Origin of the sequence: Akkermansia sp. N21169 (assembly GCF_029854675.1) — a bacterium.
In the GTDB taxonomy this organism is placed as follows: domain Bacteria; phylum Verrucomicrobiota; class Verrucomicrobiia; order Verrucomicrobiales; family Akkermansiaceae; genus Akkermansia.
In genome coordinates this window covers 1-57,671 of the sequence record NZ_JARWNC010000024.1, presented here as the reverse complement: position 1 = coordinate 57,671, position 57,671 = coordinate 1, and the positions used below count along the sequence as shown (strand labels likewise).

Genomic DNA, 57,671 nt, shown 5'->3' with positions numbered 1-57,671 from the left:
CGCCACTATGACAAGGGCGGAGCCAAAATTGACCACAAACGACAATGGAACAACGGAAGTTATTTCTGATCGTTCAGATAAGGAGATTTGTAGGGTTCCTCTCTTTTAGGCTCGGACGATTCGGGAACAGGGGGCGAAGCGGGTTCCGAGGCAGGAGGGACAACCGTTTTTTTGTCTTCGACAGATTTGGCGCTCTGTTCCGCATTGAACAGCTCGTCTTCAAATTCGCTCTTGGCTTTCTTGAACTCACCCAGACTCTTGCCAAGTCCGCGAGCCAGTTCCGGAAGCTTCTTGGCTCCAAATAACAGGAACACAATCACGAGAATGGCAATCAGTTCCGGTGTTCCTAATCCTCCCAGTAATGCTAACATAGTACCCATGTGTACGGATTCGATATCAGGATTCTTTCAGGAAGACAATCCTCAATTCTTCTTGTCCCCGTCATGCGATTGTTACAAAGAGTGAATCCAACTTGACTCCCTTTCCTGGCAGCCAGATAGGTAAGCAGAAAAATACACCCCTCACAATTGTGACAAAAACCAACAACGCGATGATGATTAGTAAAATACATATCATATTCTCGACATTCATGTTTTTCCCTATATTATATAAAAAAACACAAAAATTACCTTAGTCAAATTCCTTCAATCCGGAGTTCTCTTAAGAAGAGTTCAGGAGCAAAACCGGATTCTCCAGGAATCGGGTATTGCAAGAAATGGGGCTTCCATGTAATCTCCCGCGCATGTCCGATCTGCCGAAAGCGTACGAACCGCAAAACGTTGAAGAAAAATGGCAATCCCGTTGGGTGTCGGAAGACTGTTTCCATGCCGACCCCTCCTCCGCCAAGCCAGCCTATTCCATCGTTATCCCTCCCCCTAACGTCACGGGAGTTCTTCACTTGGGCCACGTCCTGAACAACACGATCCAGGATATTCTCGCCCGCCGCGCACGTCAGCAAGGCAAGGAAGTCCTTTGGCTTCCCGGTACGGACCACGCCGGTATCGCCACCCAGGTGAGAGTGGAAAAGGAACTCCGCAAGACGGAGGGCAAAACCCGCCACGATCTCGGACGCAAAGCCTTTCTGGATAAAGTCTGGGAATGGAAACAAAAGCACGGAGGCATCATCATCAACCAGCTCAAGAAGCTGGGATGCTCTCTCGACTGGGAACGCGAACGCTTCACGATGGACGAAGACTATACCCGCGCCGTCGGCAAGGTATTCATCGATCTTTTCAAGGAAGGACTCATCTATCGCGGTCGCCGCATGGTCAACTGGTGCCCTGTGTCCCTGACGGCTCTTTCCGATGAAGAAGTCATCATGAAGGAGCAGAACAGCAAGCTCTACACTATTTCCTACAAACTCGAAGACGGTTCCGGAGCTCTCCAGGTTGCAACGACCCGCCCGGAAACTATCATGGCTGACGTCGCCGTGGCCGTCAATCCGAAGGACCCGCGTTTCGCCCACCTGATCGGCAAAAAGGTCATGCGACCACTCCATGCCGCCCCTATCCCGGTCATTGCCGACGAACATGTCGAAATCGACTTCGGCACCGGTGCTCTCAAGATCACTCCGGCCCACGATAAGACCGACTTCGAAGTCGGACTGCGCAACAATCTCGAAATCATCGACATCCTCACCCCCGACGGCTTCATCAACTGTCCGGAATTCCCGGAACTTCACGGAATGGAACGCTTTGCCGCCCGCGACAAGGCAGCCGAGCTTTTGAAAGAAGCCGGCCTCATGGTGAAAGAGGAAGCCTATCAGAACAAAGTAGGTTTCTCGGAACGTGCCGACGTACCAATCGAACCGCGCCTGTCGATGCAGTGGTTCCTCAAGTATCCCTGCGTGAAGGAATCTGCCGATGCCGTCGCCAACGGGGATATCACGTTCCGTCCCGCCCGCTGGGCCAAAACTTACGCCCACTGGCTGGAAAACATTCAGGACTGGTGTATTTCCCGCCAGCTCTGGTGGGGACACCGTATCCCAGTCTGGTACCGCAAGGACAAAGCGGAAGCCCTCCGCAAAGCAGCGGCACTGGATGTTTCATCCTTGGAAGACGGTAGTATTTACGTGGGTACGGAACCTCCCTCCGATCCTGAAAACTGGGTACAGGACGACGATGTCATGGACACGTGGTTCTCGTCCTGGCTATGGCCGTTTGCCACCATGGATGATGAAACCCGCACAAAATTCTATCCGACGACCGACTTGGTAACAGGGCCGGACATTATTTTCTTCTGGGTGGCCCGCATGATCATGGCCGGATTCCGTTTTCAAGGCGAAAAGCCATTCTCCAACGTGTTCTTTACGTCCATTATCCGCGATTCCCTCGGTCGCAAAATGAGCAAATCCCTCGGCAACTCGCCCGATCCACTCGATCTCATGGCCAAATATGGAGCCGACGGTCTCCGCTTCGGACTCATGCGTATTGCTCCGACCGGCACCGACGTCCGCTTTGATGAAGTTCAGATCGAAGAAGGCCGCAATTTTGCCAACAAGTTGTACAACGCCGTTCGTTTCCGCCTCATGCAAGGCGATGCAGACACGAGCATCGCTCCCAAGTTTACCCCCGTGCACATTGATATCATCGGTAAACTCCGCCAGCTTCATGCCGATGTAGAAAAGGCATTGGCTGACTACGAATTTAACGCTCTGACGCAGTCTCTCTACCAATTCTTCTGGAGTGAATACTGTTCCCTGTTCCTGGAAGCTGTAAAACTCGATCTCCGCGACGGAGCCGATCCTGCCCTCAAGGCTGCCACACTGGTGACAATGGATACCGTGCTGAAGCACTACCTCGCCCTCCTGCATCCGGTTATGCCGCACATCACGGAGGAACTCTGGCAGTCTCTCGGTTTTGACAAGGTTCACAACGGCATGCCCCTGATGCAGACGCCCCTGCCGGATGCCGCCAAGCTTCTTGCCGGACTCTCCGACGATGCGCGTTCCAAGGCATGTGCCACGGCAACAGCCCTTTACGAATCAGCCAATCGCGCCCGCAACCTGAAGGCGGAATACAATCTGGCTACCAACAAAAATGTCGAATTCATCCTGAAGCCGGCAGCGGAAGCCTTTTCCTGTCCCGACCTTTTGAACCGCCTGGCTTTGCTTTCCGGCAGCAAGGGAGTTTCCTCTCAGGAAAATTACCAGGCACCAAAGGGAACGCCCGTTTCCCTGACCCCGCTAGGCGAGTTGTTCCTTCCGCTGGAAGGACTGATCGATGTCGAAGCAGAACGCGACCGCCTCACCAAGGAAATCGACAAGGTTGAAAAGGAAATCGCCAAGAGCAAAGGCAAGCTTGGCAATACCGGATTCGTGGACCGGGCTCCCGCCGAAGTTGTCGAACAGGAACGCCAGAGATTAAACGACTGGACGACCAAACTCGACCAGCTCAAAGGCATGCTTTCCGCCTTGTCCTAATCCCAATTCAGTATTTTCCCGGGAGCCGGCTGCCGTGATGGCATCCGGCTCTTTCGTTATCCGACCTGTTTGCGGAAAGCGACCAGACTTGCCGCAATGGAAATGAAAGCAATCCCGAACACGACAAGGAACTGATCCCACAATTCGGCCAGCCCCGCCCCTTCTAGGAAGATACGCTGCATAATCGTCATCCCGTAGCGCATTGGGTTCAAGAGGGTCAAATCCTGGAAGAATTCCGGCATACTCTCAATGGGGGTTGCAAACCCGGAGAGCATCACCATGGGAACAACCAAAAGGAATGTGCCGACTATCGCCTGCTGGAGCGATTTGGAATAGGACGAAATGCACAGTCCTATAGCCGCTGAGGTCATGATGAAAAGGAACATGGCCAGAGCCAAAAGCCAGTAGGATCCCTGAAAGGGTATCTTGAACCAATACAGGATGATGAGCAGCACGCAGGTACTCTGCACGCAACTGATCGCCATCGTCGCCAACCCTTTACCTAGGATAATTTCAGACGGACGGTAGGGAGCCACAAGCAACTGGTCGAAGGTTCCCTCTTCTCGTTCCCGGGCAATGGAGAGCGAGGAAGAAAGAACGGTATCCAACAGAGCCAGGACGGCAAGAAGACAAGGAATCATGAAGACACGAGTAATCATGTTGGGATTAAACCAGGCACGCGATTCAATCCGTACATTGGGAACGGCATTCTCTGTTTGCGGAAGATGTCGATGATTGAAAGCGGAAGCGATTTCCCGGGCATAGCTCAAGGCAATGCCGGCCGTATTGGAATTTCTGCCGTCGGCTATCATCTGGATGCTTCCGGTACGACCCTGTTCTACTTCACGGGCAAAATTCCTGGGAATCGTTACGGCAAGCACGATTTCCTTCCGTGCCATCAGTTCATCAAGTTCCCTGTTGGATGAAACGGTAGCGACGCGGTGGAAAATCCCCGATCCATCCAAATCGGCCGCATACATGCGCGACCATTGACTGTGGTCAAGATCCTGCAAGGCATAAGGAACGGTATTAACATCCAGCGTCGCAGCATATCCGAAGAGACAAATCTGGATCACGGGAGGCACAATGACGGCCACCCGACTCTTCCCATCCCGGAGGACGGCAAGCAGTTCCTTGACAATCAAGGCAAGCTGGCGAGTGATGAAGTCGATCATTATTCCAGAGACTTTGGAGATTTCAGACGTGCCGTCAACCAGAGGACAAGGGAAAATACGACCAAGGCAATGCAGCCGCGATACACCAGAATAGGAATATCGCCAGCCAGAAACAAACTAACCATCATGGTCATGTAATATTTCGCCGGAATCACCCACGTGATAGCCTGGACAGCAAGAGGCATGTTCAGGATGTCGTACACGAATCCGCTCAGCATCAAAGCTGGAAGGAAGGTTCCCAAGATGGCCAACTGGCAAGATAGGAACTGGTTCTTCGTCGTGGTGGAAATGACAAGCCCCAGTCCCAACGCTACCACCAGATACAAGGCGGACACCCCAATTAATACCGGAAGGGAACCCCGGATCGGGATATGGAACACGTAGGCGGCGAACAACATGGAAATGGCAAAGCTGACCATACCGAGCAGAAAATTCGTCAATCCTTTGGCAATCAGAATTTCCCAGCTATGAACAGGAGTTGAAAAGAGCCCTTCCAGAGTCCCCCTTTCATATTCGCGGGCCATAACGAGAGCCGTCAACAGGGAACCGATCATAGTCATGATAATGACAATAACGCCGGGAACGAGATAGTAGTGGCTGTCCACCGCCTCGTTGTAGCGCATGCGTGGCTCAATTGCGATACTTCCGGGAGCAACGCCAAGTTCGGACACAGCCCAGGAAGAAACAACGGAACGCAGGTAGTTGTTCATCAACTTAGCCTGATTGGCATTGGACCCATTAACGATGATTTGCACCGAGGCCGTGTGGTTGTTGACCAGATCTGCCTGAGTATCGCTGCGCATAGACACGATAGCATCCACACGGTGAAGGCGGAGGGCTTCCTCGGCTTCCTGAGACGAAAAAGTCTTCGTCACATGGAAGTAAGGAGACAGGGTCATGCGAGATTCCAAAGTACGGGATAAATCCGAACTCACGGGAGCATACCACGCTACACGGATATTGTTGACGTCCATGCTCAATCCATAGCCGAACAAAATCAACAATACGGCAGGTAAGACGACAGCGATGGCAATATTACCCGGGTCACGTGCAATCTGATGGAGTTCCTTGACGACGAGCGCCACTATCCTGCGAAGGGATGCAATCATGCTTCACCTCCTTCCGGTACTGCACGAACCCTCTCCCTCGTGATGGCCAGGAAGGCATCTTCCAGAGAAGGAGTGCCTCCGTCCTCTGCCACGGGAGCATGGGAACGGATGTCTTCCGGGCTGCCCTGAGCCAGGCAAATGCCGTCCATCATGATCACCATCTTGTCACAGTATTCGGCCTCCCCCAAAAAGTGGGTCGTAATGATCACGGTAACACCCTTGTCTGCCAAAGAGTTTATACGCAACCAAAATTCCCGGCGCGCTACGGGATCAGCTCCCGAAGTGGCTTCATCCAGAAACAGTATTTCCGGTCTATGCAACAAAGCACAGGCCATGCTGAGACGCTGCTTGTATCCTCCTGGCAACAAAGAAGACGGTGTATCCAGAAAACGGGTAAGACCGAATTCATCAATCATGTCGTTTACGGCCCGTTTTTTCTCAGTACCGCGCATGCCGTACGCACCCGCGAAAAAGTTCAGGTTCTGCCGGACAGTAAGATTTCCGTATTGGGAAAATTTCTGGGCAACATAGCCGATTTTTCGACGGGCAACGGGAGCCGCCGTCCTGAGATCGACACCGGCAACATTCAACACACCGCTGCTAGCCGGCAACAAACCGCAGAGCATGCGGAACGTCGTACTTTTCCCTGCCCCGTTGGGCCCCAGCAAACCGAAAATCTCTCCTTGCGCCACGCTGAAATTCACATGATCGACAGCAACGAAACTGCCAAACCGACGGACAAGATCTTTGACGGAAATAACCGTATCTCCCGGATTACCAGAAACGACCCATCCTTCTTCCCCGGTTCCCCAGTCCATGTGCAACCCTTTTTTCCCAGATGCCAGATGGCTGAACAATAGCGTCATGAAGCCGTCGGAATAATCCGGGGAAGCCGGACGAAGGTCATAAGACTCCAAGCGGGCAAAATCCTCGGAAGAAGGATCCATCACCACACGGACACAATCACCAAGAGGAGTGGAGTTGATAACGGTAGGAATCATGGCCAGCTCACTCTGGATACGGCGCACTTTTTCTCCTTGGGGCACGGAAATAGAGAATGTTTTGCCAGCCGCCAAAGCCGTCACTTCGGATGGAGGACAATCGCAAAGCAACCGCCCCTCGTAGAGAATCATACTTCTCTTGCAGTAGGAGGCCTCGTCCATGTAGGATGTACTGACGAGCACACTAAGACCCTCGTCACGAGCAAGCTGCTTCAGAATTCCCCAGAGTTCCAGACGGGAAAGAGGATCGACACCGACGGTAGGCTCATCCAGCAGCAAAAGTTCCGGAGACGATATCAGGCAGCAACATAATCCCAGTTTCTGCTTCATACCTCCTGACAATTTACCGGCAAGCCTCCCTGTAAAGCGTTGCAGGGAAGACATGTGGAGAAGACTCGAAAATTTTTCCTCCCGTTTCCGGGAATGAACTCCGTGCAGGCGAGCATAGAGCAACATATTCTCCATCACCGTCAAATCTTCATAGAGACCGAATTTTTGAGGCATGTAACCTATCTGTTTCTGGATCATGGAGGCCTGGGCCCCCGTATCGAACCCCAGGGTGGAAATACTCCCGGAAGAGGGTTTCATCAAGCCTGTCGCCAGACGAATCAACGTCGTCTTCCCGGCTCCGTCGGGGCCAAGCAATCCAATGATCTCCCCCTTTCCAACACGAAAGGAAACATCCTTAAGGGCATCGAACTCCCTGCCGGCTGAATCCTTGAAGATTTTGCCGACCTGTCGACAGTCGATGCACCATTCTCCTATCATGTCCGTATCACGACACGCGGATGACAACCGTAGCCGGAGCCCCCAGACGGAAGCAATTATCCGGATCTTGTACGATAATACGTACTTCGTACACCAAAGCCGTCCTCAATTCCGGAGTTTCCACATTTTTCGGGGTAAACTCGGCTACGGAAGAAATAAAACCGATCGTCCCTTTGAATTCGCGTCCGGGGAAACTATCATTCGTCACCACGGCATTCATTCCCGGGCGGACTTGACCGAGTTGCTCTTCGGTCAGGTAAGCGCGGATCCATTTGACATCCATAATGGACAGATTAAAGACAGGCTTCTGGGGAGAAACCATATCACCGGGTTCCAGGATTCTGTTCCGTACGACGGCATCGCATGGTGCGTACAACACGGCATCATCCAGCCGCTGCTGTCGGATAGCGCATTCGGCATCTGCCCGTTTCCATTCCGCTTCGGCCTGGAGGATGTCTTCTTCGCGGGAGCCGGCCAGGAGAAGATCCAGTTCCTTCTGCTTCACGTCTACATAGGCAGCGGATACAGACTCCATGGCAATCGCATCGTCAGCCTGCTGGACAGAGACCGATTGCTTCTTCGACAAAGGGATCATGCGGTCACGACGGATTCGGGCATTCTCCCAGGCAGCTTTGGCAGCCTCCACGGCAGCACGAGCACGGGCGACGTCCTCCTTGCGGGGGCCGTTTTTCACCTTTTGGTAATTTTGCCAGGCAGCAGCGGCAGCAAGGCGAGCAACATCCAGATCCTGCTTGAGACGGACCGTTTCCAACTCCGCCAATTTCCGGCCTTTTTCCACAATTTGCCCCTCATCGACATAAACAGCCGCCAAGCGTTCCGAAACCAGGAATGCGGAAGCCACCTGCCTCAAATCTACATTGCCGTACAAAGTAACATCTTGTGAAGGAGGCTCCCTGCGATCTTTCCAAAAAACATACCCGCCTGCGACAAGCACGATAAGCAGGAACAAGGCAACAATCAGTTTTTTTAACATATTTCAATCAAAAAAGGCTATAGGTAAAGACAGTGCTGCCTGGAGATCGTTCAGGATGGGAAGAATTTCCAAGCATTTCCTTACACATACTCTTTTTATGATTGCGGGGAAATAGAAAAAGCCGTTTCGCGCAATTTGCGAAACGGCTCCGATAAACCGAGTAATCGGGAAACCCCGACAGACCCCATCAGTTGGCGGACTTAACCTGAACGGCGTCCTTACCGATGCGGCTGCGAAGATAGTTCAACTTGGCACGGCGTACCTTGCCACGGTTGACGACTTCGATCTTGGCGACCTTGGGGGTATGAAGAGGGAACACGCGTTCCACACCTTCTCCGTAGGAAATCTTGCGAACGGTATAGGCAGCGTTGATACCGGCTCCGTGCCGGGAAATCACGATACCCTGGAAAATCTGGATACGTTCCTTGCCGCCTTCGATCACGCGAGTGTGAACCTTAACGGTGTCGCCCACGTTAAACTGTGCCACGTCGGACTTGATTTGCTCTTGTTCGATCTTGTTGATAATGTTCATCTTGCGTTCTCCAAAGTTTGAGTTGATCCAATAGGAAATCTGTCGGGACGCAGAATATGCATCAACCATTCCGGAATTGCAACCCAAATTCGGCGAGCAGATCATTTTTTTCGTCATCAAGGTTCCAAGTACCACATAATAACCGATTTACCGGAAACATTCGCCAGATTTACAGGAAAATACCGAATGCCTATTCGCTCTTGAGCGAAAGCTCGTACACAATTTTTTTCTTTCCTGCTTCCCTTTTAGTGAAAAAACGTATTTACTTGCTTCGTACCAGAGGCGCATGCCCGCTGGGCTGGAGCCTTATAACCAAATATTCACCGATATGATTCAGCAAATCGACCACATCGGCATCGCAGTTAAGAGCCTTGATGCCACCATTCCGTACTATCGTGATGCCCTCGGCCTGGGAGAACCCCACATTGAAGAAGTCACAACCCAGAAAGTCCGCGTTGCCATGTTTGACGTAGCGGGCGTTCACATCGAACTGCTGGAACCCACCTCCCCCGAAAGCGCTATCGCCAAGGCCATTGAAAAGAAGGGTGAAGGTCTCCATCACATTGCATTCAAGACAAACGACGTCACCACCGACCTGCAAAAGGCGGCTGATGCCGGTATCCAACTCATCAATGCAACCCCCGTTCCCGGCGCGCATAATACGCAGGTGGCTTTCCTGCATCCCAAGTCAACCTTCAGCGTGCTGACCGAACTCTGCCAGCACCCCGGCAACTGCTGCTGCGGAGAATAATCCGCCTCACAACCCCCAACTAGTAAAATCAACCAATGGCTATTGATCCCAAACTCCTTGCCGATCTGCAAGCCCGCCGCGAAAAAATCATTCTCAGCGGCGGCCAGGACAAGATCGACAAGAGACATGCTAATGGCGAAATGACGGCCCGCGACCGCATGGGCTACCTTTTTGAAGAAGGCACCTTTACGGAAATCGGCATGCATGCCCGCCACAACTGCCACAACTTCGGCATGGGCAAAAAGGAAATCCCCGGTGACGGCGTTGTTTCCGGTTTCGGCCTCGTCAACGGCCGTCCGGTGGCCTGCTCCGCCTCCGACTTCCTGGCTCAGGGCGGTTCCCTCGGGTACATGCACGCGATGAAGATTGTGGACGCGCAAAAGTATGCCCTCAAAGCCGGCATCCCGATGGTGACGGTCAATGACTCCGGAGGCGCCCGTCTTCAGGAAGGAGTTGCAGCCCTTTCCGGGTATGCCAACGTTTTCTACAACAACGTTCTTGCTTCCGGCGTCGTTCCCCAGGTTTCTCTGATCCTCGGACCATGCGCCGGCGGTGCGGCTTATTCCCCTGCTCTGACGGACTTCGTCATCATGCGCAATTCCGGAAATGCCGGTATGTACATCACCGGCCCCAAGGTCATTGAACAGGTCACGTATGAAAAATGCACGATGGACGATATCGGCTCCGCAGCCATCCACGCCTCCGTCTCCGGCAATGCCCACTTTGTCGCGGACAGCGATGCCCATGCCATCGACATCCTGAAGAGACTGCTCTCCTACCTGCCCTCCAACAATACGGAAGAACCGCCGCACAAGCTGGACACACCGCTCAACATGGCGGCTGATCCCGGCATGAACGAACTGATCCCCGAGGACAACAAGATTCCACTGGATGTGCTGCCTATCATTTCCCGTCTCGTTGACGACGGAGATTTCCTTGAAGTTCACAAGGATTTCGCCAAAAACGTCGTCGTGGGATTCGGTCGCATCTGTGGCGTCGTGGTCGGCATCATTGCCAACCAGCCCAACGTGAAAGCCGGATGCCTGGACATCGATTCGTCCGACAAGGCCGCCCGTTTCATCCGCTTCTGCAATGCTTTCAATACGCCGCTGGTCAACCTGGTGGACGTCCCCGGCTTCCTGCCCGGCAAGAATCAGGAACGCGGCGGCATCATCCGCCACGGAGCCAAAATGATCTTCGCCTACTCGCAGTCCACTGTGCCGAAGGTGACCCTCATCATGCGCAAGGCATACGGCGGCGCTTATATCGCCATGTGCTGCAAGGACCTCGGCGCTGACGTCGTCTTCGCCTGGCCGTCCGCTGAAATTGCTGTCATGGGAGCCGAAGGCGCCGTTCCCGTCCTGTACGGGCGCGAGCTCAAAGGCATTGAAGACCCTGCTGAAAAGGCCAAGCGTCAAGGAGAATTGCTCAACGAATACCGCGAAGCATTCTACAATCCCTATGCCGCTGCCGCCTTGGATCAAATCACGGAAGTCATCAATCCGGAAGAGACCCGTGCCAAAATCGCCTTTGCCCTGCGCACACTTCTCAACAAGAAAGAAGTGCGCCCGGCCAAGAAACACGGCAACATCCCCCTCTAATTCGCTGTCATGTTAAACGCCAATATCTTTCTTGCCTTGGTCCAGCGCCTTCAAATGGCTCTGGCAGAGCTGGAATATCAGATAGTGGGCATTATCGTCGTCATGTCCTGCCTGGGCTTCCTGGCTCTCGTTTTGGCTATTGTCTCCAAAGTGAACTCCAGTCAAAAGCCCCAGGAACAACCGGCACCGGCCGCAAGCGCCAAAACCGCCCCCGTTGCGGTTCAGCCTGCGGCACCTGCCGGAGACAGTCTGACGCCGGAAATGGTAGCGGTTATTTCCGCTGCGGTTGCAACTGCCCTTCAAGGCATGAGCCACCGTATCGTAGATATCAAGCAAACTTCCAATACTTATTCCCATACGGGACGTAACGAAATCTTTGCTTCACACCGCATTCGCCCCACCCGATAAACCAACCGTTTCTTCCCGTCCGGAAAGGCATCCCGCCAACCGGACGGGGAAAATACTCTAATTTTAATTACCAACCATTGCCGCGGCGCAAATCCAACCTCACCAACAATTATACGTGCCGCATCAACATCAACCTCACTCCAACACAATGAAAAAACTCCGTATTACCGTAGATGGTAAAGCATTTGACGTCAGCGTTGAAATTCTTGACGGCTCCTCCTGCTGCACCGCTCCTGTCTCCGCCCTCTCCTCTGCCGCTCCTGCCAAGGTTGCCGCTCCTGTTTCGGCCCCCGTTGCCGCTCCGGCACCTACTCCCGCCCCTGCAGCTGCTCCCGCCGCAGGAGCCGGTACCATCCCGAGTCCTCTGGCCGGACGTGTCGTCTCCCTCGACGTTGCCGTTGGAACAGCCGTCAAGGAAGGTGATCAGATCCTGACGCTGGAAGCTATGAAGATGAACACCAACATCTACGCCCCCTGCTCCGGAACACTGACTTCGTTCCAAGTCAGCGCCGGAGACACTGTTCAGGAAGGCCAGGCCCTTGCTATCATCGGCTAAGGACAACTGTTGTAACAACTGGCACGCGTAAAAAACGCCCGGAAAACCGGGGGCCAGTTCATCAAGTTATTCGACTTCACCTGTCATGATAGAATCAATCAACACTTTCCTCGAGGGGATGGGGATTTTCTCCCTGACCCTCCAGATGGTGGGCATGTGGGTCATCGCGGTAATCCTCCTCTATTTGGGGGTCGCAAAGCAGTACGAACCGTTATTGATGGTTCCAATCGCTTTCGGCGCGCTGATCGCCAACATTCCCGACAACGGGATGCTCATCACCAAGGTTAACAAGGAAATCGTGTCCGTCGAAGACGGCAAGATGACCCAGACAACCTACACCGATGTAGGCTTCCTCAGGCTTAATCTGGCTCCGTTGGATCAGCCTGTTTCCGAAAACAAACAAATCAGCTCTCAGGAAGAGGCAGCCAAGTACAAAGAAGCTATGACCACTCCCATGGTCGCCGCACCCGTAGTCAAGGACGGACGGGAAGTTCCCGGTCAATACACCCTGACCGGTCAAAAAGGTCAGAACTACCTCGTTGCTTCCATCAGCGGCGGATTGTATGACTGGCTCGGCTTGGGGGTCAAAGCGGAAATCTTCCCGCCCATCATCTTCCTGGGCGTCGGAGCATTGACTGACTTCGGTCCCCTGCTGGCAGCGCCAAGAACACTCTTGCTCGGCGCCGCTGCCCAGGTAGGCGTGGCAGCCACCTTCTTTATGGCCTTGTTCATGGGCTTTTCCAAGCAGGAAGCGGCATCTATCGGCATCATCGGAGGAGCCGACGGTCCGACGTCCATCTTCCTGACCATGAAGCTTGCTCCGCACATCCTCGGTGCCGTGGCCGTGGCCGCCTATACATACATGTCCCTGGTGCCGCTGATCCAGCCACCGGTCATGAAGGCGCTCACTACAAAGGCCCAGCGCAAGATTCGCATGAAAAAGCTTCGAGACGTCAGCAAGTCGGAGAAGCTCTTCTTCGCCGTCATGGTAACCATTGTCACGATCCTGCTGATTCCGGACGCATCCCCGCTGATCGGCATGCTCATGCTCGGCAACTTTATGCGTGAATGCGGAGTGACGGAACGCCTGGTCAAGGCATCCCAGAATGAAATCATCAACATCATGACGATCTTCCTGGGCACCTCTGTCGGTCTGACCATGCAAGGAGAACGGTTCCTGCAGACGGAAACCATGCTCATCATCTGCCTCGGCATCGTCGCCTTCGTGGTTGCTACGGCCGGTGGCGTAATCGCCGCCCACATCATGAACCTGATCTGGCGCAAGAATCCGGTCAACCCTCTCATCGGCTCCGCCGGCGTTTCCGCCGTGCCGATGGCTGCCCGTGTCTCCCATAACGTCGGCCAGCAGGCGGATCCCTCCAATTACCTGCTGATGCACGCCATGGGCCCCAATGTCGCAGGCGTAATCGGAACCGCCGTCATCGCCGGTTACTACATCTCTACTCTCACCCGTTAACCTTCCAGGTATCGGTGCTTTCTCAGCCTCGGCCCTGCCATGACCAACCCGTCCAACCGAACCGAACCAGCCCGTTCAACGCGCCGTTTCGGAATCTGGACAGTGCATGACTGGGCCGAGGCTTCTTCTACCAACGATTTGGCTCGCCACCTTCCACCGTGGCATATCGCCCGCTGCGAGTTCCAGCGTAACGGACGAGGACGTTTCAACCGGACTTGGTTCGGGTCTCCCGGCGGCCTGTGGGCCTCATTCAATCTTCCTTTGGAGCCCCAAGGCAGTATCCCTGTCCAATGGGGGCATCTTCCTCTTGTCGCCGGACTCGCCCTCTTGGATATTTTAGCCGGATACTCCATTCACGGAGCACGATTGCGCTGGCCCAACGACCTCCTGGTCGGTAAATCCAAATTAGCGGGTATCCTCGTCGAGAGGCCGGCTTCCGACATGGCTGTCGTCGGTATCGGCATCAACATATTCAATGATATCGCCGTGCTTAAGGGCAAAGTTCAGGATCCTCCCGCACGCCTTGCCGACCTCCTGGTCCCCTGCCCCGGCATCGACGACATCATGGAGCGCCTTGCCCATGCTCTCAAGGACGAATGGAACGTTTTTTCCACCACCGGACTATCAGGCCTGCTGCCCCGCCTCAATAAGGCATGGGGAGGCCGGACAGCCGTATCCGTCCTGACGGACGACGCCACGATCGAGGGTATTTTTGAAGGTATCACCGATGACGGATCCCCCGTTCTATTTCTTTCCGACGGTTCCCGAAAAACAATTCCGGCCATTTCCATTACACGCCTGACCGAAGTCTGAAAGACGCTAAAATCGTTTTTCTTTTTTTTTCGCTGGAACCCCACGTCTTTTATACTACAACCATTTTCACACACCAACATCATGACCTACAAAAAATTAACTCCTGAAGAAGCTGCTGCACTCATTGAACACGACGAAAACATCGGTTTGAGCGGATTTACCGCAGCCGGCGTTCCCAAGGCCACTACACGCGCCATCGCCGCCAAGGCAGAAGCTCTTCATGCCGAAGGGAAACCGTTCAAAGTAAACATCTTTTCCGGAGCTTCCACCAGCGGTTCCACCGACGGAGCCCTGGCCCGAGCCAATGCAATCGGACATAGAACACCCTACCAGTCCAGCCCCGATCTCCGCAAGCGCATCAACTCGGAAGACGTGCAGTACAACGACATGCATCTCTCCCACACCGCCATGTACATGCGTTACGGACACATCCCCGCCGTCAAAACCGCGATCATCGAAGTTGCAGACATCACGGAAGACGGTGAAGTCACCCTGACCACCGGAGTCGGCAACACGCCAACCTACTGCCTCCTGGCCGAGCGCATCATTGTGGAACGCAACGCCTACATGCCCAAGGAAATGATCGGCATGCACGACATCTACATGCCCGAAGAGCTGCCCAACCGCAAACCCATCCCCCTCACCAGTCCTTCCCATCGCATCGGTACAACCACTCTCAAGATTGATCCGGCCAAAGTCGTCGGTATCGTAGAAACGAATGAACCCAACGGTATCGCCCCCTTCAAACCCGGCGATCCCATCACCGATAAAATCGGAGAAAATGTTGCCGAATTCCTTTCCGCCGAATTCAAGGCTGGCCGCATTCCCTCCGGTTTCCTGCCCATTCAGTCCGGCGTCGGCAACATCGCCAATGCCGTCCTCGGCGCACTGGGACGCGATGAAAGCATCCCTCCTTTCCAGATGTATACGGAAGTCATTCAGGACTCCGTCATCAAGCTCATGGACGAAGGCCGCTGTTCTCTGGCAGCCGGTTGTTCCCTGACGGTCTCCGACGACCAGCTTGACCACATGCTCAAGAACCTCGACTTCTATAAGCAGCACGTCATCCTTCGCCCGCAGGAAATCTCCAACAATCCCGAAATTGTCCGCCGTCTCGGCCTGATCTGCATCAATACCGCCATCGAAGTCGACATTTTCGGCAACGTCAATTCCACCCACTTCTACGGTCGCCAGATGATGAATGGCATCGGAGGATCCGGAGATTTCGCCCGCAACGGATTCCTGACAATCTTCACCTGCCCGTCCGTCGCCAAAGGGGGAGCCATCTCCTCCATTGTCCCGATGGTCTCCCACCACGACCATACCGAACATGATGTCGACATCATCGTGACGGAACTCGGCGTAGCCGACCTCCGTGGCAAATGCCCTCGCGAACGTGCGGAAGAAATCATCGAAAAATGCGTCCATCCGGATTACAAGCAACTCCTGCGCGATTACATCGCCCTCACGCCCGGGTTCCACACTCCCTGTAACGTTGCCAAGGCTCTGGAAATGCACAGCAAGTTCCTCGAAACAGGTGACATGCGCAACGCCAGCTTCAAGGACTAATTCCGTACGGTAAAAGCCGTCCCTCCGGAAGCCGTTTTCCTATCACAAGGAAGACGGCTTCCGCTCTTTTTTACCGCCCGAACGGTTCGGACAGCCGGCATGCATCTGTGGAACGCCAGGTATCCTGATACATACCGGCCTGGCACCGGGTTTCTTGACGGATGGCTGGCTCCAGGCTACAATCCGCCACCCCATGAGTAAACTAGCCTCCTATTTTCTCGCCACCCGACCCAAAACGCTCACGGCAGCCGTCATCCCCGTCTGGGCCGGCTGCATGGTCGTCTGGCGCATGACTGGAAGCTGGAATGTCCGGCTGGCTCTCTTCACGGTGCTCAGTACGCTCTGCCTCCAGATTGCCTGCAACCTGTTCAATGATGCCATTGATCACGACAAACAGGCCGATACCTCCCGCCGGACGGGACCAAAGCGCATGACGGCTTCCGGCAGCCTGACTCGGAACCAGGTTCTTGGCGGAGCCATCGCATTCCTTCTCATGGCCTGTCTGTTTGCCTTCCCTCTCATTGACTTGCGCGGGTGGCCCATCCTCGCTATCGGCATTCCTTCTCTCTTCTTCACCTACGGATACACGGGAGGTCCCTATCCTCTGGCCTACAACGGACTGGGGGAGATCTTCGTCATTCTCTTTTTCGGTTTCGTGGCCGTCATGGGAACCATCCTCGTCCAGATCGGCACCGGACTCATGGTGCCAGGAACGACGGAACTACTGACACTCAAGGTGTATCACGCCGGTTTTGTAATCGGCATCCAGTGCGGACTCCTGGCTGCCGTCATGATTTCCATCAACAATCTGCGTGACCGCAAGGAAGACGCAACCACTGGCAAGAAGACGCTGGCAGTACGTCTCGGTTCCGCCAGAGCCCGCGGAATGACGATTTCCTTCATCGTTGCCGCCTACATCACACTGCCGACTTCATTCCGTGCCTTGGGACTTTCCATCGGCGACCTTTGGTGGAAGTGGATTCCCGCCTTTCTCCTGGCCGGTTTATTAATTCTGAAAATAAGAAGAACACCGGAGAATGCCAAGCTCAACAAAGTTCTTGCCCTATCCTCGGCGCACCTTATCGTCTACCTCCTGACTTATACGCTAAGCTGACGACAAAGGAAGCAAGCCGATCCGGAGAATCTCCCTCTCCCCACAAAACCGGTTTTTTACGGAATCTCTGAAAGAATGCGCTCTTCGACGGCGTATCCTTGGTGTATTCCAATCATTTTTGTCCATGCTACGTTTGTTCTCCCTCTGCCTGTTATCCACCGTCCTTTTTTCATGTACTCAAAGCCATACAGGCGAAATCCCCGTTGGCAAAATCATGACCATTCAGGAAGGTACGGTTGTCAAGGTCAAGGAAATCATGCTGGATGTGGAAAACGAAGGTACCGGCGCTTTTGCCGGTATGGCAGCCAGCACGGCTGAAGCAATCTCCCCCGGCTTTCTCGCCCAGGGTACTACGAAAATAGCATCGGCCACAGGTTCCCTGATGGATAGTAATGTCGAAGTTGAGCGTTACGTCAAAGTCCGCATCCTCATGGACAACACCAACGAACTGGTGGAAATCATCCAGAAAGCACGGCCGGGACTTCAATTCAGGGTTGGTCAGAAAGCCATCATCACCAAGGGCAGTACTCCGGGCAATGTCTGGCCCGATTAACCCCGCTCTTTTTTTGTCTCGGACGCCTTTCATCACCATTCCCATTGTCCAGGTTCTTCCCGGGAAAAAGGCTATCCCTCTTCATCAGAGAAACAGCCTTCTTCTTAGCGGGAAACGATAAGCCAACCCGCCGGCATCAATCCTTCTTGCCTGTCCGGGAGGCCTTCTGTTTTTGACGCATTTTGCGAAGTCCGTTCATGGCATCTTCAACGGATTCCAGAGAATAAAAACTCTTGGTTCTGACCCCGCGGCAAGTTCGGACCAAGGCTTTCCTTTCAACCAGAACTCCGCGAACGGTCAATCGGTACAAGACACTCCTTGTTACCCCGAGATACTGAGAAGCCTCCTTGGTCGTCAACCAGCCGCCGGGTATCTTTTTACAAATCGGAGGCCGGCGTTCAAAAAGCTTCAGGAAGCTCGGCTTGTCCCAATAGCAGGTTAAAGTACCCCTTTCGGACGGTATTACGACAAACGGGATTCCTTTGCGGCGCAGGAGTTGGCGAGTTCCCGACATGCTGCAGCGCAGCAGCAGGGCTGCATCGTGCGTCGTAATTCCTCCGCCTTGGATTTTCTTGTTCGACTTGCCGACAGAAGGTTTACCTCCGATCTGGGAATCAAGAATACTCTTCGGATAGGAAAGCCCGGGATGCTCGATCAATGTAATAATACGGTTGTTTACAAATATGTGGATAGACATTATCTTTTTTCTTTCTTGTTCATTATTATCAATTTCATACTACTATTTGGTATGATTCTTGTTTAATTGTTATTTGCCTTTTTTAGGAGTTTATTATGTATTCTGATTTTTAGGTATTTGCGAATTTCTGTATATCGTTCGCAATGACTCAAATATGCACGAATTCGTGATCCCCGCAAGTTTTTTATTTGGATAATCTGTGTTTCACATTCTATTTTTTGGCCTAGAAGGGTAATACATGCCGCATGCAAGCAGACGAGAAAGAGTTCATCAAGCACTGGATCAAAACGACCCCGGGCATGTCTCGTAAATTACTGAGTAGCATATGTCAAGTGAGCAAGAGAACATTGGACAACTGGCTCACCGGAACCACCCCCATCCCTCCCGCCCGACTCGCCTTTTTGAAAACTGTCATACAGTTCCACGAGATCCAAAAAAAAAATACTTTTTCCTCTTGCCCACCTCTCTACACACTGGAAATCACGTTCTCCCAACACGATTATTACGCCATTATCAACAGAGCGGCTCGTCACCAGAGCACACCCAGTTCATGGATCCGCGAACAAATACGCATTATATTGAGAGTGAAAGACTAACACTTCAACACATCTTGTCCCGCGAGAAATATTCCAGGTGAACACGCCTCAGCGGCCCTCATGTCCATCCGTCACCCCTTCCGGCTCCATTTCTTCGCCAGGAAAGCACAGACCATCAGCTGCATCTGATGGAATACCATCAAAGGCAACACCAGCACGCCGATCTGCGAACCGGCAAAAATGACATTCATCATGGGAATACCCGTTGCCAGGCTTTTCTTGGAACCGCAAAAAATGATGGCAATGCGGTCTTCCCGGTTGAACCGCAATCGCCGGGCCAGCCAGGCCGTCAGCAGAAGAGTCAGGGTCAACACCGTTGCACAGGAAACGACAACTCCGCCCAGGGACATAAGCGGAACACTCTTCCACACGCCCTGCACCATCGCATGGCTGAAAGCGGAATAGACAACGAGCCAGATTGTACTCTGATCCGTCCACGAAGTCACATTGCGGTGCTCCCTCACCCAGGTACCAATCCACCTCTGGACGATTTGCCCGGCTACGAACGGAGCCAGAATAATCAGGCAAATATTCGCGAATGTATCCGCATTCAACCCTCCCGCCTGGCCGGAGACCGTCACAAACATCCCTACAAGCAACGGCGTAAGGAACACACCAAGAAGGCTTGATACCGACGCGGCACACACGGCGGCGGCCACATTCCCTCCCGCTATCGAGGTAAAGGCAATGCTCGACTGCACCGTGGAAGGCAGCATGCACACGTAAAGCATCCCCATCACCAGCTCGGGCGTCATCCACAAGGAGAACAACGGACTCAGCATCAAACCCAGCGCGGGAATCATCACGAAAGTACTGAAGGCCACCAGTCCCTGCAGGCGCCAATGCATCAACCCGTCCCGGACAGCTCGCCGCGACAGTTTGGCTCCGTACAGGAAGAACAGCAGCATCACCGCCGCGTCACTCACGTGTTCCATCGCCACTGCCCATTCCCCCCGGCACGGAAGGACGACGGAAAGCAGCACACTCAGTAGAAGGCCCGTCGTAAAACGGTCCAGGGAAGTCAGCAAACGTTTCAACAAATTCATGGGCAACGGCGGCTAAATCACAGGAATTGACGGTCAGAAAGTTTTGGAACGGCAATTGTTCCCGTTCGACATCCGGCGGATTCACAGGGGCTGCGCCGCCGAGCCGGATAGTAACCGCCACGCTCCCCTTTGTCGACACGTTTACAGGCTAAAATAGGTCTTCTCTTCTTCCCGGCAACCTGTCGCCCCGCATGAATGGGAGCACGTGTTCCACAGTATGCCTATAAGAGTGAATCATCCGGAGGGGAATCCATTTCATACTTGTTGCCATAATAACAATTATTGACTCATTCTAAGCGCACTGCAAACATAAATAATTTTGCGGCAACATCAAAAAATAGAAAGAAAAGTATGTCTCCTCATACAACCAATAATATGTCGGACGCCGGAACTCCGGGCAATTTCTCCAACGAAGAAATCACCCTCTCCGCCACCCCGGATTTCATTCAGTTCGACTCGGACGGCGGCGGCAAGCGCATCCAGGTCTCAACCAACGCCAGATACTTCAAAATCAATATGGAATCCGTGGAAACCTATCTATGGGCTACTCCCGACACTACTGACGGAGAAGGTCCCGGGGGAAGTATCTACGTCCTCTGCGGGCTGAACGAAGGGGATGACCGGTACGGTACCTGGACGATCCAGGCCTACAATGATCCATCCGATTTCGATACGGAGAAGTCCGTCAAGAAAACAATAAGCATTCTGCAAGACGGCTCCCCAAGCAGCGACTCAAGCACGTCCCGGAGTGAAGAATGGGAATTCGGCAGTGACTCGTCTTCCAGCAATGACGGCCTGCCGGAAGAAGACGTAGACAGCAGCTCATCCCATGAAGAGCCCACATCGTCTATCGAGAAACCGGGCTTTACATCATCTTCCGCGGTTTCATCTTCCTGCTATTCATCCGACTCATCCTCCTCGGAAGAATCCTCCAGCAGCTCATCCAGCGTTCCGGAGTCTTCGTCTGAGTCTTCGTCTGAGTCTTCGTCTGAGTCTTCGTCTGAGTCTTCGTCTGAGTCTTCGTCTGAGTCTTCGTCTGAGTCTTCGTCTGAGTCTTCGGAATCTTCCGGCAGCAGTTCCTCCGAAGAAAGTTCCTTCTCTTCCGATGTTCCGTCGGACGGAGAACCGGACTGCCGTTCCGAGCAATGCCAGTTCCCGTGTGATGAAGAATGCACGGAAGGCAACGCCGACGTCGCTCAGGCTATCCCCATCAGCGACCCGGAAGAATCCGGCATGTGCGGAAGCACCCTCGTCATTGGCAATCCGGTCACCGGCGGCGCTCCGCAATCACGTGCCCGTTCTGCCGGAATGAGAGCTGCCGGCAGAAACGTCAATGTCTACTGCGACGCCCCCATGGAAGCCAAGGCATCCTTCGACAACGATGGCAATATCACTCTCATGAACCCTTCCGGCACCATCATTCCCTTCCCCAGCCAGAAGGGAGGTGACGGCTCTTCAGGAGCTCCCGGAGGCACTTCCAGCACCAATTTCTCCCTCGTCCAATACATCGGTCCAAACGGCACCCCCATTCCCGCCGGAGAAGCAAAGACGGCCAATGTCGTCTCCAAGGACGGCTCGTCGAGGCAATTCGACCGGACGACCGGAAACATCATCTCCATGCGAACCGCCAAAGGCGCCGTCATCACCGCCGAACAGTACCGCAGCAAAAACGCCATCACCCGAGACAATGCAGGAAACATTTCCAGCATCTGGAATGACAAAAGCGGCATGCTCACCCTGAGCCAGACAAACAACAAGCTCACCGTCAACAAGTATGCCCCAAACCAAATTTCCTCGGACGCTTCCGGCGCCAAAGTTCCCTCCGGCTCTCCCATCCGCGAATACTCCTACGAAACCTTCATCGAGGGCAACGCCTCCGTCATGAAGATCGTCAACAAGGTAGCCGGACAACAGGAACGCGAAATCGAACGCCGCATTGAGGGGAACACCACCACCATCATTGTCGGCAAGGGTACCGAACGCATCGTCACTACCTACGAACGCAAGTTCCCGGCCCCCAGGACGATGGAGGAAATCAAGACGGTCACCAAGGGCCTCTCCGCCATGCCGTACTCCAAAGTCATGACACGCAAATACTATTCGGAGCTCGGCTGGCAAACCCTCAGCAGGACGGAAGGCTACGGCACGGGCGATGAAAGGACAACCACATGGATCTACAACGACAAGTGCCTCGTCCAGCAGGAGAAGCGCCCCGACGGCAGTTCCACCCAATACTCCTACGATGACAAGGGACGCGTCACTACGGAAATCTCCCCATGGGGAGGCACCGCATGCAGTAAAATCATCCGTACGACCTACGCCGACCAGCGCTTCAACGACCGCCGTCCCGCCTCCATCCGGACAATCATCCGCGATCCCTACAACTACGAACGGGAAATCAAAGCCATAACCTACACCTACGAAGACTCCGACCAGGTCAACCGGGTCACCACCAGCGTTGCCTCCGCCGGAGAAGACGCCCCTCGCGTCAGCATCGTCGAAACCTGGGGAGAAAACGCCCCCTGTTCCTATGCCAGCGGACGCGTGAAGATGGAACAGGCCACCGACGGCACCCAGACGTTCTACACCTATGAAGCTTCTCCGGACGCGGCCTATGCATGGAAAGTAACGGAGGAAACGCGCGTCAACAATGCCGCCGTCCCCGGCCGCAGCGAACGCACCGTCAAATGGATCTCCGCTGCCGCCACGGTCGCACGCAAGGAGGAATACGTCCACACGGGCGAAGGATGGAGCCTCGTCTCCACCGAAGACTACGAGTACGATGCCGAGCAGCGCCTGACGAAGACCACCCGCGGCAATGGCCGCGTCAGCACGACGGAATGGATGTGCTGCGGCCCCCGCCGACAGGTGGATGAAGACGGCGTCGTCACCGAGTTCGAGTACGACTCCGCACGCAAGCTGGTCGCCATCACCCGCTCCGCAACGGAAACCATGCCGGAAACGATCACGAGCTTCATCCGGGACGGACTCGGCAGAGCCATCACGACACGTATTGATGCCGGGCCGATGACCACCACCACATCCCGTACCTACGATATCCTCGGACGCCTGACGACGGAAACGGACGAACTGGGCCGCACCACCCGCTACTCCTATAGCAAGGATGACCTGACAATCACCAAAACGCTGCCTTCGGGAGCCACGGAAATCACGGTCAAAAACTCCGACGGAACTCTCCGTGAAGAGCGCGGTACCGGCCGCCGGGCCATTTCCTATTCGTATTATCCAAGCTCGGACGGAATAATCCAGGAAGTGTATGCCATGACGCCTTCAAGAGAATGCTTGAAGCGGACCGTGGTCAATACCTTCGGCGACACCACCAGGGAAGAATTGCCCACGACACAGGTCAACGTAACGCTGGACTCCGTCTACTCCTACAACGCCGCCGGACAAATCGTCCAAACTCGGGTCGGCAACATGGCCCCCACCCTGTACGAATACGATGACATGGGGACTCTGGCAAAGAAAACACTGGCTCTCGGCGACCAGCCGACAGTCCGGAATTCCGCCATCACGGAAACCTCCCGGCAGTACAAACTCATCGACGGTGAGGTTTACCGGGAAATGACGCAAGTCAGCTGGGATGCGGACGGAAACTCGTTGACGGAGGTTCAACGCGAGCTAATATCGCAAATGAGTCCAACTTTGGACAGCAAAGTAATCATGATCGATGCTCGTGGAAATTCTTCGGAAACATGGACGGAATTCTCCGCCCCGCGGAAGCGTACCCGCTTCACCCGGATCCCGGCTTCCGACAACACCGCTTGGGAAACAATCAAGGATGGATTCGTCGTCGAAAGCACCGACTTCGCCGGCATCACCACCACTTCCGAGAGGAACTTCACCGCATCTGGTCTCCACATCAAGGAAAATGATGGACGCAACAATTGGACGGAAACCGATTACGAGCTCGCCAAACGCGTCGTCAAAGTCGCGGATAGCGGCGGTTCCTCCACCACAACCGAGTATTCACGGCTCTTCGACCTGCCCGTCAAAATCACCGACACCCTCGGCAAAACCATCTGCTACGCCTACGACAATCGCGGCCGCAAAATCGCGGAGTTCGGCACCGGCATCCAACCCGCCCGCTTCGACTACGACGATGCGGACAGGCTCACGTCCCTGACGACCTTCCGCGCCGCCGATGGCGATATCGTCACCAACCCCGCCGCCCGCTCCGACGGCGACACCACCACATGGACCTACTACAACGCCTCCGGCCTCGTCACCCGCAAGACCTACGCAGACGGCTCCCATGAGGACTTCACCTACGACGCCCACAACCGCGCCGTCACGAAGACCGATGCCCGCGGCATTGTCACCACATGGGCCTACGCTCCGATGACCGGGCTCCTCACCGGAGTCTCCTTCAGCGATGCCACCCCGCCGCAGGGCTTCACCTGGAACCACCTCGGGCAAATGGTATCCGCCACCGACGCCTCCGGTACCCGCAGCTTCAGCTACAACACCTATGGCGCACTTGCCGCGAACAGCTTGAAGGATTTCCAGAACGTCGTTCACTCCGTCACGGAAACCTACGACTCCATCGGACGCAGCGCAGGATACACCTGCACCACGGGCAACACCGCCATCCAGCAGGTGTCATGGGCTTACGGCGCGGATGCCCGCCTCTCCCAGACGGTCCTGATGCACAACGGACAGGAAAAAGCCTTCACCTACGGTTACCTCGACGGCACCCATCTGCTCCGGACACAAACCATGCCCAATGGGCTGACCATGGAAAGAGACTTCGAAACGACCCGGGATCTGATCTCGGCAATCACCGTCTCGCGCAACAACGGCACCGTCCTCACGTCGAAGGCACACACCTACGACGCCCTCGGCCGCCCCAGCACCCGGACCTTCACCCGCCATTCCACGACGCATACCGACTACATCGGGCACAACAGCCGCGATGAACTCTCCATCGCGGAATTCAACAGCAAACTGTTCCAATACTCCTACGACAACATTGGCAACAGGAAGCAGGCGCAGGAACCCGCCGGGACGACCGCCTACACGACCAACCGGCTCAACCAGTACTCGGCCATCACCGCCCCCGGCTCCGCCTTCTCACCCTTGCACGACAACTCGGGCAACCAGACGAAGATCAAGACGGGCACGGGCATCTGGACAGTCGCCTACAACGCGGAAAACCGCCCCGTGCTCTTCACCAGCGAGAACGGCAGCGTCACCGTCGCGTGCGAATACGACTACCAGGGCCGCCGTATCTGGAAAAAAGTCACCCGCAACGGCACCGTGACCCTCCACCACCAGTACCTTTACCGGGACTTCCTCCAGATCGCGGCGCTCGACCTGCTCAACAACCGCGAGGTTGTCCGCACGATCGCCTGGGATCCCCTCGAAGACGTAGCCACGCGCCCCCTGGCTCTCGTGCAAGGCGGCCAACTCTACACCTACGGCCTCGAACTCCCGAAGAACATCACCGAAGTGTACGACGAGTCCGGCAACCTGGTCACAGCCTACGACTACACCCCATTCGGCGCCGTCACCTCAACCGGTTCCCTCAACCAACCCATCCAGTGGAGCAGCGAAGTCTACGACGAAGAACTCGCCCTGGTCTACTACAACTATCGCCACTACAACCCGATGGACGGAAGATGGATCGGAAGAGATAAATTGCAGGAAGTTCCTTCATACAATTTATATCGAATCCTGGACAACAGGTGTGTGAATCAATTTGATAGACTGGGATTAATGCAACATCCTGAACAGCCATTATCCTCACCCAGGACCTCCAAAGATTGTTCCCCTCAAACATTTATTTTTATCGGTGGCGCAAGAGATAGTAAATATGGGAACATGGACTCCTGTTTCAAAAATGAAATCGAATATGATAGTCTTAATACATATTCATACTACCATTGGGATAAAGACCCTAAAGAAATGTCCAAAACTATTCAAGATTATCAGAAAAAATGTCCAAAAACAAAAATAATCCTAGTTGGACACAGTTATGGTGGAGATACAGCCATGAAAATCGCTAAAAAGCTTGAGGGAACAAATCAAAAAGTTACTTTGGTTACCTTAGATCCTGTAAGTGAATTTTCTAGCCAAAATTGGTCCATATCAAAACCAACAAGTGTTGATTATTGGATTAATTCATACATTGGAAAAGGAGTCTTTGACATGTTTGCTGTCGTACCCGTGGCAGGACAGATCGTCGCCGGAGCCGGAACACTCATGACCGGAGGCGGGATAAATAACACCGTTGCCTCATTAGGAGGAAAATGGGGACATGAATCAGGAGCAGATGTTAATATCAAATTCCGAATCTATGGGGAAGTTGATCATGGTAGCGCCAAGAAACTATATCGTAATACAGAAAACAATAAAAACTATTCAGCACAAAGTTATCTCCAATCATACTTAAACCAAAAATAAATATATTATTGAATGAAAAAAAGGTACATCTTCATTATATCGGCACTCCTTGCGCATGCACTTCTTACAGGATGTTGGCAATCACAAATCAATAAGAATTTTTTAGTTGTTGACGATTTATGCCAACCAGTCAAAGATGCTCACATATATATATTAAGAAAAGAGCCAATACCTTTATTCTCATTCACGGATAATTTAATTTGGAAAGACCGAAACACAGCAGCAAATTTCAAAAAAAAATCCGACAACCAAGGAAATGCACCAATAATCTTAAATTTACATTATCCTTCAAAATATGACTTTTTCATAATAAAAAAAGGATATTATCCAGTCATACTTTCATCCAAAACAAAATACAAAAACGTAATATTACTCTCAAAAAAAAGATTCAAACACAAAACGACAGGTAATCATAGCGAAAAAATTATTATTTATAGAGATCATATAACACTCCCTGGAATTAGTTATTCGGAAATGAATATGAACTATCGCAACGATACCGATTACCGCCTTGAAAAAGCACCTCAAGACACAAAACAAAAATATATAAATAACCTTAATTATTATAACATATACAAACCTCAAAACAACAAAGATGCAATATTTTTACAGGAAAAAGCAAAAACTAACCAATTGATAGACATAAAACATACATAAACACACAACATATATCCACAGATAAATACGCAAAGGAACATTAACTAATTAAAACAAAAGGAGTGACTCAATAAAAGAGACACTCCTTTCATAATTTTGAGGATATGAAATAGAATCAGAGTATACGATGTATTCTTGCAGCCATATCGCATATTCATCTGAGCAATCAACGCAAGTCAGCTGGGATGCGGACGGAAACTCGTTGACGGAGGTTCAACGCGAGCTAATATCGCAAATGAGTCCAACTTTGGACAGCAAAGTAATCATGATCGATGCTCGTGGAAATTCTTCGGAAACATGGACGGAATTCTCCGCCCCGCGGAAGCGTACCCGCTTCTCCCGGATCCCGGCTTCCGACAACACCGCCCGTGAAATCATCAAGGATGGATTCGTCGTCGAAAGCACCGACTTCGCCGGAATCACAACCTCACAGAACAGGCAATACACCGCCAACGGCATTACCCATGTCGCATGCGATGGCAGGCACAATCTGACTGTCACCGATTACGACCTCGCCAAACGCGTCGTCAAAGTCGCGGATAGCGGCGGTTCCTCCACCACGACCGAGTATTCACGGCTCTTCGACCTGCCCGTCAAAATCACCGACACCCTCGGCAAAACCATCTGCTACGCCTACGACAATCGCGGCCGCAAGATCGCGGAGTTCGGCACCGGCATCCAACTCGCCCGCTTCGACTACGACGATGCGGACAGGCTCACGTCCCTGACGACCTTCCGCGCCGCCGATGGCGATATCGTCACCAACCCCGCCGCCCGCTCCGACGGCGACACCACCACATGGACCTACTACAACGCCTCCGGCCTCGTCACCCGCAAGACCTACGCAGACGGCTCCCATGAGGACTTCACCTACGACGCCCACAACCGCGCCGTCACGAAGACCGATGCCCGCGGCATTGTCACCACATGGGCCTACGCTCCGCTGACCGGGCTCCTTACCGGAGTCTCCTTCAGCGACGCCACCCCGCCGCAGGGCTTCACCTGGAACCACCTCGGGCAAATGGTATCCGCCACCGACGCCTCCGGTACCCGCAGCTTCAGCTACAACACCTATGGCGCACTTGCCGCGAACAGCTTGAAGGATTTCCAGAACGTCGTTCACTCCGTCACGGAAAGCTACGACTCCATCGGCCGCAGCGCAGGATACTCCTGCACCATGGGCAACACTGCCATCCAGCAGGTGTCATGGGCCTACGGCGCGGATGCTCGTCTCTCCCAGACGATCCTGATGCACAACGGGCAGGAAAAAGCCTTCACCTACGGCTACCTCGATGGCACCCACCTGCTCCGGACGCAAACCATGCCCAATGGGCTGACCATGGAAAGGGACTTCGAAACGACCCGGGATCTGATCTCGGCAATCACCGTCTCGCGCAACAACGGCGCCGTCCTCACGTCGAAGGCACACACCTACGACGCCCTCGGCCGCCCCAGCACCCGGACCTTCACCCGCAATTCCAAGACGCATACCGACTACATCGGGCACAACAGCCGCGATGAACTCGCCATCGCGGAATTCAACAGCAAACTGTTCCAATACTCCTACGACAACATTGGCAACAGGAAGCAGGCGCAGGAACCCGCCGGGACGACCGCCTACACGGCCAACCGGCTCAACCAGTACTCGGCCATCACCGTCCCCGGCTCCGCCTTCCTACCCTTGCACGACAACTCGGGCAACCAGACGAAGATCAAGACGGGTACGGGCATCTGGACAGTCGCCTACAACGCGGAAAACCGCCCCGTGCTCTTCACCAGCGAGAACGGCAGCGTCACCGTCGCGTGCGAATACGACTACCTGGGTCGCCGCATCTGGAAGAAAGTCACCCGCAACGGCACCGTGACCATCCATCACCAGTACCTCTACCGGGACTACCTCCAGATCGCCACCCTCGACCTGCTCAACAACCGTCAGCTTGTCCGCACGATCGCCTGGGATCCCCTCGAAGACGTAGCCACGCGCCCCCTGGCCCTCGTGCAAGGCGGCCAACTCTACACCTACGGCCTCGAACTCCCGAAGAACATCACCGAAGTGTACGACGAGTCCGGCAACCTGGTCTCCACCTACGACTACACCCCATTCGGCGCCGTCACCTCAACCGGCACCCTCAACCAACCCATCCAGTGGAGCAGCGAATTCTACGACGAAGAACTCGCCCTGGTTTACTACAACTACCGCCACTACAACCCGGCTGATGGAAGATGGATCGCAAGAGATCCGATTGGGGAGGAAATTGATTGTAATCTATATTCATTTATAAAAAATAATCCTACATACATTTTAGATTTCCTAGGATTAGAAGGACAATCAAATAATTATTCTGAAGACCACGAAATAAACTGTCAAAACATAGATAAAATTAGAGATTCGCAATGCGGAATTTTAAAAAAAATAGGAGATATAATTGGCATATGGGATTACTTAAAAGAATTTTCTGAAAAATGCAGAGACAAAAGAATTGAAACAAACACAGAAAAAGTAACTTTTGATTTCTGGGAATGGCTCCCATTGGCTTTACGTCCTGGTATTAATTCATATAATCTTATTAAATCTACTGGTAAAAAAGTAGGAGAAACAACGGTAAAAACAGGAGCAAGATCCGGAGGAACTCCTGGAAAAGGAGAAAGAAATAGAGCAGGAAGTCCTGATGGGACCAAAGATGCGTATAAACATATGAGACCGAACAAAGACAATGAAAAAACAGTTATATTTGAAGATCAAAATGGAAAAAAAGTAATCAAACGAAAACCAGAAGGATTTGATGAAGCATGGAATAACAGACATAATAAATAAAAATATATCCAACACCCCTTGCCTAAATAAAGGCAAGGGGTATATAAATTAAAAAATATGAAAATAAAAATTGACCATTTCCCACCTAACTGGGTGGAAGGAACTTGGATCGTAAAGACATTTGAGCACTATGAAGTAAACATTAAATTCATCCATGGTGATCAAAAGTATATTGAGATGATCCTCTATGATATATTCGACCTACCCAAGACACTCGTTGACATAGAACCCGTTTATATGGAAGCAGACAAATTTGATATTTATACATACGGAGATGCTCCTTTGAGATTGCAATTCACCTTTGACGCTGCACGTAAAACAATGAAATGCCGAGTTGGATATCACGACTATTTTCGTAAAAAATAGTCATCTCCTGTACATTCATCAACTTAGTTGCGCAATGAAGATTGTCTATAATTCTATTATTCGATTCCCTTTCTGAATAGCAGGGCATTGAGAATGCATAACACGAGGCAGAACAGGAAATTTAGCAATAAAGTGGATCTCACCTTATAAGCTGGACATCAAAATGAGAGATGAGACAAATGGACAACGATTCAGGCTTTCAAACCTGTATATCAACGCAGGATCTTTAGAATTCAGAATGGTTGAATTGGAAAGCAAATGTCAGTATTTCATGCGCATCCAACTCGAACACCATCATAAAACTCTTATTATGTATCGTGAACATACTGTAGATTGCGAAAATATTAGCAAATAATAGTATAAATAATATTATAATCAAAAAAAAACAGGAACAATTTAATTTTAGAAACCATGATTATTGAAGATCCGAATATTCACTTTCCATCATGGATAGAAGGAAAGTGGGAATGCATAGCTATGAGTACATCAGGCAACTTGACTATAAAACGGCTTTCCCCTCATAAGCTAGATATCAGAATGAGAAGTGATGAATATCAGAGACGATACAGACTCAAATGCGTGTTTGCAGATTCTCAATATCTCGAATTCAGAATGATAGAACTTAATAGTAGAATTCAGAATTTCAACCGTCAGGATTTTCTACGTATCCAATTCGACCATCTTCACAAAATGATTCTTACATACAGGGAACACACTGTTCCTTGCAGGAAAGTCAGGAAAAAATAGAAGAACCAGATGCCAGCATCGACACAAAACGACAGATGGATGGGATTGACGAAATATGAGCGTACCAGTTTCCTGCGGATCTCGACTTCGGACGAAAACTAATGACAACCACTCCACGCTAGCCTCATCGCGAGATCAGCATTTGATATTTCTAAAATAACATGAAAATATTACTAGCAACATCTATCATAACATGTACTCTCTTAACAGGATGCTGGTCGGTAAGAACACAAAAAGAGTTATTAATAAAAGACGACTTGAATCAACCTGTTGAAAATGCGGAAATCTATATAATATGGCATGGTGCACCTACAATATTATTTGGCGAGATAAATGGAGAAAAAAAAGATAAAGACAAAGTTCTATCATACTCATCGCGATCAAATAAGGATGGAATCATCCATACCGATTTCAAGTTGGTTTGGCCAAGAGACTATAATTTCCTCGTCACCAAAAAAGGATATTACCCGACAGTTGTGCCTGTCAAGACAAAGCAAAAAAACATAACACTACTCAACAAGAAAAGAATAAATTGCAAAATCACTGAACAAAATCGCCGTAAAACAACATTCTACAACCATTATATATCATTATCGGGAATAACTTATGAACAATTCAAGTTAATTCACGCTTATGATTACGCAAAAAGAATGAAAAAAATAGCCCCATTAACTAGATCACAAAAGCTTAGAAATCAAAGAAATAAATACATTAAATACGATACATGCAATTACTATAATATCTATGAATCGCAATCCAACAACGATGGCGTATTCATACAAAACGACCCTCAAAATGCTTATTTCATAAAAAACAAGCAATAATCGTCCTACACATCTCTAACTAATTCATCATTATTTAATCCAAGAGCTGCCTCTTCAAACCGAGGTAGCTCTTTTTTGTGTTCCTATTAAATGACGCAAGTCAGCTGGGATGCGGACGGAAACTCGTTGACGGAGATTCAACGAGAGCTAATATCACAGATGAATCCAACTTTGGACAGCAAAGTGATTATGATCGATGCTCGTGGAAACTCTTCGGAAACATGGACGGAATTCTCCGCCCCGCAGGAGCGTACCCGCTTCACCCGAATCCCGACTTCCGACAACACCGCCTGTGAAATCATCAAGGATGGATTCCTCGTCCAAAGCACCGACTTCGCCGGCATCACCACTACAACCGAGTACTCTCGGCTCTTTGATCTGCCCGTCAAAATCACCGATACCCTCGGCAAAACCATCTGCTACGCTTACGACAATCGCGGCTGCTCGCTCCGACACCACCACCACATCGGCCTATGCTCCGCTGACCGGGTTCTCCTTCAGCAATGCCACGCCCCCGCAGGGCTTCGCATGGAACCACCTCGGGCAAATGGTGTCGGCCACCGACGCTTCCGGGACACATAGCTTCAGCGACAACGTTATTTTAATTCCAATGAACTATTTATATAAATGAGAATATAAATAAAATTTTCAACACAGCAAAAAAAATGACAAACACCAATTTACAAGTATGGTTGCTTGGAGATAATTTTATCCCTAAAAAATTAAATAAAAATATAATAAAAAAACTTGGAATCACATATTGCTCAAGAAAAAGAGATACAGATCATATTATAAATAATTATGATAATTTCGGATATGCGATAATTGACACAGGATTCAAACCAATTACTTTAGTAAAATCTTGCAACATCATAAAAAAATTAAATTCTCATTACGAATATCTAAAAAAAAGGAATGTTTCGACAATACGAATTATATTAAATATTGATGAAATTGCTCAATCATCACTTACATTTGACCCTGAAGATATTGAACACATTGATAATATAAACGCAGAATTAATAACAACAGCACTAATTAGAGAAAAAAGCGAAAACGAATTTTCGCATCAAGATCTGCACACATCCGCAATCATGACTCTCTATGGAGAGAATTTCTTTCCTTCTGAAATCGATCATGTACTATCAAAAATATTTCATAAAGGAAAATCACATAATCCAAATGACATAAACATTAGAACACACAAACCATATGATTTTGGCTTTATAAGCTTTAATTTTTCCAAGGAGACATTCCCCTGGAAGAAACTAATTGATTATATTGATTTGATCTGCGATAATTACGAACAAATACAATCTGCCGGAGTAGATGAAATATTCATCTATATCAACACTTTTGACTCTCCTCCGCATTACATTAAATGGGATCCTGAAGTAATCCATAAATTAGCATTAATGAAAATAGGGATCGGGTTGAGTTGTTATGGATATAAAAACACACCCCAGAAAACCATTTAACATTTATGCCTCATAGCCTTCATAGCAATCGAAACACAATCCCTTGCTTATCGTTTTCCGGGATTGCCCCCCCTTAGGAGACATTCACCGCAACCATCCCTCTTCACCAAATGCAACAACGTCAGATACGACCTGACCATCATCAAGCACTCAAAAAAGAAAACATAAGAAAATCAACAATAATAAGGTTTCATTAAAGGATATCTTTCATCACAATAATACAAAAAGACAGAGCGAAAAAGTAAAACATTGAATGACAAGCAAGATCTCGAATGACAAATCAAGGGACAAAAACATTGTTAAAATTCCATTTTCAAGAGCAATTGTAAAAAACCGAATAATTATATACTAAAATATGTTAATACCAATATTAATATCCATCATTCAATTATGTATTTTAGAAAGCACCGAAACAAAAGAAAAATCAATCAATATAATTATATCTGAAAAATCAAAATTCACTCACTCTGAATTTATAAAAACCAAAAAAACTCCTGATTACATGCCTTCCTTTATGTCATATAAAGGAAATGAAAAAGAAGCAAAAGAAAATCATTATAAAAAAAAACAGATATTCAACGGAATCATTCTCATAATAGGGATTAAAAGAAACGGAGAATACGAAATACTAGAAAGAAAAGAGCCATTTAAAATCGATAATATATTAGCAGATTTACTCTTCCACCCAAATAGTTCAAAATACTATCCACAAGGCAGCCCCGAAGATTTTAAATACAATCTCACTGGATGTGATAAAATAGAAATCATATTTGCCCCATGGAAAACAAAAAATGTATATTCACGCACAATAAAAACAATACCAAAAAATGATATTTTTGTGTTTGTAGATGATATAGATAAAGAAAAAAAAGCAGACAAACAATTAATAGAATTTATTAATAAAAAAATAAACACAAAAGGCTCATCGTTAAAACCATAGATATCATCGATATATAATTAGAATATCATCTTGCTTTGATCCACTGACTACTTCTATCATCTCCTTATCTCTTTTTATACTAAAATTAATCGGCAATTATGGAAACTAAAAAAACAACTAAACATCAAATACTTCCTTTAAAAGATCCATACAAATTACGATTCATCCGGAAATATGGAAATAAAATTGATTCATGTGATGAAGAAAACAAAACACTTCTGATCAATATTATTGAATGTGGATGTTCTACATCTAAGGAATTCCATGATTTATTCTATGCTCTCAATCATGGTTGGGATATTAATCGACAGGATGTTTATGGAAACACAGCTCTGGATCATGCAATAGACATGGGAAATCTGGACATCCTATACATTCTCTTGAAATACAATCCTTCGTATTTTTCTCTCCAAAAAGCAACAAAAACAATATTGCAAAATTATAGCAGAGATAATATTGAATATTGTAAAGCTATGATTCATCTAATTCATATCCTTGATGGCATATCAAAACAACAAAATCCAGACCTCATGAAATACGCTATTGAAGGATCGGCCTACCCAATGATCATACCCTTATTGAAAGCAGGGTATTCATTACCGGAAAATATGGAAAATCATGTTCCCATGTATTTATACGGCCATCATGAATTCGAGCGTTTCTTTCAATTCTATGCAAATGTTAATAAATGGGCGGATGAATTCGATTTTGCCGAAAACGGTCCTCTCTATGTAAAAGATGAAATATTACAATCGCGACCCCAATATGCGCAATTATTAGTACCACATTTTTCTCGTAAATATAAAATACGAATCAAAAGAAATAACTATACATTGTCATACATGCATGCCATGGCAACAAATTCATTAGTCCGTATAAATCAATAAAATGCTGTTACAAAATGTAATATTGATTATATGAAATAACCCTATGTGAAAATTTTATCTTAACAAAACTTTAGAATAAACGATCAGAAAAGTAGCAATTAATATGAAATATGTATGGATCTATATCCTGATCATAATCAACATTATCTTGTTCTATGTATCTTACAATAGATTTAAAATAAGATCAAATTTTGAATACATGTTAGGATCTACAGAATTAATCGATGCAAAATTGTATGAGCAAGGTAATTTTTCAATCATCTTATCAAAAGGTAAAAATTACCAGCAAGAGAACACTGAATATTATAGAATTATTATTCATACAAAAGCAAACCCTGTTATCCCATTATCCGTATCGTTAGATTCAGACTACAATCCAATGCATTTTCTTATACCTCGAAAAGAGGAAACACGTGAAATGCTCGTAGACGAGAATGGCGACGGCATCATTGATGGCATATTAAACAATAATTCTCATTCATTTAAAAAATAATGATAAAAATACGCATTAACCCAAGAACAATAATCATAGGCTTATCAATCCTATTATGCACTCAAATCATATTTATCAGCTATAATATCTATTGTGTCGAAAAAAAATTGTCCAATAACGGATCCATCAAATTCACAGTGAAAAAGATCAAACACGATGACATCTTCTCCATTGATTGTTATACGAAAAAAATCCAATCTTTTCCATCACACTAAAAGACAGGAACTTGCTTGACATTACACTCAACGGTCACTACTACACCAGAAGCAACCTGGAGATACCTGGACACCAAAAATAATCTAACACCCTTTCCTATTGATTGTCTCTATTTTATAAACTATTTTCCATATTCCAATAGATTCAATAATGACAAGTTATAAAAAAATAATGTAAAAATGAAGACAAGAGAAAAAACAGTTTTTTATTTTTGGATCTTGAGCTTATTTTTATATTTCCCATTTTTTATTGCGATAAATAACATAGGATCTGACAAATCGATTCCCATATTATATACATTTTATATTATCACAAATTTTTCATTATTCCTATATTCTTTTTCCAAACGGCATTATTTCTACCGCAAGACAACAATAAAATTTAAATACATTTACTGGATTTCCTGTATTCTAAATTCAATAATTTTTATTTATTTTATCACTGCTATTCTATTGGTTCTATCGGGCATTAGCTAGAATCCGAATTGAATCAATAATCCGCAATGATGTCCTTTTCAAATCAACAAGATACAATAGTCATATCTACCCCTGAAATGAGATAGCATTATAATGCAAGATGAAAAATCATTCATCATGAAATTAACATATATAACAGGTATATCCCATTAAATAAAATAACCTCATTTCATACACATATAATATGCAATATATTGACTCCAAATAACCCAATATATTTTTTAAGATTCATTCCGATCAATACTGAGTATTGTTTCATATCGAACCGGCAGGAAATTACAATTCAACATGTTGAAAGTTTTACTTTTCCTCACAATCTTCCTCTCCACAGAACAATCTTTGGAGATAAATAAAAATCTCAGCTCTTATGAGATCAGAAGGGCCGTCTCCGAAATCCGGATGGACGCGACAACTACACACGATGTATTCGAACAAATCAGGGTGTATGCTGAAACAGGTGACCCTGTTTCTCAATATAAAATGTGGCTTTTCAATGATGAAGGAACATTAATCCCTAAAAATCAACAAATGGCTCTTGCCTGGCTTACGCTTTCCGCAGAACAGGGGTACCCTCCCGCTATGTATCGTTTAGGAAGATATTGTCATGACAAGGGAAAAAACCAGGAAGCCTTTTTGTGGTTTCTGAAAGCAGCGCTTCTGGGAAACACGGATGCACAAGTGTGCACCGCGATTTGTTATCGCAGTAACACAGGAACATTTACAAATGACAAAATTGCCCAGCAATGGATGATAAAAGCCGCACACCAGGGTAATGCTCAGGCGCAGTATGATGTGGCAGTCGGTTATCAATCTGGAAAAGGGGGAAGTGAACTCAATATCGACAAGGCAATTTACTGGTATTCCAAGTCTGCAGAGCAAAATTATCCTGACGCATGCACAACTTTAGGAGAATGTTATCTGAAGGGAATCGGAGTCGAAAAAAATCCACAAAAAGCACGCGAATTGTATCTCAAGGCTGCCAAACAAAACGACTCTCTCGCCATGTGCAATCTAGGAATTCTCTACTATCAAGGAATCTTCGGAAAAGTAAACCCGCAAGAAGCCGCCAAATGGTTTGAACAAGCCGCAAAACTTGGACACCCCGATGCCCAATTTGCCTTCGCCGCTCTACTGGAATCCGGAGAAGACGGTATCGAACAAAACCAGCTCCGAGCTTTCGAATTGTTTCAGAAAGCAGCAGATCAGGGCCATATCCAGGCTCAATTCCGCCTGGCTACCTGCTATGCTTCGGGAAGCGGTACTTCGCAAGACAACGAAATGGCTTTTCATTGGTATAAGAAGGCCGCAGATCAAGGATTCAGTGAAGCAGAATATATGACGGGAGTCTTCTACCTCGCAGGAAAGGGTGTAGAAAACAACCCTCAACTCGCCTTGGAGTACCTCACCAAAGCAGCTGCCCAGGGACATGAAAAAGCACAGGAAACACTCGATAAAATCCGTGAAGAAGAAGCAGCGAACTCTGATCAACCATCTGCAACCCAAGATTCATCGGAACAACAAACTATGCACAAAGAAGATTAACTTCACCCCTCTTCGTCCACGCACAATATCCGTGCCATGCCCCGAATCAATGAATCAGACGCAACCGAGCCCTTGCAGCAGGGGAATCGGGTTGCGTCCGGAAAGTATTGGGGCTAGCTCGCTCGCAGAAAGCCAGAAGAACAAGAGCTCCCCCTAGCCGTGTCAGCCGATGAAGCGTACAGCGTGTTTTTTGCTGAGACGGAGGATATCGCCTTCCTTCAGCTCAAGAGTGGCATTCGGGTCGGTGACCTTTTCATCGTTCACCTGAATGGCTCCGGGTATGAAGTGTTCTTTGCGGAGGACACCGTTGGACTTCTGCACGTTGAAGGACGTCTGGAAGACGTAAGCTACGAGCCCGATGGCATTCAATCCGGCAGGAAGAGCGGCGAGTGAAAGTTCCGGCAGTTCAGCAGCGGCAAGATCTCGCTTGGAAAAGCGCGTTTCCCAGTCGTTGCGTGCGGCATCCGCTGCCTCTGGGGAGTGGTAACGGGCAACGATCTTCCAGGCGAGAAGCTTCTTGGCTTCCATAGGGTGCAAGGAAGCATCGCGGTGCTCGCCAAGGAGGACGGTATAATAGCGATCCATCAGTTCATCGCTGACGCTCATCATCTTGCCGAACATGGTTTCAGCGGCTTCGTCAACGCCAACGTAATTGCCATAGGATTTGGACATTTTGCGAACGCCGTCAAGGCCTTCCAGCAAGGGAAGAGTCATGGCGATCTGGGGCAGCAAGCCTTCTTCCTTCTGCAGGTCGCGGCCGACGAGAATATTGAACAACTGGTCGGTGCCACCCAACTCGACATCGGCCTGGATCATGACGGAGTCCCAGCCCTGCATCAGGGGATACTGCAATTCATGCAACCGTACTTCCTTGCCGCTATCCACGCGGGCGCGAAAGTCTTCCCGGGCCAGCATTTGCTGCATGGTTGCACGGGAATTCAGCTTGAGAACATCATCGTAGCTCATCTTGCGGAACCAGTCGCCGTTGTACACGATTTCGGTCTTGGCGCGATCGAGAATCTTAAAAGCCTGCTGGGTATAGGTTTCCGCATTGGCGAGAACCTGTTCGCGACTCAGGGGGGGGCGGGTTACGGATCGTCCTGTAGGATCGCCGATCATCGCCGTAAAGTCGCCGATCAACAGGATGGCCTGGTGGCCCAGTTGCTGGAACTGGCGGAGCTTTTCAATTGCCACCGTATGGCCGAGGTGGATGTCCGGAGCCGTCGGATCAACGCCCAGTTTTACTCTCAGAGGGCGCCCCAGAGAGAGGCGTTCCTTCAATTCTTCCCTTCCGATCACCTTGGCGGTGCCGGCCATCAGGAAATCCAATTGTTCATCAATGGTCATCGTTGGGAGTTAGACTGCCCGCGACGACTCCGGAGTTCAAGCCAGATTAACGCGAATATGCGCCATATCCCGCTCATTTCTCTTCGACAGCCCATTTCCGGTTGATCCAGCGGTTCATCCAAATAAGGAAAGTCCCCACCGCTATCAGAAGAAATCCCCCGCCTCCCCATAGAAGCCAGTTCGCCCGGAACCGGGCAGGAGCATTCCCGCCTTGGGCGGCAGCATCCCACCACTGCCATGCGGCAACGGGGTTCCACGTCACTCCGCTGAAGGGAATAAGGGAAAGGGTACCCATACGAGCCATGGCAGGAGCATAGCCCCCCATGGCTGCCGTACGAATCCAATACACACCGGATTCCTTGTCGCCGTGTTTCCAATCAAAAAGCCCCAATTCATATTGCCCCAGCGGAGAACGGAAACGATCCGCTGCGGCAAACAGAATTTCGCGAGCTTTTTTGACATCATCGTCACTAGCATTCTCGTCGTCTGCCAGCATGCGGGAGGCTTCGACAGCCGATAAAGGTTCCCCATAAGAAGCAGCCTGGATATAGTAGGCTCGCGCCTGGGGGATATCTTTTTCTCCCCCCTCGCCAGCCCTCATCATCCCGGCCAATTCGCGCAGGGCATAAGGGTTTTTGAGATTGGCAGCCTTGGAAAACCAATGACGCGCCTGGGCGAGATCGCGTTCCACGCCAATCGCGTTTTTGTAAGCGAGGGCGGTTTCCATCATGGCATCACCCTGCCCCTGCTCCGCCGCCTTGAGAAACCACCTGAAAGCTTCCCCTTCATTCCGCTCCGTCCCCAGGCCCTCACGATACATCCTGGCCAGCAAAACGGCCGCCATTTTGAACCCGAGTTTTGCCGACTTCTCCATCCACTGCAGGGCCAGTTTTTTATCTTCCGGCGTCCCCTCGCCCTTGAAATGCATAATTCCGACCCAGAAAGCCGCCTCTCCGTCACCTCCGGCAGCACGAGCTTCCATATTCTTCCGGGATTCGGCATACCACTTGGCAGACAAAGCCTCATCCTTGTTTCCGCCCAGTCCATTCCGGTACATAAAGGCCAGCTGGTACTGGGAATCCGCCTGACCGGCCTGGGCAGCCTTTTCAAACCAGGCGCGGGCCTGTTCCAAATTTCTAGGATATGAAGGAGTCCCCCGGTACATCAACTTTCCCAATTCGACCATGGCTTCCGCATCGCCCTGATCCGCATGGCTCTGCAATGCCTGGACGTATTGTTCACAATACCGGCGAGAATCTGCTAGTTGGCCGGCAGCTTCCGCCTTCTTCCAGGCCTCCCGAAGCACGGCAGGAGAAGAGGATACCGGATCAAGCGTCGACAACGCCTCCAGGCCGGCAGCTTCATCTGAAAAAACAGGAAGGGCTGCCATAGACAGCCCTCCCACTCCGGCTATTACAAACCAAAGGTTCAGCAACTTCATACCGGATTGTAGAATATTGTGGATCGGAAATCAACGGTCTCCACCACGACTGCCACGGAAGCCACCATCACGGTTGCCACGGAATCCGCCTTCACGGCGTTCCCCGAAACCTCCTTCGCGACGGCCTCCAAAGCCTCCTTCGCGGTTGCCACGGAACCCGCCTTCACGGCGTTCCCCGAAACCTCCTTCGCGACGGCCTCCAAAGCCTCCCTCGCGGTTGCCACGGAACCCGCCTTCACGGCGTTCTCCGAAACCTCCTTCGCGACGGCCTCCAAAACCACCTTCGCGGTTGCCACGGAATCCGCCTTCGCGGCGTTCTCCGAAACCTCCTTCGCGACGACCTCCAAAGCCTCCTTCGCGGTTGCCACGGAATCCGCCTTCACGGCGTTCCCCGAAACCTCCTTCGCGACGACCTCCAAAGCCTCCCTCGCGGTTGCCACGGAACCCGCCTTCACGGCGTTCTCCGAAACCTCCTTCGCGACGACCTCCAAAGCCTCCTTCGCGGTTGCCACGGAATCCGCCTTCACGGCGTTCCCCGAAACCTCCTTCGCGACGGCCTCCAAAGCCTCCCTCGCGGTTGCCACGGAATCCGCCTTCACGGCGTTCTCCAAAGCCTCCTTCACGACGGCCTCCAAAGCTACTTTCGCGGCGGGCAAAAGGCCTGTCCGAACGTCCTTCAAAAGAATTATTTCTAGGTTTCCGTTCCGGAATTTCCTGATCGGAGAATCTCGTCTTCATTTCCGGAGACAATTCATACGTATCCTCGTCCAGATCAACTCCTTCAAAGTCTGCCGGATTAAATTCGTAGTTTTCGTCGCCATCATTGGTTTCCGAAGCACGGAACGTAGAGGGAGCCCCAGCACCCTGTTTGCGGGATGTTCCCTTATAAGCGGCCAATTCCTTGGCACCCAAATATTTGCGAGGACGCTTGGGATTGACTGAGGCAAGAGCCACTTCTGCCGGATCCATGAATTTCCAACTTCCCGGTTCCAAATCTCCTCCCCAGAGGGAACCGATACGCACGCGTACCAGTTTCCTGACACGCAATCCCAGGCAGGCGAACATCTGGCGGATCTGTCTCTTCAATCCCTGTTCCAGGACAATATATGCCCGGCGTGCAGATGCACGGCAGACATACTTGGCCTTGGCCTGGCCTTCCGCAATGCGAACGCCCTTCAGCAACTGCATCAGCACACTGTTGTCAAAGTTCTGATCCAAAGTCACCCAGTATTCCTTTTCCACTCCTTCGGAGGGATGGCTCAATTGCTGGACGAGTTCTCCATCATTAGTCATGATAAGCAAGCCTTCCGAATCGGCGTCAAGGCGCCCCACATAGTTCAAGTGGCGCAACTTGGGAGGCAGGAGATCATAAACCGTACCTTCCGCCCCCTGAGCCTCGCGGCTGCATACAAAACCACGCGGCTTGTTGAGCAGGACAACGGAATGTTCTTTGGGAACCATGTGGTGTCCGTCCAGTTTTACAAAATCTTCGGAGGAAACCCTTATGCCGGGCGTTTCAACAACCTGGCCATTCACTTCCACTCTACCTTCTACGATCAGCTGATCCGCTGCACGGCGGGAATCAACTCCGCATGATGCCAGAAACTTATTCAATCTGATTTTACCGGCATTGTCATCAGAGGCACCTACGGCCTCATTCATATCTTCATTCATATTATTTTATTATTGTCTATTGGGAACCGCTTCACAGCGGCATCGCGCCACCGCCCTGTCACTAAGGAAAGAACGACGGCAATCTGTATGGTTCCTCCCGGACAGTACCTCGCGGCGTCATCCGGGAGAAAAAAAGCCCCTCGGACAAACCAAGGGGCCTTTCCTTAAAGGAAATCTGTTAAAATCCCGTTCCTGCCAGGCAGGGACAGAGATGAGAAGACGGATCAGTCTTCGTGTTTGGTCTTGGGGAGACCGATGGGGCTCTGCCCCTTCTTCCACTGACCGCGTTCCTTCATCAGTTTAACGCGTTCAAATCTTTTGAGAACGGAGCGCTTGCCGCCCACAGTGCCGGTAGCTTTGAGACTGGAATGCTTGGACATAATCTTATGTGTGTAAAAAAGGTTCGCCTATCCGCTCATGCGGGGTGAGGGCGAAGCTTTATACACACCCGCCCTCACTTTGGCAATACCTATTTTAAAAAATTATAGAATCCAGTCCATAACGACCTTGCCGGAATTGCCGGAAGCCATTGCTTCGAAGCCTTTGGCAAAGTCCGTATACGGGATACGGTGGGTGATAATCGGGCTGATATCCATGCCGCCGCGAACCATCTTGCTCATCTTGTGCCAGGTTTCAAACATTTCACGGCCATAAATCCCTTTCAGCATCAATCCCTTGAAGATTATTTTATCCCAACTGACGGCAACCTGGTCGGGCATAATGCCAAGCAGAGACACCTTGGCGCCGTTACAAGCATTATCCAGAATATCGTTCAATCCGGAGGGATTGCCGCTCATTTCCAACCCGACATCGAAACCTTCTTCCATATCCAGCTCATTGCGCCAGACATCGGTTACTTTTTCGCGAGTTACATTGATAGCGCGCGTCGCCCCCAGGCGGAGAGCAATCTCCAAGCGGTAGTCATTGACGTCGGTGACGACAATGTTCTTGGCACCGGCATGCTTGCAAACTGCAGCAGCCAAGCTACCGATCAGGCCTGCCCCTGTAATCAGAACGTCTTCCCCGACGAGATCCCATGACAGGGCCGTATGAACGGCATTGCCAAGAGGATCGAAAATCGAAGCAATTTCCATCGGGATTTCCGCGGGAATACGATACACGTTTTCCTGAGGAATGCTGAGATATTCGGCAAAACAACCGGGACGGTTCACGCCTACCCCTTGGGTGTTGGGGCACAAATGGCGGCGTCCGGCCTTGCAATTGCGGCATGTTCCGCAAACGATATGGCCTTCGCCGGAAACGATTTCCCCGGGCTTGTAACTCTTCACGGCACTGCCTACTTTTTCGATGATTCCGCAGAATTCATGTCCGACCTGCATCCCAACCGGAATCGTCCTTTGAGCCCAGGAATCCCACTTCCAAATGTGGAGATCGGTACCGCAAATGGCGGTCTTGTAAATGCGAATCAAAACATCGTTCGGTCCAACTTCGGGCATGGGAATGTCAATCAATTCCAAGCCCGGTGCAGCTTGAGTTTTCACCAGTGCTTTCATGGTGATATTCATGCTCGCAGCAGGATGCAAAGGCAAGCCAAAAGCTCGCACGCCGGACAATTTCCGTACCAGAATATTCCCAATGAAAACGGCCTCTGAAGGCAAACATTACGTCAAATGATCATTTTCGGCTTCCATAAATGGATTTGAGGTGATATTGCCAGAAGACATTCCATAAGCTTTTCCGATAAACACCACACAAATATGGCAACTTCATTTCTCCCGAAACTGTTCGAACATCCCTACGAAATCGATCCGAAATACGCCAAAAGCGTTGCATACTTTTCCATGGAATTCGCAATCGACAACGCCTTCAAGATCTACTCAGGCGGTCTCGGCTATCTCTCCGGCTCCCATATGAGGAGTGCGCACGACCTGAGACAGAACCTCGTCGGCGTCGGCATCCTTTGGAGTTACGGCTACTATAATCAGATCCGTGCGGAAGACGGTTCCATGGCCACTCAGTACGTCCATAAAAACTACTCCTTCCTGGAAGATCACAACATCAAGTTCCTCATTCGCGTCTGCGGGGCGCCCGTCTGGGTCAAAGCCTATTTCCTGCGCCCGGAAACCTTCGGTTCCGCTCCGATGTTCTTCCTCTCCACGGATCTGGAAGAAAACGACGAAGAAAGCCGTAACATTTCCCGCCGCCTGTATGATGCCAACGGTTTCACCCGCATTGCGCAATATGTCCTGCTCGGCAAGGGTGGAGCCCGCCTCTTTGAAGAACTCGGCGTCGAACCCGAAATCTACCACCTTAACGAAGCTCACGGCCTGGCTGCCGCCTTCCACTTACTCGCCAAAACCAAGAGTGTGGAAGAAGTCCGCAAGCATCTTGTTTTCACCACTCATACTCCGGAAGAAGCCGGCAATGAAAAGATGGACATCAACACGATGAATACCTTTTCCTTCTTTGATGGCCTTTCTCTGGACGAAGTACGTTCTGCCATTCAGCTGGACGGCAACGACAACACCTTCAACTACACACTCTCGGCCTTGCGGCTCAGCCACAAAGCCAACGGAGTCTCCAAGCTGCACGGCGATGTCTCCATCGACATGTGGAAGGGTTACGACAACATCTGTCCGATCACCTCAATCACTAATGCTCAGAACCAGAAATACTGGCAGGACCACGAACTTGCCGAAGCCTTCCACTCACGGGACAAGGAAGCCTTCCGGCGCCGTAAACGCGCTCTGAAAAAAGACCTCTTCCGCATCGTTGGCGAACAAACTGGTCGTGTCTTCGATCCGAACTGCCTCACCATCGTCTGGGCTCGCCGTTTCGCCGCCTATAAACGTCCCGAACTTATCACGGGCAATCCCACCTGTTTTGAGCGCATGCTGCAACGCACAAACCGCCCGGTTCAATTCATCTGGGCCGGCAAACCCTACCCCACCGATCATAAAGCTATTGAAATTTTCAACAACCTCAACAAGCTTTCCGCCAAATATCCCCGTTCCGCCGTCCTCGTCGGATACGAAATGGGATTGAGCCGCGTGCTGAAAAATGGCTCCGATATGTGGCTTAACAACCCCGTTGTCACTCGTGAAGCCTCTGGAACCTCCGGCATGTCCGCCGCCATGAACGGCAGCGTCTCTATCTCCACCTTCGACGGTTGGATCTGCGAGTTTGCCAAAGACGGAGAAAACAGCTTCGTCATCCCCACCGCAGCCCCCAACCTCTCCCCGGAAGCCCGCGACCGTTCCGACCGCGACAACTTCTACAACATCCTCGAAGACAAAGTCCTTCCTACCTATTACGAAAACAACGACGCATGGATGGACATCGTCTTCAATGCCATGAACGATATCTATCCCTATTTCGACGCAGATCGCATGGCCGACGAATACTACGTCAAACTCTACAATTAACCCCACCCAGGAGCCATCTTCCAGAAATCGGGGTTCATCCACCCTTTCCGGATTGATGTAGGACATCCCTCCAGATCAAACCGCTGCTTCCCACCACAGGAGCAGCAGTTTAAGTTTACCCGGAATCATGCGGCCTGCCGAGCACATACAGAATATCCATCTATTAACAACCTTCTCTCAGCTCATTAGGACAACAAAGAATAAAACTATCCATACTCATTAGATAACACGCATTATTCATCTGTCTCCGCTTTGACGGCAATTTCTTCAGAACCACCTCCCCAAATCACTTTAAGCGTAAAATCCCGATTAGACTTAACTGTTATTTCTGGTTTTTGGAGTCCATTGGGGCGCGAAGCACAATAAAGGTCCAAAAGGCCATCTTTGCCAAAAGGATATTGTTTAACGCCAAAAGAATCCGTAAGACGTATGTCCCAAATCAGAGTATTGTGAGGAACATCTGCCCGGAGACCGAAAACATATTCAAAAAGGACGGCAATGGGAACCAGACCAGTCCAGCCTACCATCCCGGGACGGCACCGTCCCTTGGTAATTTCAGGATCATAATTTTCAAAAAATGTTCCCGTTTCTTGAAAGACCTGTGTAACGTTATTCAAATGGTTCAAGCCTATATCAAAAGCTATTTTGTCTTCCCCTATTCTGGAAAGGCCTCGCAAAACCATGTAATTTGTAGGAGCCCAAACGGCACCACACCAGTATCCTCCCCCATTTTTAACATACGCGGGATCATCGGCCGAAAGAGTCGGCACCCGATGAGGTCGCTTGAATTTGGTTGGATTTTCCAAATGAGAAACAAAAGATTTTATACGGTCTGCGGGAATGACATCAGCTAAAAGCGCCCAATAGGCACCTATGGTTTGCACGCCGGAAATACTGCCATCACGAAAACGGTCTGCGTAACATTTTTTATCCGAATTCCACATTTTTTCGTTCACGAATCTACTAAGAAAATCAACTTCCTTCTGTATGTCTTTCACATCCGCTTCGCGCCCAAGTTCCCGTGCCATGGACACAAGAATTTTACCGGACAATATTTGTTGCATGTTGGCGTCTATCCACGACATATGACCATGGCTGAATTCTCGATGGTAATTGCCGCGTAATCTCGGTTGATTATCCATTCCGCATCCCCAACCGCTAAGATAGTAAGATCCGTCTTGCCAAGTTCGGTTAAGGTTCATCCACTGGTAATAGGCAAGTAACGGAGGAAATACTTTCTCCAAACGCTTCCTGTCATTAAAATTGAGATAATATTCCCACTCGGCCCACGGCATAATATTGGGGCCTGTACTGGAAGGATCATATTTTTCAAAACAGTTTTTCCCGCTGGTACCATATATTTCCCGGCAGATAAAACCGTCAGGTAACTGTTTGCAGTAGAAATTGTCCAAGGTCCCCTGAAAATGAAAAGCATGAGCACCATACTTTCCGAACATTGTCATAAAACTGCAGTCCCACATGAAAATATTACCGTTGAATACCGGATCAATATATGGGGAAATAAAGCCATTCTGAGGAGTCGCCGCCTTAATATTGCTAAATCCCATTTCCCATGCTTTCCAGTAACTCGAAATAACATCCGGTCGGGCATCCCATTCAGGACGAGGTAATTTTTCTTTAATTTTCGCAAATTGGGGAGGATGCATCAGATTTTGATGTTCCTTGAGAAATCCGTTTTCTTGAACGTATTTATTCGGAACATAGAAAGAAGTGTAGGGTTCCTGGTCTGAGGCAACTCCTTTTGAAAGAGAAATAATCGAAAGAAACAATATACAATTCAATACCCTGGAAATCATACTACATGGTTTCCAGAAACATTCAATATGTCAATATCATTCTAAAAATATTTTTTAAATATCAAGACTTATCATCCTAAAAGCATATAATCATAAATACAAAAAACATTATAAATAATAATCTTATATAAAAACTTATCGTTTCATTCTTTATTTGAATTTATATTCTGTTCCGGATCTGATTTTCCTCAAAACAATCTTCTGACGAATCCTTCTCCATACGAAACCATGCGGAAATTCGACATGGCACATGCAAGCCACCCAATGACAAAATCAGGTCAAGCTTGGAAGAAAAAACAAACCTGAAAAATGAAATCATTCCGCTGCTATGTCGAAGAGGGCAAACAAACAATTGACTAGAACATCTTCCTAAACTCTCCTAGTCCCTACCCCGCCTCAACAACAAGCAAATGCCAGAGCTCTTTATTATTTGGGGCTATCTCTCTAATCCGAGATAGCTCCTTGAAAAATTACACGTTATAGCAAGACTCTGCCTATTTCTTCCTCCTTCCGGGAGTTACGTTACGCATACCTCCACCCTGTTGCTTTTGCTGTTCGGCAAGAATACGTTGCTGCTCCATCATGCGTTGCAAAAAACCGGCTTTCTTTTTCTTTGTCTTGGTCAGTTCCGGCTGGGGCAAACGACGGATCAACAAGGTTTGTCCCATATTAATCAAGTTCTGAGCCGTCCAGTACAAAGCCAAAGCCGATGCAAAGTTGTAGCAGAAGAAAAAGAAAATCAGAGGCATAAACGCCATAATCCGGCGTTGCATCTTATCCCCGGCCTGCGGCGTCATCTTCATCTGGATTACCATCGTTACCGCCATAATCAGAGGAAGAATGTTAACCGGAAGAGTCGGGAACGAGCTAAAGGGAAGCGGGATTTCATACACCGTATCCGGCAATGACAAATCCTTAACCCACCAGAAAAAAGGCTGACCGCGCAACTCCGCCGAGTACTGCAGAACACGGTAGAAGGCAAAGAAGATCGGGATTTGAATCAGCATTGGCAGACACCCGCTGGCAGGATTGATGCCGTATTCCTGATACATCTTCATCATCTCCACATTGACCTTTTGCGGATCATTCGGGTACTTTTCCTTCAATTCCTGCATCTTGGGCTGGACGAGCGACATACGCTTCATCGCCATGTAGGACTTCTTGTAAAGAGGCCAGATGACAATGCGCACCACAATCGTCATGCAGATAATGGCAATACCCCAGTTACCGACAAGGCCGAAGAAAAAGTTGAGCAACCAGTTCATCGGAGCACTCAGGATAGTTAGCCATCCGTATGCCATGACTTCATCCAGTTTATAGGGCAACTCGTTGAGAACCTGGTTCTTCTTCGGGCCCGCATAGATCTCATACGAAAGCACCTTCTCGGCCTTGGGCTGAAGATCTACCACCGGAGCCCCCATCGCCAAAATGACCCCGGGTACTTCATGGTCTCCTTCATGTTTCAGATGGAACAACTGACGCTGGGCGTAAATCATCGAACCGCGGGAATCCTCCGCCGGTATCAGTATACTGGCATAATACTGACTCATCACCCCACCATAGGTCAGGTTAACCAGATTAGCCACCTCGCGCGGCTTGGCAGATGATATAAAGCCCCCTGTAAAATACGATGGCGTTTCCTGAACGAATTTACCATCCGTCATATAGAAAAAGTGAGTGAACGCCTCGGCCATTTCACTCTTGGCAATTGGGTATCCCGCACCGGCAAAAACGCCCATATCCGGAAGACGCACGGCATGATCCATGGGATTAAAAAGCGTTATCTTCAGTTTCAGCATATATTGGCTGCCTGCCAAAAGAGCGCCGTTCTCGTCCTTTAACGGATCAAACGTATATTCCTTCTTCACGGCAAGTCCATTGGCAAGCCGTGCAACAAGGGTCAGTTTCTCATCGTTGCTCTCAGAATCAACCTTCGAATAAACGGACGTATCGTAACTGGGATCCGCCGCGGGAGTAATCCCAAACACGAGTGTACCGATACCGTACGTGCCATTCTCATTGATCTTCACATCGACATCCGGTACATGGCGACTATCGACCAGATCTCCCTCCATCTCCACATTGCGGATTGAACCGCCAATATTGGCAATCGAATACGTCGCTACCGGCTTTCTATCCTTTCCTTCTCCGGCATAAGAGACCATCGGCCAGGTTTCCAGCTTGCTTTCGTCAACAGGCGGAACAACCGCCATATCCCCCGGAAGAGCAGGAGAGTTTGACGCCGCATCGGCAGAAGCCGTTTTCGTTGCGGGTTGAGATACAGACTGAGGTGCTACGGGAGGCTTGGGCTGAGTACTTGAGTAGTAGTAGTCAGCACCCAGCAATACCGCGCAAAGGGCTATAATAATCCATGATTTGCGATCCATAGTAGTTGATTGGGAAAATGTAGATAAAAAGTAATGTGTTGAAATGGGTCTTATTTGGAAGCGTCACCATCCCCAGGAAAATGAGAACTGCCGGACGAACAACGCGGAGGCACGGGATCGAACCCGGAGCCACCCCAGGGATTGCAGCGCAAAATCCTCCAGATACCTAACGTTGTTCCCTTCCATATTCCATGTATTTCTACGGCTTCAATAAAATATTGCGAACAAGTCGGGGAAAAACGGCATCCACTCATCGGTCCGCCAAGAAAATGCAAAGGCCGGCTGACAAAGCGTTGGTAAAACCGCACACACGCAATAACCAGCTTCTTCATACGGGCGCCTCCTCCTGTTCAGCAGAGTCTCCCTTCATCCTTTCCAGCTCCCGTAACAGTCGGGAAAGAGTCTTAAGCCAGTCTTTTTCCAAAGCTGAGAAAGGAGCCGTAGCTGCACGCCACCTCAAGACACAGACGACATGCAAACCGCATGCAAGGGAATCCCCGTGCATGCGAATAAGCTCCCGAATACGTCTCTTCAACGTATTACGGAGAACGGCACCACCGACCTTCTTGGTACAAATAATGCCAAATGCGGAAGGCTCATCCGCGTGATCCAAAGGACATGCGCTCAAAACAAGAAGCCGACCTGCAGTAGATGCACCCTGACTACGCACACGGGCAAATTGGAATGCCCGATTCATGCTTTGTTGACGAGTCAAACGCATCTCCCCGCGGGGCGGCCCGTGAAAAGAAATCGTAATATGGCCAGCCTCTCCGGCCACAGCCGATTAACGACCGTGCTGGATCGTGTGGCGCTTGTACTGAATTTCAGCACCCTTCGGAAGAAGGCGCTTACGGCCCTTAGCACGACGACGACGCAAAATTTCGCGTCCATTCTTGGTAGCCATACGGGCACGGAAACCAAACTGGTTCTTGCGGCAACGCTTGGAAGGTTGATAGGTCCTCTTGCTCATAATAAAAAGGTAACTGTTTGGTGAATGAAATGTCCCGCGCCTCTTTCGGACTGCACGCAGGGAAGTGTGTGGGGAGGTAGAATAATATTTATCGCAGCTTTGTCAACACGTCTGATGCGTTTTTTTCATTTTTCCGGTTCAGCAACGTAATATATGCTTCGTATTCCACGTTTCCGACAATAATCTCCGTTCCACTAGAACCTCTCCAAAAGATAGAGATATTCATTCACAACCAATGATCGATTACGTAAGTTACGGCTTCCGCGGAATGTCAGATACGGGATTTCATACGTTTCCAATCTGCCCTGAGATTGCAAGAATGCCGCAAACTCATCCTGGGAAACAAACCCCTCGGAATTGTAAGAAATCAGAATATGGGATGCCTTGCAGGCAGATACCAGAGAAAAAAGATTCTCCTTAGCTTTTCCCGACGAATTATAGGCCGAACGAGTCCAATCCCCGGGAATGCCAGAGACATCGCTAATCTTCTCCGGCCGTCTGTAATCCGCAATCAAGTTCAACATAAAATAGTTGGAGCCATAGGGGTGCTGGTTGTAGGGAGGATCAAGATACACCAGATCCACCGGATCCAACCTATGCACCAGAGTATTGGCATCCTCGCGGTAAACCGTCGCCGGACACGAAAAACGCGACCAGACGGGCATGGACAAATAAATCGGACTCGTAATCCGAGACAAGGCATCTCCCTTCCTGCCGCCAAAACTCCCAATCCCTGCTGCATCCTTGTAAAATCCCTTGAAAACTCCGGACGTATTGGCATGAATCGAAGCCTCCGACAACAAAGGTCCCAGTAAAAACGGCCTCATCCATTCCGGACGCCGGCCAATGGCACGACAGGCGGCATCCAGATACAGCGCATTGCGACGCGTATAAAAAACACGTTCCCCAGGCTGGATATTCTCATCGTCGGCCGGAGCGTACAACTCGGAAATAAACCCTCCCTCCCGGTCTGAGGCAACCTCGGGCAAAAGCTCGGTCAAAGCCTCTTCGAGAGCCCGGATATTTACCTCGCGGGCATTAGTCAGGTAACATTTCCCGAGAATGCGGGCATATTCCTCAAGATCATTGGAAATCAAGCGTGTCGCATGAGCCTTGAAATACCGGGAAACAATTCCGCTCCCGGCAAAGAGATCGGCAATATCCAAAGCATGCTTGCCCAAGCGTTGCTTAACCCGGCGTAACGGCGTATCAATAAATCCGAGCAACGCCCGCTTATTGCCGATACAAGTAATCAGCTGGTTGGCCAAATAGTCCGGATTCTCTCCTGAATCACCTGCCGGCATAGATCTATTCCAATCTCGTAAGCACTTTGCAACAGGCAGCTCCTTTCCGTTACCCCCCCTAACGGGAAAACCGGAAAGGAGCTATCCTAAAAAGGCATCAGCCATCCAGAAGACCGAACTTCAATTCAGCCTCGGAAACAACCTGACCATTAACCAGACACTGCCCGATCGCCTGACCGATATTACCGCGCATCTTAACCATTTCAGCCTCGATAATCAGGGAGTCGCCAGGGAATACGGGACGGCGGAACTTCACCTTGTCGGCACTCATGAAATAACCGATCTTGCCGACATTACCCGGCATGCGCAGCATCAAAATCGATGCCAGCTGCGCCATCGCTTCCACCTGAAGCACTCCAGGCATCACGGGATGCCCCGGAAAATGTCCTTGGAAAAACGGTTCGTTGATCGTCACATTCTTCATGCCGCGGCACTTCGTTTCGCCTTCAAAACCGATAATGCGGTCAATCATCAGGAACGGATAGCGATGGGGAAGCAGCTTCATCACTTCCTTCGTCTCAAGTACGGCATCTCCATAGGGAATATCCGTACTCTGAGGCTTCATCTGCTGCATCCTCGTATATTCTTTCTTCAATCGGGAGGCCAGTTCCGTATTCGGACCATGCCCCGGCTTGACAGCAATCACATGACCGAGAATCCTCTTACCGGCCAAAGTCAAATCTCCGATCAGATCCATGGCCTTGTGCCGGGCAAACTCATTGTTAAAACGCATCGGCTCCTTGCTGAGGAGTTCCTCTCCGCGGATAACGACGGCATTCTCCAGACTCCCACCCTTGATCAGTCCCTTTTCCAAAAGAGGCTTAATATCTTCGTAAAACGTAAAAGTACGGGCGGGAGCCAGTTCCTTTTCGTATGTCTCCGGCGTAATAACCGAATCGAAATACTGAGTAATGCGGCCTTCCGGTCCAACACACGTCACGGAAAGCCTGTAAGTTTTGGAAGGAAGAATCGTCAGGATAGAACCGCTCTTCGTTTCCACCGTCACCGGTTCACGGACTTCCCATACACGGACGGGAGCATCCTGTTCCACGATTCCGGCACTCTTGATCAGCTCCACATAAGGTTTGGAAGAACCGTCCGCAATGGGAGGTTCATTGGCATTCATCTCAATCACCACATTATCAATCCCCATCCCAGTCAAAGCAGAAAGAATATGCTCTACCGTATGGACTTTGACCGACCCCTCGGCCAGAGACGTTGCTCGTTCAACAGTCTGCACCTTCTCCACATCAGCCGAAATAAAAGGCTGATCGGGCAGATCAACCCGGCGGAATTTAATGCCGTAATCAATCGGTGCAGGTTTCAATGTCAAGGTGACGGCCTGCCCGGTATGGAGAGATGTTCCTTCAAGCGTTGCCGGGCTGGCGACTGTTCTCTGATTTCCAAAAGCCATAGGTGAATTCTAGAAGAATTCATCTTCCTTGGAAAGCACAAATCCATGAGTTTCTCTCCCAATTTCAGGAAACTCCCATTCCTTCTTCCACAAGGACAGGATTAATGCCAAACGCCGATAAAAGCATCCGGAAACAATCCGTACATCTCTTGCGTATCGTCGTATCAGTCTCCATGTCGGCAACGACTTTTTGGTAGAGCTGGTTTCTGGCTTCTCTAGCAATAGCAGCCCGTTCCTCTGGCAATAAATTATCAACCTCGCGGCCCTCTGCATCCGTAATCCGTCCAGGCAATACCAGCAACCCGGCAACCTTCAGCTTAGGTACCGACACCTGAAGTTCCGATGTCATCGGATAATACTCCCAAATCCGTATCGAAGAAGCCACAATCCCATACGACGCGACATAAGCTCCACTCACCTGCAACGTCGCAGACTGAGCTTCAGAGCCATCACCCCCCTTCCGGGAACAAGTCACCGTAATTCCTTGAAAACTCTTGCCATCATCGATTCTAACAGCTTCGCAAATCTTTTCCTTCTGCACATTCAGCCTCACCGAAGAAGGCTCTTCCTGTTGCAGCGTACGCGGCAGCCACCCCAATTCCTGGAAATAGGCATAACCGAACGCACCACAGAACAGACATGCCAGGCACATGAATGCAGCAAGCACCACAATCACACATCCGGCACGCCTTCTACGTGTAGCACGCATCTTTTCCCTGTTCGGAAGAGGCGTATTCACTTGTTCCAACCGCTTGGGAACCGGGGACGGTTCCAAGTCTGGCAGTGTAATCGACGGATCGTCCGGAGAGAGAGGCTCGTTCATGACTCCGCAATCTACATACAATTCTCACCAAAGAAAAGATCATTTCCCTGTCCCGTCCACCATCACGTATCGGAATGGATGCGAGAAATACAGTTCACTCCATAATGGCACAGCAACCGTGACACGGACAAATCCGGCAACACCGGATCCCGCATCCCATGGAGCGACAGGACCACCTGCTCGCTACCCAATCCCGGGCAGAAACCAGGTTCAATCCAACAGCCGCAGCAATCATCTACAACACCATTTCAATTATGGCTACAACAATCAACGAAAACTATCAGATTAAATACACCAACAAATGGGGGACCCTCCTCCAGCAGCAAACTTCCCGGCTGGAAGATTACGTCTCCGTTGCCAGGGACCTCAGCGGAAAGGTCGTCTTCTTCGACCAATTCGGCGTCCTTGATTTCGAGGAAAAAACCACCCGGGTCGGCAAAACCATTCTGGACGAAGCCCCCACTCTGCGCCGTTCCATGAGGCCGCGCGTCTTCACCAAGGCCATTGGCTATGATGAATTCGACGCCAAACAGCTCGGAAACATGGATGTCCCCGTCTCCAAAACTATTGAGGGACTCAGGGCCGCTGCAGGTCGTCGCATGGACGACGTCATGATCACCGGATTCCTCGGCACCAACTATGTTGGAGAAGACGGTCTCCAGGCAGTCGAACTCGGCAACGCCCAGACCATCGCCGTCAACTATGTCGAATCCGGTTCCGCCAAGGACGACAATCTCACCGTCGCCAAGTTGCGAGCCACTTTGCAGCTCCTTGAAGAAAACGAAGCCTGGCATCAAGACTCCTCCCATTTCGGGGACCAACTCGTCCTTGCCGCCACCAGCTCGCAAATCATGAGCCTGCTCCGGGAAACGGAAGTCAGTAGCTACGACTTCAACAACATCAAAGCCCTCGTCGAAGGAAAAATAGACACCTTCATGGGGTTCAAATTCGTCCGTACCCAACGCCTTCCCATCACCTCCGGCAGCGTCAGAACCTGTCTCGCATGGGTCAAGAGCAAAGCGCAATTCGGCTTCTGGGATGACTTTAAAGTCAAACTCTCCGTGCGCGACGACATGGACGAAGCCCTGCAGGTACGTGCCAAATTCAGCTGTGGCGCCACACGCCTCCAAGAAGAAGGCTTCGTCAAAATCATGTGCAAAGAAACCAAATAACTTAATCGGACAATATGACTACATATTACTCAGACACTGCGGAACTACTCCAGGCTACCCTGACAGGTCAATCTGCCAACTTCACCCCAGGCAATGTCCTAGGAGGCAGGATTGCATTCGCCCGCTCTACCATCGAAAGCAATGGAGGCATGGTAGCCAACGATACCATCCAGCTTGTCTTCCTGCCCAAAGGAGCCGTCATCGTCCCTCATCTCTGCAAAATCTGCAATGAATCGTTTGGGACAACATTCTCCATCAAAATCGGCAATGAACAAAGTGCAAATGCCTATGCCAATGCCATCTCGTTAAAAACAGCCGGGGAACAATCGTTCACCGGAGCCTCCTCGGCTCTAGCCCCCGTCGCATTGGAAAAAGCGCAATGGGTTACCGCCACTATCACGGAAGCCAGCGCTGTCATCGCCCAGAAAAAGGCTGTCGTCTGGCTCGCCTACATCATCCCATAAACTCGCCATTCCGGCTCGACTTACGAGACCGGCTCGGTTAGAAGCACTAACGATTGCCTCGTTCCGCTCCATGGCGGAACGAGGCAAAATGTTTATTCGGGATTGACTGCCTCCTTGAGGAAATTCGGAGTATCCGCAAACGATTCCATCCAAGAAACAACCACCTTCCCCTCATCATTCGTACCCAGTTGCAGAAATGCCGAATTCCTGCCGGAAGAAATACGCAGAAACATCCTTCCCTCTTCCCAGGAATAACGGGGCCTATTCAACTTATACTCAGGATTCATCAAATCGAATCGCAACAGTTTCCTGACCTCATCACGTGTCAACCCGCGTAACGCCACATCATCGGCAAACACCCTCCTGGCCGCCTCGACAGCCGGCACAGAAGCCACAACCGTTCCATCCGGCAACCTCACTGTCTCCCACATCAATTCAACATCCCGTTCGTAAATACCTTGGGAGCCTCCGGAAAGCGTAAAAACCAGAAGAGGCCATGCCAGCAAGATAACAGCAAACACAGCAACCCGGCGGCGGCGCGTCTTAGACAGAGCAATAATCGCCTTTCCCACCATCCCCCAATGCGCTACAAGCTTCTCATCCGCCTTGCCAAACAAAAACTTGCGCGGCTTATAATTAATCCCGTTCTCGGCAATCTGCTTGACCGTCTTCCCCTTTGTCGGATTCACAGCGTCAATGCCGACACTCCCTTCCGCATTCTTCAACATGCGAGGCCACAAAACAGGCACCACCACATAATAAAGAACTGCACTAGCCAGATAAATCAACAGAATCAAACGGCACATTTTCAACATGTCGGAATCAGCAAGAGCCGGGAAAAAGCAATAGACAATAGGGAGCAGCCCCCACACCCCCAAACAGAACCACGACATGCCACGCATCCATAACTTCCAGCGGTCTTGACCGGATATGACAATCAACATGGCAAAAACAATCCACCACGGAGGAATCAAAATATCCTTCACTGGCCCAGTCAATCCGCTTTCCGTCCACTGAGCTACGTACAAACTTCCGGGAATCCATTCCTCATACCCAGTCGATATCGGGAAAAACGAGCGCAAACAAATTGCAGCATCCCCCTCTCCGCGCAACAGCAACGATACACCCATTCCAAACACCGCCAGGAGAAAACAAACCAGCAAAGACAAGAATCTAAGCTTACGTGGAAATCCATCATTCATGATACGTTATCATACCTTTGGATGAGCGCATGTTCAAGCATTTGAGAGAATTTCATCTCACAGATTTCCTGCCTCTTTCGCGGGGATGAGGATTCGAGTATAAACAGAGAAGCCCCGCCTTGCATGGTGACAAGGCGGGGCTTCATGATCAATCCCGGCGACGACCTACTCTCACAAGAGCTATACTCTCACTACCATCGGCGCGCCAGCGTTTCACTGCCG

The 57,671-nt window shown here is 50.1% G+C and carries 46 protein-coding genes; 24 read left to right on the top strand and 22 right to left on the bottom strand.

Going from position 1 to position 57,671, the window contains the following annotated elements; all coding sequences use genetic code 11:
- Positions 1-59: 59 nt before the first annotated feature.
- Positions 60-371: a twin-arginine translocase TatA/TatE family subunit gene (locus QET40_RS01185; protein WP_280125339.1), complete on the bottom strand. Its 312-nt coding sequence runs from the start codon at positions 369-371 to the stop codon at positions 60-62.
- Positions 372-742: 371 nt separating this feature from the next.
- Here QET40_RS01185 and QET40_RS01180 point away from each other — a divergent pair, with 371 nt between their 5' ends.
- A complete protein-coding gene (locus tag QET40_RS01180) occupies positions 743-3,421 on the top strand; it encodes a valine--tRNA ligase (protein WP_280125338.1) in 2,679 nt (892 codons plus the stop codon).
- Positions 3,422-3,477: 56 nt separating this feature from the next.
- Here QET40_RS01180 and QET40_RS01175 read toward each other — a convergent pair whose 3' ends face one another.
- The 5 genes from QET40_RS01175 to rplS all read right to left on the bottom strand — a co-directional run bounded on the left by QET40_RS01175 (position 3,478) and on the right by rplS (position 9,000).
- The gene (locus tag QET40_RS01175) at positions 3,478-4,596 is read right to left on the bottom strand and encodes an ABC transporter permease (RefSeq protein ID WP_280125337.1); all 1,119 of its coding nucleotides are present in this window, start codon (positions 4,594-4,596) and stop codon (positions 3,478-3,480) included.
- Positions 4,596-5,705, bottom strand: a complete 1,110-nt coding sequence (locus QET40_RS01170) for an ABC transporter permease (protein WP_280125336.1) — start codon at positions 5,703-5,705, stop codon at positions 4,596-4,598. Before QET40_RS01170 ends, QET40_RS01175 begins: the two co-directional genes overlap by 1 nt.
- Positions 5,702-7,474: an ATP-binding cassette domain-containing protein gene (locus QET40_RS01165; protein ID WP_280125335.1), complete on the bottom strand. Its 1,773-nt coding sequence runs from the start codon at positions 7,472-7,474 to the stop codon at positions 5,702-5,704. The genes QET40_RS01170 and QET40_RS01165 overlap by 4 nt, the downstream gene beginning before the upstream one ends.
- Positions 7,475-7,481: 7 nt before the next feature.
- Positions 7,482-8,468 carry an HlyD family efflux transporter periplasmic adaptor subunit gene (locus QET40_RS01160; protein ID WP_280125334.1) on the bottom strand — a complete coding sequence of 329 codons (987 nt, stop codon included), beginning with the start codon at positions 8,466-8,468 and terminating at the stop codon, positions 7,482-7,484.
- 187 nt (positions 8,469-8,655) lie between these two features.
- Complete coding sequence (rplS, locus tag QET40_RS01155; RefSeq protein ID WP_280125333.1) at positions 8,656-9,000, bottom strand: 50S ribosomal protein L19; 345 nt, start codon at positions 8,998-9,000, stop codon at positions 8,656-8,658.
- A gap of 328 nt (positions 9,001-9,328) precedes the next feature.
- Between rplS and mce the strand changes: the two genes are divergently transcribed.
- From mce to QET40_RS01110, 9 genes are all read left to right on the top strand, one after another.
- Entirely contained in the window at positions 9,329-9,751 is a 423-nt protein-coding gene (gene mce, locus QET40_RS01150) for a methylmalonyl-CoA epimerase (protein WP_280125332.1), read from the top strand.
- A 35-nt stretch (positions 9,752-9,786) separates the two neighbouring features.
- Entirely contained in the window at positions 9,787-11,352 is a 1,566-nt protein-coding gene (locus QET40_RS01145; protein WP_280125331.1) for an acyl-CoA carboxylase subunit beta, read from the top strand.
- Positions 11,353-11,361: 9 nt separating this feature from the next.
- Complete coding sequence (locus tag QET40_RS01140; RefSeq protein WP_280125330.1) at positions 11,362-11,760, top strand: OadG family protein; 399 nt, start codon at positions 11,362-11,364, stop codon at positions 11,758-11,760.
- A 148-nt stretch (positions 11,761-11,908) separates the two neighbouring features.
- On the top strand, positions 11,909-12,316 hold the full coding sequence (locus QET40_RS01135; protein ID WP_280125329.1) for an acetyl-CoA carboxylase biotin carboxyl carrier protein subunit: 408 nt from the start codon (positions 11,909-11,911) through the stop codon (positions 12,314-12,316).
- An 88-nt stretch (positions 12,317-12,404) separates the two neighbouring features.
- A complete protein-coding gene (locus tag QET40_RS01130; RefSeq protein WP_345783037.1) occupies positions 12,405-13,793 on the top strand; it encodes a sodium ion-translocating decarboxylase subunit beta in 1,389 nt (462 codons plus the stop codon).
- 39 nt (positions 13,794-13,832) lie between these two features.
- A complete protein-coding gene (locus QET40_RS01125) occupies positions 13,833-14,606 on the top strand; it encodes a biotin--[acetyl-CoA-carboxylase] ligase (protein WP_280125327.1) in 774 nt (257 codons plus the stop codon).
- An 81-nt stretch (positions 14,607-14,687) separates the two neighbouring features.
- Positions 14,688-16,175: a succinate CoA transferase gene (locus QET40_RS01120; RefSeq protein ID WP_280125326.1), complete on the top strand. Its 1,488-nt coding sequence runs from the start codon at positions 14,688-14,690 to the stop codon at positions 16,173-16,175.
- 193 nt (positions 16,176-16,368) lie between these two features.
- Entirely contained in the window at positions 16,369-17,289 is a 921-nt protein-coding gene (gene menA, locus QET40_RS01115) for a 1,4-dihydroxy-2-naphthoate octaprenyltransferase (RefSeq protein WP_280125325.1), read from the top strand.
- A 214-nt stretch (positions 17,290-17,503) separates the two neighbouring features.
- Positions 17,504-17,842 carry a hypothetical protein gene (locus tag QET40_RS01110; protein WP_280125324.1) on the top strand — a complete coding sequence of 113 codons (339 nt, stop codon included), beginning with the start codon at positions 17,504-17,506 and terminating at the stop codon, positions 17,840-17,842.
- 136 nt (positions 17,843-17,978) lie between these two features.
- Here QET40_RS01110 and QET40_RS01105 read toward each other — a convergent pair whose 3' ends face one another.
- Entirely contained in the window at positions 17,979-18,539 is a 561-nt protein-coding gene (locus tag QET40_RS01105) for a helix-turn-helix domain-containing protein (RefSeq protein ID WP_280125323.1), read from the bottom strand.
- A 667-nt stretch (positions 18,540-19,206) separates the two neighbouring features.
- Positions 19,207-20,181, bottom strand: a complete 975-nt coding sequence (locus QET40_RS01100; protein ID WP_280125322.1) for a bile acid:sodium symporter family protein — start codon at positions 20,179-20,181, stop codon at positions 19,207-19,209.
- A 351-nt stretch (positions 20,182-20,532) separates the two neighbouring features.
- Between QET40_RS01100 and QET40_RS01095 the strand changes: the two genes are divergently transcribed.
- The 11 genes from QET40_RS01095 (at position 20,533) to QET40_RS01045 (ending at position 38,048) form a co-directional block, all read left to right on the top strand.
- On the top strand, positions 20,533-26,607 hold the full coding sequence (locus tag QET40_RS01095) for an RHS repeat-associated core domain-containing protein (RefSeq protein ID WP_280125321.1): 6,075 nt from the start codon (positions 20,533-20,535) through the stop codon (positions 26,605-26,607).
- 12 nt (positions 26,608-26,619) lie between these two features.
- A complete protein-coding gene (locus QET40_RS01090; protein WP_280125320.1) occupies positions 26,620-27,264 on the top strand; it encodes a hypothetical protein in 645 nt (214 codons plus the stop codon).
- Positions 27,265-27,529: 265 nt separating this feature from the next.
- Positions 27,530-30,079 carry an RHS repeat-associated core domain-containing protein gene (locus tag QET40_RS01085; protein ID WP_280125319.1) on the top strand — a complete coding sequence of 850 codons (2,550 nt, stop codon included), beginning with the start codon at positions 27,530-27,532 and terminating at the stop codon, positions 30,077-30,079.
- A 57-nt stretch (positions 30,080-30,136) separates the two neighbouring features.
- Positions 30,137-30,445 (top strand): hypothetical protein, encoded by a 309-nt coding sequence (locus QET40_RS01080; protein WP_280125318.1) that lies wholly within the window; start codon positions 30,137-30,139, stop codon positions 30,443-30,445.
- 908 nt (positions 30,446-31,353) lie between these two features.
- The gene (locus QET40_RS01075; RefSeq protein ID WP_280125317.1) at positions 31,354-32,016 is read left to right on the top strand and encodes a hypothetical protein; all 663 of its coding nucleotides are present in this window, start codon (positions 31,354-31,356) and stop codon (positions 32,014-32,016) included.
- A gap of 159 nt (positions 32,017-32,175) precedes the next feature.
- Positions 32,176-32,598 carry a hypothetical protein gene (locus QET40_RS01070; RefSeq protein WP_280125316.1) on the top strand — a complete coding sequence of 141 codons (423 nt, stop codon included), beginning with the start codon at positions 32,176-32,178 and terminating at the stop codon, positions 32,596-32,598.
- A gap of 83 nt (positions 32,599-32,681) precedes the next feature.
- Positions 32,682-33,494: a hypothetical protein gene (locus QET40_RS01065; RefSeq protein ID WP_280125315.1), complete on the top strand. Its 813-nt coding sequence runs from the start codon at positions 32,682-32,684 to the stop codon at positions 33,492-33,494.
- A 355-nt stretch (positions 33,495-33,849) separates the two neighbouring features.
- A complete protein-coding gene (locus QET40_RS01060; protein WP_280125314.1) occupies positions 33,850-34,434 on the top strand; it encodes a hypothetical protein in 585 nt (194 codons plus the stop codon).
- A 98-nt stretch (positions 34,435-34,532) separates the two neighbouring features.
- A complete protein-coding gene (locus QET40_RS01055) occupies positions 34,533-35,321 on the top strand; it encodes an ankyrin repeat domain-containing protein (protein ID WP_280125313.1) in 789 nt (262 codons plus the stop codon).
- A gap of 199 nt (positions 35,322-35,520) precedes the next feature.
- Entirely contained in the window at positions 35,521-35,814 is a 294-nt protein-coding gene (locus tag QET40_RS01050; protein ID WP_280125312.1) for a hypothetical protein, read from the top strand.
- A 980-nt stretch (positions 35,815-36,794) separates the two neighbouring features.
- A complete protein-coding gene (locus tag QET40_RS01045) occupies positions 36,795-38,048 on the top strand; it encodes a tetratricopeptide repeat protein (RefSeq protein ID WP_280125311.1) in 1,254 nt (417 codons plus the stop codon).
- 162 nt (positions 38,049-38,210) lie between these two features.
- Here the strand turns inward: QET40_RS01045 and tyrS are convergent, their stop codons facing one another.
- The 5 genes from tyrS to tdh all read right to left on the bottom strand — a co-directional run bounded on the left by tyrS (position 38,211) and on the right by tdh (position 44,024).
- The gene (gene tyrS / locus QET40_RS01040) at positions 38,211-39,395 is read right to left on the bottom strand and encodes a tyrosine--tRNA ligase (protein ID WP_280125310.1); all 1,185 of its coding nucleotides are present in this window, start codon (positions 39,393-39,395) and stop codon (positions 38,211-38,213) included.
- A gap of 73 nt (positions 39,396-39,468) precedes the next feature.
- Positions 39,469-40,836: a tetratricopeptide repeat protein gene (locus QET40_RS01035; protein ID WP_280125309.1), complete on the bottom strand. Its 1,368-nt coding sequence runs from the start codon at positions 40,834-40,836 to the stop codon at positions 39,469-39,471.
- Between the two features lie 30 nt (positions 40,837-40,866).
- Positions 40,867-42,510, bottom strand: coding sequence for a pseudouridine synthase (locus QET40_RS01030; RefSeq protein WP_280125308.1), 1,644 nt, complete (start codon positions 42,508-42,510; stop codon positions 40,867-40,869).
- A 224-nt stretch (positions 42,511-42,734) separates the two neighbouring features.
- On the bottom strand, positions 42,735-42,890 hold the full coding sequence (locus QET40_RS01025) for a small basic protein (RefSeq protein ID WP_280125307.1): 156 nt from the start codon (positions 42,888-42,890) through the stop codon (positions 42,735-42,737).
- A gap of 102 nt (positions 42,891-42,992) precedes the next feature.
- Positions 42,993-44,024 carry an L-threonine 3-dehydrogenase gene (gene tdh, locus QET40_RS01020; protein ID WP_322190140.1) on the bottom strand — a complete coding sequence of 344 codons (1,032 nt, stop codon included), beginning with the start codon at positions 44,022-44,024 and terminating at the stop codon, positions 42,993-42,995.
- Between the two features lie 204 nt (positions 44,025-44,228).
- Here tdh and glgP point away from each other — a divergent pair, with 204 nt between their 5' ends.
- The gene (gene glgP, locus QET40_RS01015) at positions 44,229-45,896 is read left to right on the top strand and encodes an alpha-glucan family phosphorylase (RefSeq protein WP_280125305.1); all 1,668 of its coding nucleotides are present in this window, start codon (positions 44,229-44,231) and stop codon (positions 45,894-45,896) included.
- A gap of 233 nt (positions 45,897-46,129) precedes the next feature.
- On the opposite strand, the gene QET40_RS01010 is transcribed toward glgP, so the two are convergent.
- The 8 genes from QET40_RS01010 to QET40_RS00975 all read right to left on the bottom strand — a co-directional run bounded on the left by QET40_RS01010 (position 46,130) and on the right by QET40_RS00975 (position 54,611).
- Positions 46,130-47,713, bottom strand: coding sequence for a trehalase family glycosidase (locus tag QET40_RS01010; protein WP_280125304.1), 1,584 nt, complete (start codon positions 47,711-47,713; stop codon positions 46,130-46,132).
- Between the two features lie 494 nt (positions 47,714-48,207).
- Positions 48,208-50,100 carry a membrane protein insertase YidC gene (yidC, locus tag QET40_RS01005; protein ID WP_280125303.1) on the bottom strand — a complete coding sequence of 631 codons (1,893 nt, stop codon included), beginning with the start codon at positions 50,098-50,100 and terminating at the stop codon, positions 48,208-48,210.
- A 50-nt stretch (positions 50,101-50,150) separates the two neighbouring features.
- Positions 50,151-50,432, bottom strand: a complete 282-nt coding sequence (yidD, locus tag QET40_RS01000; protein WP_280125302.1) for a membrane protein insertion efficiency factor YidD — start codon at positions 50,430-50,432, stop codon at positions 50,151-50,153.
- Positions 50,429-50,821 (bottom strand): ribonuclease P protein component, encoded by a 393-nt coding sequence (rnpA, locus tag QET40_RS00995; RefSeq protein WP_280125301.1) that lies wholly within the window; start codon positions 50,819-50,821, stop codon positions 50,429-50,431. Before rnpA ends, yidD begins: the two co-directional genes overlap by 4 nt.
- A gap of 63 nt (positions 50,822-50,884) precedes the next feature.
- Positions 50,885-51,070 (bottom strand): 50S ribosomal protein L34, encoded by a 186-nt coding sequence (gene rpmH / locus QET40_RS00990; RefSeq protein ID WP_280125300.1) that lies wholly within the window; start codon positions 51,068-51,070, stop codon positions 50,885-50,887.
- A gap of 194 nt (positions 51,071-51,264) precedes the next feature.
- Entirely contained in the window at positions 51,265-52,374 is a 1,110-nt protein-coding gene (locus tag QET40_RS00985; RefSeq protein ID WP_280125299.1) for a DNA adenine methylase, read from the bottom strand.
- 97 nt (positions 52,375-52,471) lie between these two features.
- Positions 52,472-53,788: a bifunctional UDP-3-O-[3-hydroxymyristoyl] N-acetylglucosamine deacetylase/3-hydroxyacyl-ACP dehydratase gene (locus QET40_RS00980; protein ID WP_280125298.1), complete on the bottom strand. Its 1,317-nt coding sequence runs from the start codon at positions 53,786-53,788 to the stop codon at positions 52,472-52,474.
- A 64-nt stretch (positions 53,789-53,852) separates the two neighbouring features.
- Complete coding sequence (locus tag QET40_RS00975; protein ID WP_280125297.1) at positions 53,853-54,611, bottom strand: hypothetical protein; 759 nt, start codon at positions 54,609-54,611, stop codon at positions 53,853-53,855.
- 158 nt (positions 54,612-54,769) lie between these two features.
- On the opposite strand from QET40_RS00975, the gene QET40_RS00970 reads away from it, so the two are divergent.
- Together QET40_RS00970 and QET40_RS00965 are read left to right on the top strand one after the other, a co-directional pair.
- Complete coding sequence (locus QET40_RS00970; RefSeq protein WP_280125296.1) at positions 54,770-55,783, top strand: phage capsid protein; 1,014 nt, start codon at positions 54,770-54,772, stop codon at positions 55,781-55,783.
- Positions 55,784-55,797: 14 nt separating this feature from the next.
- On the top strand, positions 55,798-56,247 hold the full coding sequence (locus QET40_RS00965; RefSeq protein ID WP_280125295.1) for a hypothetical protein: 450 nt from the start codon (positions 55,798-55,800) through the stop codon (positions 56,245-56,247).
- A 92-nt stretch (positions 56,248-56,339) separates the two neighbouring features.
- Here the strand turns inward: QET40_RS00965 and QET40_RS00960 are convergent, their stop codons facing one another.
- On the bottom strand, positions 56,340-57,191 hold the full coding sequence (locus QET40_RS00960) for a hypothetical protein (RefSeq protein ID WP_280125294.1): 852 nt from the start codon (positions 57,189-57,191) through the stop codon (positions 56,340-56,342).
- Positions 57,192-57,671 lie beyond the last annotated feature (480 nt).

What these genes read in the sequence shown, in the direction of transcription:
- QET40_RS01185 (WP_280125339.1), bottom strand. Translation starts at nt 371, where the DNA reads ATGTTAGCATTACTGGGAGGATTAGGAACACCGGAACTGATTGCCATT.
- QET40_RS01180 (WP_280125338.1), top strand. Translation starts at nt 743, where the DNA reads ATGTCCGATCTGCCGAAAGCGTACGAACCGCAAAACGTTGAAGAAAAA.
- QET40_RS01175 (WP_280125337.1), bottom strand. Translation starts at nt 4,596, where the DNA reads ATGATCGACTTCATCACTCGCCAGCTTGCCTTGATTGTCAAGGAACTG.
- QET40_RS01170 (WP_280125336.1), bottom strand. Translation starts at nt 5,705, where the DNA reads ATGATTGCATCCCTTCGCAGGATAGTGGCGCTCGTCGTCAAGGAACTC.
- QET40_RS01165 (WP_280125335.1), bottom strand. Translation starts at nt 7,474, where the DNA reads ATGATAGGAGAATGGTGCATCGACTGTCGACAGGTCGGCAAAATCTTC.
- QET40_RS01160 (WP_280125334.1), bottom strand. Translation starts at nt 8,468, where the DNA reads ATGTTAAAAAAACTGATTGTTGCCTTGTTCCTGCTTATCGTGCTTGTC.
- rplS (WP_280125333.1), bottom strand. Translation starts at nt 9,000, where the DNA reads ATGAACATTATCAACAAGATCGAACAAGAGCAAATCAAGTCCGACGTG.
- mce (WP_280125332.1), top strand. Translation starts at nt 9,329, where the DNA reads ATGATTCAGCAAATCGACCACATCGGCATCGCAGTTAAGAGCCTTGAT.
- QET40_RS01145 (WP_280125331.1), top strand. Translation starts at nt 9,787, where the DNA reads ATGGCTATTGATCCCAAACTCCTTGCCGATCTGCAAGCCCGCCGCGAA.
- QET40_RS01140 (WP_280125330.1), top strand. Translation starts at nt 11,362, where the DNA reads ATGTTAAACGCCAATATCTTTCTTGCCTTGGTCCAGCGCCTTCAAATG.
- QET40_RS01135 (WP_280125329.1), top strand. Translation starts at nt 11,909, where the DNA reads ATGAAAAAACTCCGTATTACCGTAGATGGTAAAGCATTTGACGTCAGC.
- QET40_RS01125 (WP_280125327.1), top strand. Translation starts at nt 13,833, where the DNA reads ATGACCAACCCGTCCAACCGAACCGAACCAGCCCGTTCAACGCGCCGT.
- QET40_RS01120 (WP_280125326.1), top strand. Translation starts at nt 14,688, where the DNA reads ATGACCTACAAAAAATTAACTCCTGAAGAAGCTGCTGCACTCATTGAA.
- menA (WP_280125325.1), top strand. Translation starts at nt 16,369, where the DNA reads ATGAGTAAACTAGCCTCCTATTTTCTCGCCACCCGACCCAAAACGCTC.
- QET40_RS01110 (WP_280125324.1), top strand. Translation starts at nt 17,504, where the DNA reads ATGACCATTCAGGAAGGTACGGTTGTCAAGGTCAAGGAAATCATGCTG.
- QET40_RS01105 (WP_280125323.1), bottom strand. Translation starts at nt 18,539, where the DNA reads ATGTCTATCCACATATTTGTAAACAACCGTATTATTACATTGATCGAG.
- QET40_RS01100 (WP_280125322.1), bottom strand. Translation starts at nt 20,181, where the DNA reads ATGAATTTGTTGAAACGTTTGCTGACTTCCCTGGACCGTTTTACGACG.
- QET40_RS01095 (WP_280125321.1), top strand. Translation starts at nt 20,533, where the DNA reads ATGTCTCCTCATACAACCAATAATATGTCGGACGCCGGAACTCCGGGC.
- QET40_RS01090 (WP_280125320.1), top strand. Translation starts at nt 26,620, where the DNA reads ATGAAAAAAAGGTACATCTTCATTATATCGGCACTCCTTGCGCATGCA.
- QET40_RS01085 (WP_280125319.1), top strand. Translation starts at nt 27,530, where the DNA reads ATGATCGATGCTCGTGGAAATTCTTCGGAAACATGGACGGAATTCTCC.
- QET40_RS01080 (WP_280125318.1), top strand. Translation starts at nt 30,137, where the DNA reads ATGAAAATAAAAATTGACCATTTCCCACCTAACTGGGTGGAAGGAACT.
- QET40_RS01075 (WP_280125317.1), top strand. Translation starts at nt 31,354, where the DNA reads ATGAAAATATTACTAGCAACATCTATCATAACATGTACTCTCTTAACA.
- QET40_RS01070 (WP_280125316.1), top strand. Translation starts at nt 32,176, where the DNA reads ATGAATCCAACTTTGGACAGCAAAGTGATTATGATCGATGCTCGTGGA.
- QET40_RS01065 (WP_280125315.1), top strand. Translation starts at nt 32,682, where the DNA reads ATGACAAACACCAATTTACAAGTATGGTTGCTTGGAGATAATTTTATC.
- QET40_RS01060 (WP_280125314.1), top strand. Translation starts at nt 33,850, where the DNA reads ATGTTAATACCAATATTAATATCCATCATTCAATTATGTATTTTAGAA.
- QET40_RS01055 (WP_280125313.1), top strand. Translation starts at nt 34,533, where the DNA reads ATGGAAACTAAAAAAACAACTAAACATCAAATACTTCCTTTAAAAGAT.
- QET40_RS01050 (WP_280125312.1), top strand. Translation starts at nt 35,521, where the DNA reads ATGTTAGGATCTACAGAATTAATCGATGCAAAATTGTATGAGCAAGGT.
- QET40_RS01045 (WP_280125311.1), top strand. Translation starts at nt 36,795, where the DNA reads ATGTTGAAAGTTTTACTTTTCCTCACAATCTTCCTCTCCACAGAACAA.
- tyrS (WP_280125310.1), bottom strand. Translation starts at nt 39,395, where the DNA reads ATGACCATTGATGAACAATTGGATTTCCTGATGGCCGGCACCGCCAAG.
- QET40_RS01035 (WP_280125309.1), bottom strand. Translation starts at nt 40,836, where the DNA reads ATGAAGTTGCTGAACCTTTGGTTTGTAATAGCCGGAGTGGGAGGGCTG.
- QET40_RS01030 (WP_280125308.1), bottom strand. Translation starts at nt 42,510, where the DNA reads ATGAATGAAGATATGAATGAGGCCGTAGGTGCCTCTGATGACAATGCC.
- QET40_RS01025 (WP_280125307.1), bottom strand. Translation starts at nt 42,890, where the DNA reads ATGTCCAAGCATTCCAGTCTCAAAGCTACCGGCACTGTGGGCGGCAAG.
- tdh (WP_322190140.1), bottom strand. Translation starts at nt 44,024, where the DNA reads ATGAAAGCACTGGTGAAAACTCAAGCTGCACCGGGCTTGGAATTGATT.
- glgP (WP_280125305.1), top strand. Translation starts at nt 44,229, where the DNA reads ATGGCAACTTCATTTCTCCCGAAACTGTTCGAACATCCCTACGAAATC.
- QET40_RS01010 (WP_280125304.1), bottom strand. Translation starts at nt 47,713, where the DNA reads ATGATTTCCAGGGTATTGAATTGTATATTGTTTCTTTCGATTATTTCT.
- yidC (WP_280125303.1), bottom strand. Translation starts at nt 50,100, where the DNA reads ATGGATCGCAAATCATGGATTATTATAGCCCTTTGCGCGGTATTGCTG.
- yidD (WP_280125302.1), bottom strand. Translation starts at nt 50,432, where the DNA reads ATGAAGAAGCTGGTTATTGCGTGTGTGCGGTTTTACCAACGCTTTGTC.
- rnpA (WP_280125301.1), bottom strand. Translation starts at nt 50,821, where the DNA reads ATGCGTTTGACTCGTCAACAAAGCATGAATCGGGCATTCCAATTTGCC.
- rpmH (WP_280125300.1), bottom strand. Translation starts at nt 51,070, where the DNA reads ATGAGCAAGAGGACCTATCAACCTTCCAAGCGTTGCCGCAAGAACCAG.
- QET40_RS00985 (WP_280125299.1), bottom strand. Translation starts at nt 52,374, where the DNA reads ATGCCGGCAGGTGATTCAGGAGAGAATCCGGACTATTTGGCCAACCAG.
- QET40_RS00980 (WP_280125298.1), bottom strand. Translation starts at nt 53,788, where the DNA reads ATGGCTTTTGGAAATCAGAGAACAGTCGCCAGCCCGGCAACGCTTGAA.
- QET40_RS00975 (WP_280125297.1), bottom strand. Translation starts at nt 54,611, where the DNA reads ATGAACGAGCCTCTCTCTCCGGACGATCCGTCGATTACACTGCCAGAC.
- QET40_RS00970 (WP_280125296.1), top strand. Translation starts at nt 54,770, where the DNA reads ATGGAGCGACAGGACCACCTGCTCGCTACCCAATCCCGGGCAGAAACC.
- QET40_RS00965 (WP_280125295.1), top strand. Translation starts at nt 55,798, where the DNA reads ATGACTACATATTACTCAGACACTGCGGAACTACTCCAGGCTACCCTG.
- QET40_RS00960 (WP_280125294.1), bottom strand. Translation starts at nt 57,191, where the DNA reads ATGTTGATTGTCATATCCGGTCAAGACCGCTGGAAGTTATGGATGCGT.